Genomic DNA, 55,459 nt, shown 5'->3' on the forward strand with positions numbered 1-55,459 from the left:
GACCTGCGCACGCGCCGTCGCCGTCCCGTTATCCGACAAGGTCACCGTGTTCGAACCTGCCGCAGCACTGATGATTGCATTCTGCGCAATCGTCATCGTCGCATTCAGGTTGTTCGCCAAGGTGATGTTCTCGACAGATGTCAAAACAGAACCACTGATGTCAGAGCTCGCACCCGTCACAGCCAGTGTATCCGTCCCGCCAGAACCGTTGATCGACACGTTTGCAAGCGACGCAACACTGTTCGTCTGAATTACGTCATCACCAGTGCCACCCAACACAGAGTCCGTATCCGCATGCAGGTTAAAGGTGTTCCCACCGTCAGCCAGCACGTAATTTTCAACCGTTGAAACGCCACTCAAGGTCCCCGCATCGGCCAGCGTGATCGTATCAGCAGCAGCTCCTGCTTCACCTGCGGCGCCTGCCGTAATGGTAAGATCGTTATGCTGAGCGACAGTCATGGTAATGCCACCCGACAGGGTCAGGCCCTCGGCAGTCGTGACCGCACCACCGTTCACACCGGATATGTTCGCACCGTTCGTCGCAACAATCGTGTCGCCAACACCACCAAGATTGATCGAGCTTGCTCCAACGTTAACGCCTCCGATGTTCACAACATCGTTGCCCGAGCTGTCGGTGATTGTCACAACGCCCGAAGTGACGTTGTACTCATCATTTCCAGCGCCGCCATTTAGCACGTCCCCGTTTCCGGCTCCGTTTATGGTATCGTTGAAATCGGACCCAGTAATGTTGTCGACCCATACACCGGCATTGATGATGTAACCATTTGAAGCCGAAGCTGCATCCAGGTTAATCGTGGAACCTCCAGCCGCTGCATTAATGGTAGCAGTGCCATTGTTGTAAGTATCGGAAGTAGCCGTCCAGCTTGCCACATTGTTAGCCGTCGCAGTCGAACCTGCTGTGACCTGCAGAACGTCAGACCCGCTCAGATCATTGATGGTGCTGTTCCCACCGCCCGACGAGATGAACGTATCGTTTCCGTTGCCACCAGTGAGTTCGTTGTCGCCAGCACCACCATCAATAGTGTCGTTGCCGTCACCACCCTCCAGGGTGTCGTTGCCACCATTTCCGACCAACACGTCGTTGCCAGATGTGCCAACTATTGAGTCATCGCCAGCTGTGCCGTTGATCGTCAGACCGACCCCAGCAGGCATTTTGCTGCTCAGCAACTCCTTCGATCCAGTGGTCAATAGATTGTAGTCAGCGAGCTGAATCGTAAAGTTATCGAGTTCGTTGTCTGCTATCCGGGTCAGGTTGTTCAGGATAGAACCGACCTCGGCGTCTGTTGCGCCGAGAGCATCGACACTCGCGCCAGTTGCCTGACCGAGAACATCGTCGAATACAGTATCATTCACCGAAGCAGCTTCGATCACAACGTTCAGAATACCGCCGCCGACAATATTGTTGATGTCGGCAGACATCGCCTGCAGTTGAGTGGCTGAAGTGAACGTATCAGGCGCAACAGGGCTCGCATTAACAGTCACAGTCAAACCATCAGCGAACTTTGGTCCCAGCACTTCAAACTGCGCAGCCGTCACTGTGAGGTTCGAGTCACCAAGTACACCCGTGATACCAAGGTTTGCGATGTTCGCAGCGTTGGCTGTCAGCGTGCTAAGGTAACTTGAGTTCATCGCCGACACATTGACCTGGGCAGTGCCCGGATCGGCCAAGGCTAGCAGGGTACCGACCTGCGACGCCGACAACGCGCCGGACAACACAAGACCGGTAATCTCCGTGATACCTACAAACTCATAAGACCCGTCGGCAGCATCGCCGTCGATGTAGTCTGCAAGTTGCGCCAATTCACCTTGCGTAGCACCAGCCGCATCAAGCGTGTCGATAACTCCAAGAGTAGTGATACCGCTATTCGCGGCTCCCAATACCTTCAAAACCATCGCCACGGTCGGTTTCGAATTGTCAAGGGTGGACAGATTCACTGCCTGATCAAGGGTGGGAACACTGTTACCAGCCACCTCTGCGAAGGTGCCGCTCAGACTATATGTGACGGTACCGTCTCCATTCAAACCATCAAGCTGTGTAAGCTGGGCCTGGTCAATCACGGCTTCTACAACCTCGACGTTTACATCGACAATGCCGAAGGCTGTCTTAACGTCTGCAATACCTCCGTTGGTTACAAGATTGGCGTAGGTATCGATCAGCGAGAAGGAAGTCGCTGCCGCCAGTACACTCGGATCAGCAGTCAGAATGTTGTCGACGCTGTCCGCAACCCGGAAACCACCATTGAAGCCGTTGAAGTTAACCAACGAGGTCAATGTGGTAGCTTCTGCAACATCCAGCACTTCGTCAGTCGACAACGAAACTTGCTGCGCACCAGCCAGAGCCGAAGCATTGTTGGTAGCGGCAGAGATCAGGTTCGTCGCACTGTCGGCAATACTGTAACCTGCGAGGTTTATAACCTCATCCAGGCCGCGAAGCGTCACAGTTCCAACAAACTCTTCTACCGTCGCAGCACCCATCAGCGTCACCGTCCCGGCACCTTGGATCGTGCCGCGATCGGATGCGTCTGCAGCATTAACGGCATTGTAAGCCGCATACACTGCCGCAGAAGTATCGGCGATGTTATAAGCGACGCTGGTCTCGGACAGTTCAGCAGCCTCAGCAACCGTGGCTGCTGTGGTCAGAGTGATCGATGCTGCGGCCTGCAGCTCATCATTCAGCACACCACCATTAATCGCATTTGCGACCGCTGACGCAGTGTCGGCGATATTGTAAACAACGTTTGTTGCATACCCATCAGGGCCATCTGCCTTCCAGCCTTCGGCCACATTTGCCTGCGCGACGGTCAAAGAAGCGTTCGTCACTGTGATCGTCTCGGCTGCGTTACGCGCTCCGACGGCACCGATGGCAGTCAGGCTAGCAAAGCTATCCGCCAAGCTGAACTCAAGACCCGCACCGCCAATATCAACAGTCGCCTGAAGATATTGAGCAGACACTTGGCCAATCTCAGCAATGGTTGCAGTACCATCCACGATGACTTTGGTCACACCGTTTCCGGCAGCCTTAACTGCTGCAGACGCAGCAATTAGAGCAGCCGCTGAATCCGTGACCGTCATGGATGCGATACTGATTGTCGTATCGGCTGTATCAATGGCGAGCAAGGAAGCCGCTGTCGTAACATCAACGGCGCCAGTCACCTGGAGTCCAGCGTTATTGGTGTTATCCAGAACCGTCAGATTCGCGTTGAGAATTGATTCAGCACTATCGCGGACAGTGTACGAGTAGGTAACAGTCGTGCCAACCCGTGCATCCAAAACCGCGATTGCATCCGCCTCTGCGACAGTAGCAACTCCGGTAGCGTCAATCGCGGTAAGGGTGTCGTTCGCGTCAGCAACCAAGCCTGCGACTTCCGTAGCAGTGTCCACTACAGAGGCAACGGTTGTCGAACCGGAGTTTGCTGCTGACAGCAATACCTGTGCCTGAACCGCGGTGGCACCACCGGACCCAGCGATATCGGTCGCACCGTCAAGCACTGCGTCCGCAGCGCCCGAGAGAGCAACAGTCGTATCGCTCAAGCTGTAAGCCACACTTCCAACATTTCCGGCAGTTACATCTGCAAGAACATTGGTTGCCTGAGTCACATTCGCCGCACCGGTAATGGTCAGCGAAGAAATAACATCACCGGCGCCGTAAACCAATGCATCCGCCTGACCTGCGGTCAGAGAAGCTGCCTCGATGGTCGTGTTGCCGCTGTTAATGGCACCGAGCAATGCAGTGACCTGCGCATTATCCGCAGTACCCGAAGCGGTGATGTCAGTCGCACCGTTCCTCACACCAGCTGCTGCTGCGCCAAGGTTGGCGGCGGTGTCAGCAAGACTGTACGAAGTGTTGGCAGCATTCGGCAAGAACGCGTCAATCGTAGCATGCTCGGTAACGGTGATCGCGTCCTCCACCTCTATCGCAAACGTTGCCTCGACAATCGGGACACCGCTCGAAAGGTTTGCGAATGTATCGACCACTCGAACGTTTGTTGCTGCAATACCTGCATAGTATGCAGAATCCGCTCCAGTCATGTCCGCCACAGTGGCTTCCACAAGGTAGTCAGCACCGTCCAGCCCAGCGGGCAGTCCGTCCTTGCCAGCCTTGTCCGTCACGATGGTCAAACCTTTACCGGTTACATCCTCGATCGTAAGCGACACACCAGCGGAGGTGCTTACAGATGTCGCGGCAGTCAACACAGGGTTGTTTGCATTAAGGGCACCAAGAAGGTTCTGATCGCTATCCATAATCGAATAGCTGATCGGTGCTCCGGAAAGTGCACCAACTACCCCCGCCTCTGCGACTGTCAGCGCGTGGTTGATCGTTACACTCGTCGCACCATCCAAAGCAGAGGGAGCCTCATCCGCGTCTGCACCAGCGGCCAGATCGGCATCAACGATGACGTTCTGGTACGTGTCGACGATAGAGTAGGTTAGTGCACCAGAGTTCGTCGCTGCTTGCAGGCTGATTGCCTCAGCAACAGTGACCGGGCCAGTGACTGTGATGTTCACCGCGTCGTTGAGCGCCGCAGCAGGGGCAGCAAGCAGCTCTGAAGCGGATCCGGCCACATTGTAAACGACAGCCTTAGTGAATGCCGCAAGGGCTGCCGCCTGAGACGGGGTTGCAGCTGTATCAGCAGTAACCGCACCAGCCACGAGGCCAAGAACGTCATCGTTGAGCCCTGCGATGGCTTCAGCACTATCTGTCAGAGCTGCGATGGTCGTTGCGCCGGAGTTCGTCGCTGCTTCAATAGCTGCCGCCTCTTGAGCTGAGGCCACGCCAGTGGCGCTGACGTTGACCGCTTCATTCAGGCCAGTGGATGCAGCAAGGTTCTCAGCGCTGTCACTAACACTGTAGACAACATCCTTTGCAAACGCGGCAATTGCCGAAGCCTCAGTGCCGGTGGCTGGAGTATTTGCAGTCACAGCGCCTGTTACTAGAGCAAGTACATCGTCGGACAGCCCTGCCAGTGCAGCTGCACTATCATCAACAGCGGCGATGCTGGTAGCCCCAGAGTTTGATGCTCCCGCAATAGACGCAGCTTCAGATGCATCGGCAACCCCAGTAGCCACAATGTCGGTTGCACCGTTGCGCAGAGCTTCAGTTGCATTTGCAATTGCGGCTGCGCTGTCCTCCAGGCTGTAGCTCAATAGCTGGCCCATCGACTGGACTGCCTGAACATTCTGAACTTCAGTAACCGTGCTATTCCCAGCGAGGGTGATGTTAAGCGCATAACCCTGAAGTGCATCATTCGCGGCAATCACGTTCGATGCTGTATCAACAATGCTGTAATTCGCAGCCGAATACCCAGTTGGGCCATAGATCTTGATCAGCGCAGCGACCGTCTGCGAAACAACTCCACCGTCAGTGACCGCAACAGCACCAACATTCCCAGCGGTCAGCACACTACCGTCAACTGCGGAAAGCTGAGCTGCCGTTCCGGAGACATTGTAGGTGCCAGCAATGTTAAGGTTAGCAAGCGTAGCAGCCTGCGCCGGAGACACAGTGTCAACACCAGACACAGTGAGTGCACCGGTCGCACCAGCCGTCACTGCATCAGATGCACCGGCGATATTCGCTGCAGTATCGACAACCGAATAGGTCAGAGTGCCCGAGTTTGCCAGACCGATGAGGTTGGCAGCCTCAGCCACGGTGACGTTCCCGGTAACGATAAGGTTTGCTGCGCCATTGACAAAGGCCGCATTGGCAGGTGCCAACAGATTAGCGGCACTTTCGGAGACGTTATACGTTGCAGTCGATCCGAACGCGGTCGATGCGGCAAGGTTTGCAGAATCTGCAGCTGTCAGGTTGGTCGTGACATTGATCGCGGTGACTTCCTGCTTAAACACGTCAGCAGTGCCTGCCAGGGCAGCTAGATCTGCCTGAGCAATATGAACGATGACGCTGTCCGCATAAGCCCGGATTGCATCAGCGCCAGCAGCGTTAAGCGCGGTGAAGGCATCATGCACAGTCACGGCGTCGGAGGCATCCAGAAGCGCCTTGAGCGACACGTTCGCCAAATCAAGCGCGGCTACCGTGTCGACGACAGTCAATCCAGCAATGATCGTCGAGCCAGAGTTGGTGGCAGCATCAATTGCGCTGAGTTCCGCAACCGAGGCTACACCTGTCGCAGTCACGTCCACAGCACGATCAACAACGTCGTTGCTGGGGCCAGCAGCGATCGCAGCCGCGATGTTGGCTGCAGTATCGGTGATGCTGTAAGTCGTCGTGCCCGAATTGGTTGCAGCGTCGATATCACTCGCTTCCGAAACATTCGCTTGGCCGGTGGCGGTGACATTCACCGCACGATCCACAACATCGTTAGCTCCACCTGCAACCAGAGCGTTTACTATGTTTGCAACCGAATCTTGAATGCTGAACGAAGTTGTGCCGCCGTTTGCAGCGCCATCAATAATCGTCGCATCGTCAATGCTTGCAGCATCAGTGGCGATAAGGTTAAGGGCGCCGTCAATTGCGTCATTATTTCCACCATCGACCACGGCCGCAGCGATAGCAGCAGCGCTGTCGGTGATCGAATAGGTCGGGTAACCGGTGCCCTCGAACGCTGCATAAACAGCCTCAGCCTGTGCGACGTTCAAAATCCCACCGGTAATGGTGGAGTTTGCGCCGTCGATTTCAGCGGCCTGTGCTACGGTCAAGCTGGCCCAATTAGCAGCGTTGTCTTCAACCACCAACGAACCATCGGCAATTTTAGCGCCGCCAAACTTAGCAACCAGGTTTGCAACCTGGGTTACCGTAAATGGAGCACCTGAGGGAGTGACGGCTGACGCATTAGCCACCGTTTCAGCATCGACCTGTGACCCAAGAAGAACCTGCAAAGAGCCCGCAAGAGCATAGCTCTTGCTCGCTGCACCAAGGTCGTTGATATCCGCGGCTTCCAAAGCGGTGAGTGCACCGACCACAGTCAGTTCGGCTGCGCCACTGACACCAGCAGCGTTGGCCACATTTGTCAGATCGGCAAAGTTACCGGAAACACTGTATGTGGTCGCGCCAGAGTTGGTCGCAGCAGCCAATGCGTTAGCCTGCGCTACGTTTGCAATGCCAGTTGCAACAACATTGGTCGCCGCATCGAGAACTGCTGGTACGGCCAGCAAATCAGCAACCGTGCCTTCGACGCTGTAAGACAACACAGTTCCACCATCGGGAACATCGGCACCTGCATTTCCAGCAGCAGAAGCTGCGTTCAAAATAGCAGCTGCTTGAGCAACGGTAGCCACTGTGGTCACTTCCACAGACGAGGCGCTGTTCAGACCGCCAGTAACGGTCGCCAGGTTCGCAGCTGTGTCACTTACAGAGTAGCTGAACGTGGCAGATGCATTCTCTGCAACCATCACACCACCCGCAGCTTCGATAGCCGCAGCTTCAACTGCGGTGGCTGCGGATGTGGCTTCCATACCACCTGCGCTTTGCAACACCTCAGTCGATGCAAGCGCAAGATTTGCCGGAGTGTCGGCCAGAGAATAGCTGATTTGCGCGCTCGGAGATGTTTCCAGCAGCTGCGCTGCGTCAGAGACAGAAATGGCACCCGCACTCACGGATACGGCATTGGCAATGGCAGATTGATTAGCCTGGATATTCTCCAGCGTATCCACAACTTCAACGCGTGCGTTTTCCGCACCCTTGGCAATAGCTTCAGAATAACCGGCTGCATCCGTGATGATTACCGCATTGGTGCCGGTGTTGACGACAGTGTCGATGCCGGCAAGCTCTGTGCTCGTCAACGTGACAGTCGTGTTGGCGGCGATGGTCAGTAGGGCAATATCAGTAACTGTAACGCCGCTCAGATCAATCGATCCACCCTGTATGGTCACTTCGCTGCTGCCATCGCCTGTGAGCGACGTAACGCCAGCCAGCTGGGCTACGTCGAACGTGGCAATAGAGTTGAGCTCGATAACTTCGATGCTTTCAACAGTACCTGCAGTGAAGTCGTTAGTGCCAGAAGCGACCAGCGTATCGATCCCGTCGCCGCCACGAATGACCTCACCGGCGGCAAATTCCCCATCACCCACGACAAACGTGTCATTGCCTTCGCCTCCCACCAAGGAGTCGACGCCAGCGCCACCGACGAGGGTATCATTGCCGGCCCCGCCGATCAGAGTGTCGTTGCCCGCACCGCCAATCAGACTGTCATTGCCGGTACCACCCGTGAGACTGTCGTTGCCAGCGCCGCCATCGATGGTGTTGCTGCCCGAACCATCAACACGAATGCTATCGCTCTGCGATCCTGCAGTGATGTTGTGGTCCCCGTTACCTTGCACGAGGACCCCTTGAGTGGCCGTGACCACATCGCTGGCAATCGTGACATTGATCACGGGATCCGCCGATGCGGTCGTGACCACCGACAGCTCCGTTGCCGGAGCTGCATTTGCCGCGTTGATATCGGCCGCGGTCACAACAAAGTTGCCAACCGACGTATCGTTGACCGTGACCGCCGCGGCGGTCGCAACGACCTGCCCCCCAGCGCTGAGCGTCAGCGACAGCGTCTGTGCCCCCTCGGTCAGATTGTCAGCCACCAAAGTGACAGGAATGGTCGCCGCGCCACTGTTCACCACAACAGTTCCGGTGAGACTGCCCGAGGCGACATCCCCTGCTTCAACGCCGGAGAGGGTATAGGAAAGCACCGTCCCGTTCGGCACGTTGGTGGTCGCAACCGAGTAGGTGATGGTCGTGCCCTCATTCGCCCCGGTAACTGAGGGGTTGACCGCATAGGTCTGCACGACAATGGGCGTGGTCGATGTATCGGCAATGTTGACGGAAGCCGAAAGGACCCCGTTCGGCGTTGTTACGGCGAACGAGAGAGTCTCGACGCCCTCAGTCAGAGCGTCTTCCGATAGATTCACGGTCACGACGGCAAGACCAGTCGAGTCCACGACCACGGTACCGGACAGGCTAGCACCCCCAATATCGGCGGGCGTGATGTTCGTGCCAGTGATGATGTAAGACAGCGACTTACCCGCCTCAAGCGGGTTCGTTGCCAGCGTGAAGTACAACGTTTGCCCTTCATTGGCGACGGTCACATTTTGAACCTGCGCAAGGTCAGTGATGACAGTCAGATCGTAGTCCACTGCAGACGCATTCGTCACCTCGGCTGCCGCCTTGGCCTGAGCTTCCAGCGCATTGTCGCGCATTGCCGCCGCAGTGAGGACAGCGTTTGCCGCAGTCACGTCATCGGTGGCGGACACCGTCAAAGCAGCAGCTGCTGCCAGCTCTGCAGCCGCAGTAACCAACGCATTTGCGTCCGCAACCGCCACATCGGCAGCCGCCTTCGCAGTCGCAGCAGCCGCTTGGTAGGCTTGGGCAGTCTCAAGGTCGGTCACCGCAGCTTCCGCCGCGTCTGCAGCGGCCTGGCCGGCCCCAGCGGCCGCAAGCGACGAGGCCGCCTTGGAGGCCGCAGCATCATAGATCGACTTGGCGGCCTCGTAAGCCGAGGTGGCACCCTGGTCATCAACCTCGACGCCCGCCCCGGCCAATTCAGCGGCTTGTTCGGACGTGATGACGCCCGGGTCCACAACAACCGAGAACGACAGGCCTTCGTCGCTCTGCTTGGCGCCGTTCACAGCTTTCAGAAGCGCATCAAATTCTGCGTCGGTCATCGCCTTGTCTGCAATAACCTCAATGTCGCCCGCCGAGGCTCCCTCACGGACGGACACATCCTCCAGGGACAAGAACTGCTCGAGGGTGAGGATAGCCTTGGAGCCGACCTCGATGGTCATGTCCTTCAGCACTTGGCCGCCAAGCGCCGTAAAATCAACCGTACCACCCACGACCTCGATGATCGAGAAGCCCGTGATCTTGCTGTCACTATGGATAATGACAACGTCATCAATGTCCGCAAAATTGAAGCTCAGCTTGTCACCAGTCACCCGGACGTCGCCGAGCGCACTGATGCGCGCCATGACTTCATCGCCGATGATATCGGCAACGTTGATGACCGCGCCGGCCGAGTTCCCGCTGACGGTAATTCCGACCGTCGCATTCTGTTCCGTGAGGCTTGCCACCACGGCCTGCACTTCTTCCTGCTCAGCCGGCGACGAACCACCGCCGCAGGCGGCCAAAGTCAGGACGACCGATGTCAGACCAGCGCCCTTCGCGGCACGCTTGGCGTTCTTCATCTCCCAGAGCTTGAGGACATCACGCACACGGGCATCTTTCGCAATCTTGTCCTGCGCACCAGCGTTTGCGGCGGTCGCTGCGAACTCGAGATCTTTAGCCATGATTAGTCTTCCTTTTTTTACACCGCATTGCAGCGGCGCTGCTCGGTCTTCTGGGTGGTGGGGGAGCAAGCGGCACGCGGGCCGCCGACGTTCGGGGCGATCTCTAAGACGAGATCAGCGGAAGGCTCATTGGGAGCTTCCGCGGTGAATTTCAGATATGTGGACACGCCTGGCTGCAATCGCCGCCTACCTGGTCGGTGACGAAAACGGTGAAACAGCGCCGGACTGCGCCGCGCCGAAGAGAAAGAGTCATGGCCAACAGGTTCTGCGCCGTTCGCGCGACTCTTGTTCGAACAAAAGTTGAGCGCCGGAGTGCGCAACGCGCCCGCTTCAAAGCCGCCAGAATGCAAGCCAATCACCATACTATCAGCATTCCTGACAGTGACAGCGATCATGCCGCATTGCGTTTCTCGTTCTTTTTCAAGCACTTGAGGCATCTTCTCCTGCTCTTGTTACCGTCACTTTCAGTCTCACCTCTACATTTCCGCCGCTAAGAAATAAGCTGTGAGACTTACTGCAGCGCCGAACGTATTTGAGAAACGTTAACGAACCCCATCATAACGACGTCGACGCAAATGCCACCGGTGCGCACGGACAGTGCCCCCATATCTTTTGTAGTTTTTAAATCTTAAGTATTATTTTTAGCGCGATGATTGTTTCGCACATAAGGGCACCTCGATTTTTAACCCATTTCGGGGCCACGCCGCGCGTCCCATGACGTGATCCAAGCTGGAGGCCGCCTACTGTCGGCCCGGTATACCCGTACGTTCGCGGCTCTGTGCCCGTTCCGCTCAGGCTTTCGACCGTTGCAGACTGATCTGCTCGGTGGTTTGCCCGGTGTTTATGCCGGGCACGGGTTGATGCGACGCAACTGCACCAGCCGTCGCATGTTATAGGCGAGGTTTTTCATCCCGATCTTCGCCTTGGCCCGCACCATGCCGATCGTGCGCACCAGCGTGCCGCCCATATCGTTGGTCTGCGCCCCGAAGACATGTTCAACGCGGACCCGCACCGAGGATTTGGTCCGGTTGCTAGCCTTGGCCTGTTCGCTCAGCGGTTTGCCGCGCTTACCCTTGCGGTGGATGCGGCTCTTCAAGCCTCGGGCACGCAGCTTGGCCTCCATCTCCTCGGACCGATAAGCTGAATCCGCCCAGACGCCAGCACCGGTGTTACCCTCCATCAGGAGGTGATCCACCGCTTGACTGTCGTGCTGGGCCGCATCGCTGACATGGTAGCGCCGCACCAGCTTGTGCTTGCGATCCACGTTCACGTGGTTCTTGTAGCCGTAATGGCTTTTGCCATGCTTTTTCGTCCAGCGTGCGTCGACGTCCTTCTGGCACCGCTTGGCCGGCTTGTCCTTCCAGTCGTCGGGCTCCTCGCCGCCCTTGATAATCTTGTTTTCTTCGCGGGTGTTGCGGTTCTTCGGCACCGGCACGATGGACGCGTCCAGGATCTGACCGCCCCGTGCTATATAGCCCTGCCGCGACAGATACCCGTCAAACTGTCGAAACAGCTCGTCGACCAGCCCCGCCTGCGCCAATGCTTCGCGGTAGAGCCAGACCGTCTTGGCGTCGGGAACCCGGTCCTCCAGTCTGAGGCCCAGGAACCTCATGAACGACAGCCGGTCACGCACCTGATATTCGATCTGGTCGTCCGACAGGTTGTAAAGCGCACTAAGCACAAGCGTCTTGAACATCAGCACCGCGTCCATCGGCTTACGACCAGCCCGCGACTTCCGTTCCGCCTCGGGCTTGCGCCAGACACGCTCCAGCGTCGACCGGAACTCCTCCCACGGCACAACGGTGTCGATCTCGACCAGTGGGTCCCGCTTGGCATCCAGACTGGCGTAGCGGTCTGACAAATCGAAGAAACCCATCTGCGCCATCGTCACCCTCCAGCAGTCGAACGCTCCCTTCTTCCTACCAAGCCGGAGTGATCACGCCAATTTTTCGAGGTGCCCATAATTTTGGTAGCTCAGGAGCACAACGCGGCCATTTGATTCCGTGAAAACCTGAAACGGGCCGGGCGCATCGCTTTGGTTGAGGTATTTGGTGCTTCCCGGCGGTTACCCGGCCCGTCATTCACCGACACGCCCTCGCCTGGTCGCGCAACGCTGAATAATCTGCCAACCAGTCGATGATCCGGGCCCCCTCGGGCAGCGCTGCGACCTCATCGGCCACCTGAACCTGTTCAGCCCGGCTGTACTCCACGATGGGCGGGCAAGCTGAAGGCGTCGCTTCAGAACCCACCCGCGCGCAGCCGGTCAAGAAGATCATCGCGATCACGAGGACGGCGGCTGGCGGCGTCAAGCATCTTGCGTTGGATGGCATTTGCACGCTCCAGGTTTTCCAACCGCTCGGCGGCGCGGCCCGTGCGCTCGCCCTGCCGGCGGAGGTTGAGCAGAAACAGGATGATGGTGAGCGCGGCGAGGGCGAGGCCTGTCGCGCGCCGCGCCCACGGCCGAGCCATAAGTCCGACCACAAGGCTGCCCCACATCAGCGCCGCCCTTTTCGCCAGTCATCGAGCCGGGCGTAAACAGTCACCGCGATCCCGGCCAGCGCGAGGGCAATGAACAGCCAGCGCAGGCTGTCGAGGTAAGGCACCAACGGTAGGACGGCGCCCTGAGTCTCTGCCAGTACTTCCTGTGCCACCTCAACCCCAGCCGCCCCCATGGTGGCGGCACCCGCCGCTCCCGCTCCGCGCAACGTCCGGCTTTCCGCCAGCACTTCCCGCGCGGGCGGGGTTTCCGGCGCGAAGGGCACCGCCCAGATCGGGAACTTTTCGCCCCAACTGCGCGCGGGCCCCAGATCGATGTGCATAAACCCCGAGCGCGGGTAGTACCCAAATCCCAGAAACCCCACCTCCCGCGCCGCCGCTTCGAAGGCGACGGGATCGTGGTTCTCCATGGCGATGTCGAAGGCCGTGCCGTCCATGTGTTTCGAGCGCGGCGCGCCGCCCACACGACGATTATGTTCCGGGCTTCGATAGGCCGAGCGGATGATCAGCGGCTTGCCCAGCCGGTCGCGCAGGGCCTGCAGCTTGTCCAGGGCTTCGGTGTCGATCTTGAGCGTGCCGGTCCCGCGACAGGCGATTTCCGCGGGCGAGAAGTTCTTCCAGCGCCAGTCGCGCGTGGGAACATCGCGCCAGTGGCGGTAGCTGCGGATGGGGTCGGACATGGATATTCCTCCTGGAAGAGATGTCTGCGCCCGCCCGCAGCGTCGGGGCTGCGGATGGGCATGGTTTCGGGGTGTAGGGGGCTTCGCTGGCCAACCGGTGTGGCGCTCAACCGGCCGATCCGAAGACCTTCAGCTTGAGGGCAATGCCGGCGAGCAGGGCGAGGAGAATGCCGGTGGTGAGGAGATGCACGGTGGTCTGCACGGCGGTGCGGCGCATGAAGCGAATGCCTTCGAGCAGCGCGCGCAGGTCGCGCATGTCTAGGGCCGCCTCCCGGCCATCGAGGCCGACATCGGCCAGCGCGCGTTTTGCGCCCTCCTCGGCGGCGCGGGCCAGCAGCTCCTCGAATTCGGCATCGGGCATGCGGACATAGCCCTGATCGGAACGCGGCGGGGTCATGCGGACAGGATCCCGACTTCGCCAGGCAGCGTGGCAAGGCTCCAGGGGCTGTCATCGGCGGGATTGCGCGCCCAGCTCGACCAGACGGCCTTCGGCGCGAGCCGCGGCAAGACCTCAGCCGGGGCATCGTGGTTCACCCCGTCCAGACGCAGGAAGCCGGCCGTGGCTTGCGGACCTTCGGCACCGGCCTGGGCGATCTGGCGCAGATGCACGCCCGTGATCGTCGTGGCCCCTGCCGGTCCCGAAGGCCCGCTCAGCGAGAAGGAGAGCCGCTGCCCGGGCGCGGTGCTCAGCACCCGGGTGCCCAGGTCCTGATCGGCCAGCGCCTCGATCCCGCCGATCATCTCGGCATAGCTGGCCAGTGCTGCCGGGCTGCGCCGCACGAAGCGCCGGCCGATGGTCGGCACGCCGTCAAGGAGCGCAATATGCGCATAATACCAGCTGCGCAGCGAATAGGAGCTGTGCAGGCCAAGATTGGATACGACCAGCTGCACGGGCTTGCCGCGCCCACCAGTATTGACCGCGGTGGCGCTGCTTTGCAGCACGCCATCGACAAAGAACTCGATGGTGATCTCGGCGCCGACGGCGAGACGGACATCGACCCATTGCGGCTGGGCATTGGTGGCAAAATAGCTCGACACGCCCTGCACGCTGGTGTCGCCCTGCGCGATGGCATGATAGCGCGAGGTGCTGCTCAGCGGACGGATCTGGGCCAGGCGGCGGGCGGCGGCGTCGTAGAATTCCAGAAAGCTTGCGCTGGATTCGGAGATCACATGGGCATCGGCGCTGGGCGGCACATAGCGAAAGCCCAGCCAAAGATCGCCCTGGGGGGCGGGATGGAGGATGCTGAAAGGCATGGCATCCGCGCGCGCGGCGCTGAAGCGCAGGGCATTGCTGTCGAGGCTGGGGTCAAAACCGATGCTGTCGGTGCTGATCCTGTTGGCGATGGCGGAAATGTCGCTGGGCTGATGGCCCAGATGCAGGATGTGGCTCATGGAAGCTCCCATTCGATATAGAGGGTGGCATGGGCGATGGCGGCTTGGGGCGCGGGGTCGCATTCGAGGATGACATCGCAAGCGGCGAGGCTCAGGCGGGCGGCCGGGTCATGTTCACGCCAAGCTGTGACGCTGGCGAGGCTCCAGGCCCGCGCGAGATCGCCTTCAATCCAGACGGCCGCATCAGAAATGCCCAGATCAGAAGCGTCCTGCCCCAGAGCCAGAACGCCGGACGGGACCGGATAGCTGAACTGGGCGGGCAGTGAGCGCAGGCTGCCGCCATCGCCGGGATTGCGGCCCTGGATCTGGGGATAGAAGGCGGCGCTTGGCGCGGCGGTCCAGATCGGATCGCCGCTGACGGGGTCGCTCTGCCAGATCCCGTTCTTGCCGATCCAGAGGCGGGCATGGGCGGGATCGAGCACGAACATCAGCACATCGCCCGCCCCGAAGCGCGGCAGGCCGGTCAGTTGCTGGACGGCTGTTGCGGAGTTCGACGACCAGAGCGTGCCATTGCCACGCCAGCCGATCGAGCCCCGCGTGATCGGGTTGAGGCCCAGGTCAAATTCCTCGCGCTGCGCGGCCGAGACCACGCCAAGATACCCATCGAAGCTCGCCGCACCGCCCGGCGCGCAGAGGACCTCCCAATAGCGCCGGCCGCTGGTGGGCAGGATCGCCTGGGCACTGGGCACCCAGCGGCGATAATCGCTGCCGCCTGCGGTGTTGAGGGCGGTCTGATTGTCGTCGGAAAGCGTGTAGCCCGCGGGGCGACGGCTGGTGTCGAGCTCCCAGGCGCGGCCGAGATCGACTGGGGCCGTGCGATCGCCGCCCTGAGCGAGGATCGCGGTGCGCATCATCAGAAGGCTCATTGGACGGCCCCCGCCAGCAGCGCGCCTTGGATGGTCCAAGCATCTGCACCGCGCTTGACGAGGGCGGCGCCCGACCATTGGCCATCGAGAGCGACGGAGCCGGCCTCCACGCCATTGAGCGACACGCCCGCTGCGGCGGCAACCGTTGCGATCCCGACGCCGACCTGCGTCACGTTGATCAGCGTGCCGATTTCGAAGGGCACGGTCGCCTCATCCGGGATCGTCACGGTGACGGCCGAGGATCCGGTGGTTTCGAGGATACTGCCCAGATCGATGGGTTCGAGGGTATGTGCCGCAGCTGTCAGCGTGCGGATGCGCACGACGCCCGCTCGGGGCACGTCAACCCATTCTCCGCCCTCGAAACAGACATGCCGCCGCTCATCGGCGATCCAGACCTGCCAGCCCTCCTGCGGCGTGAGAAACACCCAAGCCTCAGCCCCCGGCGCGCCGTCCCAGAGCGCGAGGGTGCCGGCATGGGCGGGGGCGCTCGCGGGCACAAGGTAGATATCGCCGGGCGTGCCAGCGGCCGGCAGGGGCGTGGCGCGGGAGCGGGCGCGCGCTTGGACCAGGGCCGAGAGGCGGCGCAGGTCTTCGCTGAGGCTGGTGCCCCAGTTGCGCTGGCCGGGGTCATAGAAGGCGCGCAGCCCCAGTCCCGGCAGGATCCGTTCGGGCATCGTGATCTCGCTTGTTGTGGTGAAAGGGGATCGGGGGACAGCATCTTGCCGCTGCCGATCGTGTTGTCATTGGCCGCTCCAGTCGCGTTGTCGGTGCCTGTGCTGCTGTCATCGGGACAACTGTCGTTCAGTCTGCCTGAGTAGCCCGCTGCGGCAATGTTCGATGCCGCTGCCAGAGGCGCTGCCGGTACCGCGCGCCTGCAGGCAGCCCGGCTCAGGTGCCCCAAAGTACGCCCCAGCCGCGATCCCATCCGGCGGCGAAGGGTGCGGTGAGGCGGAACCTGCGGGCCTCAAAGTCGGTGAGCCATGTGCTGCCAACCATGCGCCGGGCCCGGACGGCGAGGTCGATCTCGGCCGTGCGCTCGGGTGCGCCACTCTCCGGCACGTCCTCGGGCGACAGAATCCAGCTTGTGCTGCTGCCTGCATCGATCACGATGCCCGGCGGCATGAGGGCCGCGCCCGTGTCTGGATCGATCCAGCGGATCTCGATCGCATAGCCGGTTCCGGGTTCCGGCCCGATGGAGGCGGCGGTGTGATCGACGATGACCGGACTGGTCTGGGTCAGACGGTCGCGATGGGCCCAACTGAGCTCCAGAGGGCCCACCACCAGCGCATCGCCATCCGGGGTGTAGCTGCCGTTGGCTTGCACCCGCCCGGGCGGCAGGGGACGGATGGCACGGCGCGCGAGCGTCACACGGTCCTCAGGGGCCAGCGCGAAGGCCAGCGTGCCGCGCCCGGTCTCGGGCAAAAGCCGCACGGCCAGGGCCTCGCCTGCGGCCCAGGCTCCTTCCGTGATCCGCGCGCCTGCGTCGAAGAAGATCACAGGCGTTCCCGCTGCATGGGCGCGCGGCACGGTATCGAGACAGCCCCGACCCACGGTGATGCTGGTCGGCGCGATGCCGTCCACGCGCAGCAGCTCACCGCCGATGCTGGCCAACGTGCCAATGCCAACCTCGCCGATGTCGCGCCAGCCGGTGACGGGAAGGATACGATCATCGGGGTTGTCGGTGACGTCCGCCGCCAGCAGTGCGGTTGGCGCGAACGCCACTACGCCCTCTTGTGCGGGGCCGGTGCCCGGGTCGATCCAGAGTTGGGCCGCCAGCGCATCGGCGCTGGGGCGCTCGCCCGTGGCCATCAAGGCCCCCGCGTCCGGATCCTCGGTCAGGATGCGGTCGGCCTCGCTATGGCCAAGTTCGCGGACCAGCAGCCAGTAGGGGGCTTCCTCGACCATGCGCCGGGTCAGAGCCCGCGGCGGGGCGGCAAGGCCGGTTCCCGCAGAGATCCGCCCGCCGGCAATGGCCGTGGCCCCGAGGGCAAAGACGTCCTCGGCGAGCTTGAGCCGAATGCCATTGTCGCGCCCGTCGCCCTGGCCGATCTCGGAGATGCGCATGACCACGTCCTCAAGCCCGCGGTGCGGCGACCGCAGCCGGATCACATCGCCGGGGCCAAGGCCCGCGCCCGCACGGGTCACGGTGATCTCGCCGCTGAGCAACGGGGCGGACAAGGCGCGCAGATCGCGTTCGGCCAGGCGCAGCGCCAGGCTTTGATAACGGACACCGGGATAATCGAGCGTGGTCGCAATCACCTCGCCCATGGCCTGTACCCGCGCAGTATCCGTCACGCTGACAGCACCGATGTCATCCGTCCAGGCATCGGTGAAGCGCACCGTGACGCTGTTGACGAGATCCGAGGGCGCGCGCCGGCCCAGACGACCCCAGTCCACGACATTGGTCTCGTCGAAGACGGGCAGCATGGCGGGATCATAATCGTCCCGGATCAGCCTCACCTCCCAAAGCCCGGTGCGCCGGTCGATGAAGAGCGTGGCATCGATATGATCGAGGACGCTGCCGATGAACGCCTCGATCGAGCTGTCCTGCTGCCAGATCAGCGAGAGGCCAAAGCCCTCGGCGTAAAGCCTGTCCGCCGCGGCGGTAAAACTCGCGCCGATTTCGACCGAGGAATAGCCCAGCCCCCAGTCGCGATTGGTGAGGCATTCGCGCAGGATATGGGCCGGGTTCATGTCCGGGCCATTGCCGAAGGCCCCGCGCAGCGAGGCGACGAGCGCCTGGCTGTTGCCGGGCGGGATCACCGGCACGCCGTCCACCGGCGTAGTGTCGATGCGCGCGGTATGGGTGGTATCGCTCAGCGCGATGTTGAAGCCGAAGATGTCGGCGGGCGGCAGGCTGCGCAGGATCGCCAGTGCCGCATCGACCGAGGATACGGGCGATGGCGCGCCATCGGTCACGAAGATCACGATCCGTCGCTTGGCGCCGGCGCCCGCGAAGAACGGTCCCGCTTCGGCGAAGGCCGCATCGAAGCTCGTACCGCCCGCGGTGGTGTTGGCGCGTGCCAGCATCCAGGCCTCGAGGGCGGCATAATCCTCCGGGCCGATGTCGCGCCGCTCGATGGACCCCGCAACAGTCGCGTTCCAGAGCACGATGCGGATATCGTTCGGCCGGTCGGGATCCACCCCCGCGGCGATCTCGCGGATCAGGGCGGCGACGCCTGCCTTTTGCGCGGCCATCCGTGTGCCCGACATCGAGCCCGAGACATCGAGCGCGATGTAGATCGCGGCGTCCGAGATATTGGCCTCGGGCACGATGGCGGCTGTCTCGGGATACCATTGTGCGGCCCCGGCCTCGCCGGTCAGCACCCGGGTCACGCGCACCGCCCAGGGCTTGAGGTAGGGGTTGATGCCGAGATAGACCTGCCGCAGCACGAGGCTGCAGAGCCCGCGATAGGCGGGCACGTCCCCGCCCATGCGCGCTGCGAGGTAGTCATTCGGCCCCTGGCCGGGCCCGCCCATCAGCACATCGACATCGCCACGAATGCCGCCCTCACGACTTTCGCCGCCAAAGAGATCGGGTTTGTCGATGCGGATGCGCCCGCCGGCAGCGCCGGTATTGCTGGCCGTACTGCTCGCCTCAAAGACCTCCACCGATTGCGCGGGCAAGCTCAGCGCTTCGGGCAGGACGGACCAGGACGTCACATGGGTGGCGGGATCGAAGGTGACGCCCTTCAGCGTGATTGTCTGGCGCGTGCCATCGCGGAGCAGAAGGCGATAATCCCGGCCGATACGCACGCCGGCCAGTGTTCCTGCAAAGCGGATCAAAGCCCCGGCATCGCCTGCCAGGGCGGCTGTGGCGCTCAGGCTCGCGACGGTGCCGATGCGCGTCTCCACGGCCGCACCACCGCCCGAAACGCCGCCGCCGGTCGTGACAGACCATGCGGTGCGGCGGTCGACAAGGATCTCGCGGATCGCATCCACCGGCCCATGGCAGAGCGCCAGATGCATCCCCAGCGCATAACGATAGCCGACAGTCTGTGTCTTGCTGCTACCGCCCATGGTCAGGCTCCGTCAGGATGGTGGGGGTCGTTGTGCCCGCCCGCATCTCGGCCTGGGCGATGACGGGGTCCACCAACGCATCGCCCGTGGCGCGCAGGGCCTCCGCCTCGATGCCGTGATCAAGGAAGGCCTGCCAGTCGAATCCATGGCGCCGGAACCAGGGCCGCACGCCTGCGAGGCAGTAGCGCGCCGCACGTAGGTCCTGGAGGGTGACGCGTAGGGGCTGGCGAGCGAACGGGTCCGAGTCCGTCATCTTTGGGTGCCCCCGTCGCGCAAATTGGCCTTGGACGGGGCAGACAGGTGAGCGGGTGCGGTCACTTCTTGCCGCCTTTCTTCTTGATCGGGTCCACCTTCAGGTCGCCTGCCCAGACAACGTTCGGCCCGGTGATCAGCACGGTGCCGAAGACCACCGGGATCGGGCGGCCTTCTTCGGCGGTGGGCAGCGAGAACTCATCGAGCCCCGCGGCTTGTGGCTGTTCGATCTTGGGGCGCGGGCTCAGCGCATAGGAGATCGCCGAGAGCACCAGCCCCAGGACGAGCCGCGCGATGAAGGTCCAGGCCATGACGGAGATCTTTCTCTGGGCAGAGAGGCGGCCACGGGGCAAGCGAGCGGCCAGGAAGAACGCATGCGCCCACATCGCAGCGTCGCGGAGGGCTTCGGGGGCCCGCGGTCGGTCAAACGATGGAGCCGCCGCCGAAGGGGTTGCGGCCGGGGATTGCGGGGAAGCCGCCGAAGTTCGCGAGATTGCCGAATTTATCGGCGCAAGTGGGCGCGCGCAGATCACAGCCCGGGGCGATGTCAGCCAGGACCGGGAGCAATGTGCCGGTCTTCGGGTCGCTCTCTGGCGCAGCGAGCGCCGCGGCCAGCTCCGGCATCGGGCGCGAGAGCGTGAGGGTCGTGCCGAGGTGGCCCGTGATGAAGCCGAGCTGGGCGCCGAACCTGAGCACCCCACCACGATACCAGCCGTCGGGCGGATCTGCGGCTTCCGGGATCGTCAGGACGTTGCCCGAGCAGGCCGTCACCGTGCCGATCTGCCAAAAGAGGGCGATATCGAGCCCGCAGCCGCGCCCGTAAAGCGCATGGCGGCAAAGCCGCTGGTACTTCGCCCGCACGCCGGCACGGCGCAGGGTGCTGAAGACGGATTCGCAGCTGAGCAGGATGCGCTGGCCCTCGACCTCGGCGCCCATCACGCGGCCTTTCCAATGCGCCACCGTCTCGCCCGGCGCCTGCTCATGGCCGCGGAAGATGGTCAGCGTCACGGGTCTGTTGCCCAAGGGGGCCAGAAACCGCCGCGCGAAAGGATGCGAGAGCGGCCAGGTCAGCTCCAGCCGCCCGCGTTCGATCTCGCTGGTCTGCACCACATCACCATGGGCGACGGCAGCGGCTTCCCAAATTATCGTCTCGCCACCGCTGCCCGCGCTGGTCCAGGCCGTCGCGCGGCTGGTGAAGGGCCAGAGCTGATCGCCTTCGACGAACTGGTAGAGGAAATAGGGCCGGCCCTCGGCGACCGAGGCTTCGATGCTGGCGTAGGTCATGATCGCGGTTCTTTCGCTCAGGTGCAGCCCGCCTCATGCGGGCACCTCGACGACCCCCAGGGTCACTTCGCTCGCCACTGCCCCATGCTGGACCTCGATCCGATCTGCCGCCGAGCGCACCAGCGTCAAGACATGCCCCTTCGTGCCAAGCGGCACGGGCGCGCCGAGGTTTGAGGACAGCGTCAACCGATGATCCGCGCCCTCCGCGACCGCCGCCGTAATCGTCCGAAACCGCGGCCCGTCGGGCATTTCCAGCACGATCGCGCGGTCGGGATAGGCGGCCAGCGCCGCGACCGGTGCCACGCGCATCAGCACAGATCCCGAGGTCATGGCGCTGCGCAGCTGCAGCTCATGGCCCCAGCTCGGCAGCCAGAAGCTGGCCTGCCGGCCGCGCAAAGACAAGAGCCAGCGGCGCAGATTGTGACGCGCCTCCATGCCTTGCGCCTTCAGCGTGATCGCCTCGCCGCGCTCGAAGAGATCGCGCAGGGGCGCGCCCACGACCGGCCCGAAGCCGTTGTCGACATAGTCAAGAGCGCGGCGCAGGCTGGCGGTGATCGGCGCACGGATCACGCTCGGGGCGGTCTGGACCGGGCGGCCGAGATAGCGCGGCAGCGCGGGCGCGGTCAGATCCGGTGCATCGCGCAAAAGGAAGGTCGCGGTCACCAGACCATCGCTCTGACGTCGCCGCGCGACCTCGACGGGCGCTGTCAGAATGCCCGAACGCACCGGGGCGAGCGTCACCCGATGCGCCGCCACGATGGCTGCGGGCAGTTGCGTCGTCAGCGGCTCCGCGAGGATCAGCCGGTCGGGTGCAACGCTGGCAATGGCCACTGGCACCGCCTCTTGGCCATCGACCGCCAGGGCCGCGCGCCCGGCGTTTGCGAACTCTGACAGCCCCGTGTCGATCAGGATCTCGCTCGCGCCCTGCACCAGGTCTGCCGCCGGCTGGATCGCCATATGCCAAAGCGGCACCCGCCAGTCGCCGGCAAACCCGGCGCGTGCCAGTTCCGCCGCCCGCGCCATCCCCAGCGCATCGAGCCTGTGGCGGAAGGTGACAATCTCGCGCGGGTGCGATCGCAGCGCAATGCGCTGCTCACCCAGCTTCGCCTGCAGCACATCCGTGCGCCATTCCAGCACCTCGGTGATCGCCTGCGCTGCCGGGAAGGGCCAGAACGGTGGTTCATCGGCAAAATCAGGCATTCAGCGCGCCCCGGTTACGGCGGATGACGTTCACGATGGCCCGCTCGCCCGAGGGCGTGGCGAGATAGTCGCCCACCACCGATGGATCGAGAACATTGATGATGCGCGTCGACAGGGAGGCCGGCGGGACGGCACCATCCCCATTCATCTCAACCCCAAGCCTGCCGCCTTTGCCCCGGCGCAGGGGCAAGATTGCCTCGGGCCCGGCCTCACCCATCAGCCCCACGCCCCTGGCAAAGGGAAACACGGTCGGCCGATGCACAACCCCGCCCCGCGCAAAGGCCGTCAGCTCCTGACCGCCGGCAAAGACGCCGCCCCGGGCAAAGCCAAAGAGGCTGGCAAAAAACCCGGTCCCACCGCCCCCGGCGCCGCCGCCGGTGAAGGCCCGGATCAGCGCCTCCTCGATCGGCTTGAAGGCCAGATCGAGCAGCCGCGAGGCGAGCGACTGGGCAATCCCGGCCACAGCGCCAGCGAAGCTCTGCCAGCTGATCTCGCCCGACTTCAGCGCCTCCTTGATCGGACCCAGGATCTCCTGCGCCAGGCCTTGGGCAATCTCGCGAGATGTCTCTTGCGCCTTGCGCAGCGCCTCGGCCGTGGTCTCCCAGGCGCTCTTGGCCCCGTCTGCCCCCGCGCGCAGCGCGTCCCCGGCGCTACGCCCCGAATTGCCCGCAGCCTCTGCGGCCGCGCCGGCCCCCTGCAGGGCGGTGCCAAGGCCTGTTGCAGCGCTCTGCGCCTCCTCGAGCCCCGCCGCAGCCTCAGCGCCAGAGGCAGAGAGAGCCTCCCGCAGCGCCGCCACGGATTGCAGGGGCGCGGTCGCTGCCGCCGTCACCGCGCCCATCCTCGCGCGCAGCCCCGCGGCCTCGCCCCGCGCCGCATCCGCCGCCGCGCTGAGGCCCAGATCGGGCGGCGCGATCGGATCGCGGCTGAAGGCCGCCTCAAAGGCCGCGCGTGCCTCCGCCCCGGCCGTGGCCGCCGTCCCGGCAAAGGGGTTCTCGATCCGGCCAAGCTCCACAGTGGCGATCAGCGGCACGCGTTTCTCAAGGCCCAGCACCTCAAGCCCGGCATTGAGGCCTGCGAGAAAGCCGTTGATCCGCCGGCCAACGCCATTGAGCATCGCCTCAACCCCCGCGATCAGCGTATTCGCCGCCTGAAAGGCAAAATCCCCGATCGCCCCGGGCAGCGCGCCCCAGAGCACCTTGATCGCGTCCAACGCGCCCTGGAAAGTGTTCAGTGTCGCATTGCCAAAGCCAACCACCGCGGTCAGCGCGCTCTGCAGAGCCTGCGCGATGGCCGCCTGGATCTCGGCCCAGCTCGCCGTGATCGCCAGACCCGTGGCGACAGCGCCGAGCTTCAGGCGCGCCCAGACCTCGCGGCCCAGATCGCCCAGAAGCGAGAGCGCAGCGCCAAACCCGCCCGCGCCCCGCACGAGCCGGGCAAACTGATAGACCAACTCGCCCGCCCCCACCACCAGCGCCCCGATCCCGGTGCGGATTAGCGCCCCGCGCAGCACCACAAGCGCCGTTGCAAGACCACGCACCGAAAGTGCCGCCATCGACAGGGTTGCCACCCAGCGCCCCGCCAGAAAGCCCGCAAACGTGCCGGCATAGGCCGCCAGCCGGCCGAGATTGTCCAGCACCGCGCGCAGCGCCTGCCCGAGCGGGCCGGTGCGGCTGGCGAGCGCAGCCATGGCCTCTGCCACCGCTTCCAGCGCCGGGGCCGCCGCCACCGCCAGCTGGTTCGACAGCCCGCGCCAGATCAGCCCGAGCCGGGAGAGCGCGTCATTCGTGCGCTCGATCTGATCGGCCTCCTGTTCGGACACCACCACCCCGAACGCCTGCACATCCGCCGTGGCCTGGCGCAATGTCGCCGTGTCGATCCGGCTCATGGCGATCGCGCCTTCCTCGCCAAAGAGCTGGCCTGCCACGGCCGCGCGCTCGGCCACCGGCACAAACGCCGTGATCGCGGCCGTGATGGCGCCGACCCGCGCATCGAGCGGCAGCGCGATCAGCGCTTGTGCGGAGAGCCCGAGACGCTCCAGCGCCTCGCGGGCCGGTCCGCCCCCCGCCGCCGCCTGGCTCAGCCGCCGGGTCAGATCCTTCGTCGCCTGTTCGATGCCCGACATCGACACACCGGCCAGCGCCCCCGCGCGCTCGAGCGTCTGGATCGAGGCCACCGTGGTGCCCAGCGATTGCGCAAGCTTGGCCTGTGCATCCACCGTCTGCAGCCCGGAGCGGATCATCGCCGCTCCGGCCGCCGCCGTCGCCCCGGCCAGAGCCGTCCCCGCAAGGCGCGCGCGGCGCACAAAAGCCGCCAGCCGTGCAGTGGCCAGATCCATCTCCCGCGACAGCCGCCCAAAGCCCCGCGCGCCGGCCGCGCCCACACCTTCCAGCTCGGCTTTGACCTGACGCCCGCCCACCGCAGACAGGCGTACGCTCACGCGTTTCTCGCTCATCCCTCAGCCTCCCGGCTCTCCTCCATCTGCGCATTCAGCTTGCGCGCCATCACCGCCTCCAGATCCGGCAGGAATTCGACCGCCGCCCGGCGATCGACCCCCAGCGCCTCCGCCATCGCCAGGGCCGCGCTCATGTCCCAGCCCAGCACAACGCCCGGCACCGCGCGGATCTGCCCGCCCAGCCGCCCCGCCAGGTCCCAGACCTGCCAGCCCTCCCATGTGCGCGGCGCGTTCAGGACCTGCGGGCAGTCCGGGCAGAGCCCTTCGCAGGCCGCGCAGTAGCGCTCACCCCCGCCGTAGACCCATTCGGCGAGGGCGCGCAGACGTTTTTTTCCAGCTCAAGCTCCAGACCCTTCGCCAGATACCCCGCCTGAAAGGCCTCGAAGATCGGCCAGATGTCGAGCAGCGCGTCGATCCCCTCCGGTGTCACCGGGATCGGCTGGCCTGCCGCATCGCCCACCCCCTCCCAGGTGCGGATCGCCCGCCGCGCCAAAGCCTTGGCAAAGATCACCGCGAGCGCCTCATCGCCCGTTCCTGCGGGCAAGACGCCGAGCGCCGGATCGGCGCGCGCGGCAACCATCAGCGCGGTGCTCAGCGGCGCGACCTCAATGCGAACGCCAAGCCCAAGATCGAGCCAGAATGGCGCAGACGACAGCGTAAGGCGTAACATGGTTCCTCCAAAGAAAAAGGCGCGCCGAAGCGCGCCTGTGACCCCCGATGGGGCAAAACAGGGTCAGTGCTTGAGATAGAGCCTGAACACCTTGAGCGTATCGACCTCGATCTGGTTCTCAATCTGCTGGGTGAACCACGCAGGACCTTCATCGCACGCGAGCTGCAGATGCGCCTCAAAGAGCGCACGCGGGTAGAAGTCCGCGTCCAGAAGTCCGCGGTCATAAGCGTTGCGGACCGACAGGGCGAGGTCTTCACGCCCGAGGGCTGCGATTGCCTGGGCCCAGCCGAGCCAGAGCGCGGGGCCGGCGCTGCGCGCCTCCACCGCCGCGAAATAGCGCAGGAAGCTCGCCACATCATCGCAGGCCAGACGATCCTTCAGGGCCAGCATCGTCAGGGTGCGGAACATATTGGCCCGCAGCGGTTCTGCACAGCCGGGATCGCGGATGAACCCGAAGATCGGCTCCACCTCGCCATCAAAGACCGCCGCGACAAGGCGGGGGCCGCATTCAACCAGCTGCTCACCCCAGACCCGGTCGAGATGGCGCAGATCACTGCGCAAGATCTGCATCAGGGGGCGGCAGGCTTCCTTGGCGCGCCATTCGGCCATCAGCATCGCGACCAGGCGGAGCGCTGGATAATCGCGCAGGTTCTGGCCCGGCGCTTCGGCGGCATCGACCAGGTAACGGGCGAATACGGATCGAAGGACAACGGGATTTTGCCGCGCCGCGAGGATGGCCTCTTCCGCGCGATCGTCATGATGCGCGAGAGCGTCGAGAAGGTCGTGTGAGTGCATGGGACGCCGCTGTTTTAGTTTTCATTGTGACATTTACGCGCGCGGCCCTGTTGTGGATGCAAAGACCCGCGATCTGCGACGTCAATAGGCGGATCGGCCATTGACCAGCTGGACGGTGCACATCCGCCCCAGCGTGGCGTCACGCGCGGCCTGCCAGTCGAAGCTGGCCTGCACGCCCTGGGGTCCTGCAATCTCGATGCGGGGCCGTGACAGATAGACCGCATGCGCCACCAGCGTCAGGATCTCGCCCGAGGGCAGCGTATAGGCGAAGCTCATCTCGCAGGGGTCGCCATTGATGGCCTGGGTGACCAGGGCTTGATCGGCAAAGCGCACCTCGATCCGGCCCGTCAGCGCGGCGATGGACGGGTCTGCGCCCTCGATGCGGCCATCCGAGCGGATCGTCTCCACCCGATCGAGCGTGTTGGCATAGCTGATCTCGGCCGAGACGAGATTGCCCAGCGGCTGGCCGTTGCGCGTGATCGCGCCGTTGAAATGGCCAAAGCGTTGCAGCTCGATCTCTGCCAGCGCCCCTGCGACGGTGGTGCTGGCGATCGCCTCGCCCTGGGCCACCAGGCCCACGGTCGCGGTCAAAAGGCCCGAGCGCTGCATCTGCCAGGTGAGCGTGTCGAGCATGCAGCCCGAATAGAGCGCAAAGCGCGGCACCTCCGGCATGCCGGTCTCGATCGAGAACGAGGGCAAGCTCCAGGCGCCGGAGCGGAACTCATGCGTGAACGGGGCTTCCACCCCGGTGGTGACCGGCGTGCCGAAGGCTGCCTTCAGCCAGAAGCCGAAGGCCTCCGCATCGATCGGCACCACGATCGTCCCGTCCGCCGTCAGCGCATCCTTGATCGGCGCCAGCGGATCGCGGCCATAGCCCAGAAGCTCCGAGGCCAAGAGCGGCTGCTCGGCCCCAAGCGTCGCACTGGCAAACGGGATCCGCGTGAACCCGCTCGCCGGCGGCGTGCCATAGGTCGTCTCAAACGCAAGCGCCATCTGCGCCCGCGCCCCTTGGGCTCGTGCCATGGTCTCGTCTCCTTTCAAAGCTCAGGTGGGATCAGCCGGCGAGCGGGTCGGCCGTCGAATAGTGCAGCATGACCGGGATCACGGCGGCCTTCAGGCTGGCAGCCCCCTCGATAGGAAGGTCTACCGGCTGCGGCGCTTCCGCCTCGATCCAGTCGCAAAGCCCGCCCAGCGTCCGGTCGGCGGCAATCACCGCCCCGAGGCTCGCAACCAGCCAGTCGAACGCCGCATCGCGCCCCTCGGCCGCCTGCACGATCGCCTCGATCTCGGCCCGGTGCCGGTAATGATAGCGCAGCGGCGACAGCGTCACCTCGGGCTCGCCTGGCGCGCCGTCACGCAGGATCAGCAAGCCCTCCCGCCCGATCCGCTCCGGCAGCACCGCGTTGCGCAGCACCACGGCGTCCAGGACCTGAAGCTGGGCGTGCAGCGCGACGAGGATGGTTTCGCGAGGGGTGGGCATCTCAGACCTCATGACGGCGTCACCGAATTCAATCTATGGCTGTATTGAAGACGACCCAGGCCGCGCGCAGCAAGGGCACCTATTCCGAAGAGCCGCTCCTGCCCCAATTTGCCACGATCAGGCCGGGAACCGCGTCAGTCGCCCGCTCCGCATCCCGCGCCAGATCCAGCCGCTTCAGCAGCTTGACCTGCGGCACGAGCAGAAAGATCGGCACAGTTGCCAAACCGCGGCCGGTTTTGGAGCGCGAGGCCACCGCCCGCCCCTTGGTGTTCAGCCGCCCCTCGGCCACCAGAAGGCTCGGGCCTGTCCGGCGATAGATGAACCGTAGCCGCAGCCCGGTGCGGCGCTCCCAGTCGCCCGGGGTAATCCGGCCACCGCGCAGAGATTTGCCTGCAGCTGCCGTGGGGATCGCCAGCCAAAAGCCGTTTTTCGATCGGATCAGCGGCCCGGTGTCATGCGCGCCGACAATGACCGGGGCCTTCGACCAGACAAGGGCAGCCGCGTTGAGGCTGGGCCTGCCCTTCGGAAACTGCTCCGACCGGATCGTGCGCGCGAGCCGCGCGCCGAGTCCCGCACCCGTGATCTGCCCGCGCCAGGCCGCCTTGAGGCCGCTCCCCGCTTCGCGGATTGCCGCTGACACCGCGCGTTCGCCCGCCGCAATCTCCGCCTGCATCAGCGCGGCAATGTCAGGATCAATGTCGAGCTTCAGCTTCATCAGCACATCTTGTCCTGCTGTGGGTGGAGGGGCCTATTTGTGCCGGGCGCGTGCCCTCAGGGGCACCGTCGGGCTTGCATTTGGTGGCCCATAGCGGCATCGCGGCGCCACGAACCTATCCGAAAGAGTCGAGCCGCCATCAGCACTTCTATTCCAGAAATGCGCACATCACCCGTAGGTTGATACCGTCGACTCTTTTTTTGTTTCCGGAAGGACGAGAAGCCGGATGTTGCGTGTGTTTTTTACAGTTGGACTGACAACGCTGTTTACCGCCCTGGGGTTGACCTATCTGGCCATGCGCTGGATCGAGCGCGAACAGACCGTAGAGCTGGCGGCGCTCTCCGAACGCTCCGCCGTCGCGCTCGATCTGCAGTTCAACATCTGGAAAACCGCGCTGAGGGGCCTGGCGAACAGCCATTCGATGGTGCGGGATTTCGATCCCGAGACTTTGCGCTGGGAAGCCGACCGTATCGCCCAGGAGGTTGGGGGATGGGCCGTCCTCATGCCGGCTGATGATCTCTCGCTGCATCTGTTCAACACGAATAGTGACGCGACAACCCCCGTCCGCACCTCCGGCCCGGCCCCCGAACTGGTTCAGGCCGTCGATCGCAGCCGCACAAGAGGACAACCGGAAATCTCGGATGTCTTCGTCGGGCGTGTCGCGCAAAAAGAGATCTTCGCAGTGGTCCAGGTCACAAAGGCCTCCACCGGAGGCGAGTATGCGGTGATCCTCGCCTTCGATGTGGGCCTCATCTCTCGCGGGCCCGAAGCGACCAAACTGCAGAAGGGAGATTTCATCAGCGTCGTTGACGGCTCAGAGCGGATCGTCGGCCGCTCGAGCCGGATTGCGGATTTCTTCCTGCGCCCCTTGCCGCAATGGTATCTCGAGATCGTGACAGCGGCGCCGCGGACAGCAACGGTGCTGGCCAAAGGACCCGGGGCTTCGGGCACCGAAGCCTCCAGTTATATCTTTGCCCGTAACGCATTGCAGGCGGCCCCGACCTGGGCGGTGGCTGTTGCCAAACCTGAATCTCGCCTGATCTTTTCTTCCTATGTGATGATTGTTCCGATCCTGGGCGCGTTTCTGGTATTCAGCATCGTCCTGACACTCGAGGCCGCGCGTCTCGCGGCTCGACGCCGCGACGAAAACTTGCGCGCCGCGCAGGCCAAATCCGAGCAGGAACGGCTGCTGCGCGCCGATCTTGAACATGCGCTCGAAAAAGTTCAGGCAGCGGAGGCCGCGCGGCGCGACATGCTGGGCGTGTTGGGCCACGAAATGCGCACCCCCGTTCTGTCGGCCTTGGCGGCAATCCAGATGTTTCCCGAACATCTCAAAGCGCAGGATCCGCGCGGCCACCTCCCGCTGGCCGAAACAGGTCTCAAGGCGCTGCAAAGCCTGATCGATGACATTCTCGATCTGGCGCGCCTCAAAGCCGGCGAAATCCGATTGGACAACGCGCCCTTTGGGCTGCCCGATCTGCTCGGGGAGGTCGCGGATATCATGGCCCCCATGGCAGAGCGTCATCGACTGGCCTTTGAGCTTGACTGGTCGAAAGACTGCATCCCCATCATAGGCGACCGTGCCCGGATCCGTCAGATCCTGATCAACCTGCTGTCGAACGCCTTTCGCTACACGCGCAAGGGGCATGTCACGCTGAGCGGGTCATGGCAGGTTGAGGCGAATGGAACCTGTCGCGTCCGGCTCTGTGTTACGGATACGGGACCGGGCATTCCCGAGGACAAGATCGCCGAGATATTCAAACCGTTCGTGCGCATCGAGCAAGGCCGTGGCAATCGCATCAACGGCCTTGGCCTTGGTCTGCCCATCACCGAACGGCTGGCAACGGCGATGGGGGGCGAGATCGAAGTGCACAGCCGGTTGGGCCAGGGCTCGTCCTTCTGCCTCACGCTTGAATTGCCGATTGCCGCAATCGAGGTGAATGATGCAACGGGAACGGACACCAAGGAACACGCCAGTCCCTTTGCCGGGATGAGCGTTCTGGTGGTGGAGGATCATCCACTGCAGGCCGAATTGGTTTCGGCGGTTCTCGTGGCGCTGGATGCGAAACCGGAGATTGCCGCGATGGGGCAGGAAGCGCTTGCGGCGGCCAGCCGCCAGCGGTTTGACGTGATCCTCATTGATCTGGGCCTTCCCGACATGACCGGCGTCGAGCTGATCCGCCGCCTCAAGGACGCCGGATCCGGTGCGGTTCACATTGCGCTTAGTGCCAATCCGGCCTCTCTCAATGTCGAGGAGCGCGCGCTGTTTGACACGGTGGCGACGAAGACCGCCAGCAAAAGCGAGTTGGAGCAGTTGCTGCGCACCGCCCTGCAGGCCCACTGAACCGTCAGGCGTGTCGAGCGCGGCGCACTGGCGCGATCCATTGCAAGGCTTTCGCTGCGGCCGCGTCAGGCCCCGGAAACCGGCACCAGCTCCAACGTCCAGACGAGCCGCTCCCGATCCCGGCGCGGCTCGCCCTGGATGAGGAAGGTCTCCTCCCCGATCACGATCTCCTCCCCGGGCCGCGGCGCGGGGAGCACGCTGACCGGCACGTCGATGCGGGTGATTTCCGAGATCAGACGCGCCGCCCCGAACTCGGTGAGCTCGTCAGGACGGCGCAGGATGCCGCGGGCAGGGACGAACTGGCCGGCGACGTCGCGATGCCAGAATTCGACCGACAGGTTCGGATCGGCGAAAAGCTGGGCGAGTGCTGCCGCGAAGGCCGTCATCAGGTCCGCCGTGCCGAACGCAGCACCTGGGGCCGGGTACAGATCGGCAGCGGGTTGCTTTCGATCTCGAGGCGCACCCATTCGTCACGGTCGCGATCGGGGATCATCCGCGCATAGAGCGGCAGGCCGAGGGTGTTGACCGTCTCGAAGGTGTCGGCCGGGGCGTAGTAGATTTCGAAGAGCCCATCGACGCCTTCGGGATAGAAGATCGCCTTGTCGGTCGGCACGCCGAAGCCCAGGCCACCCCGGTAGCGGCGGAAGGTGATGCCGCCAAAACTGACCTCCTCGCCCACCCTGCCCCGCAGATCGGCCGCGGCGGCGGTGTTGAGATAGGTCTCGCGCACCTCCTTGTGCGCCACCAGATCGGAAAAGAAGGCCGAGCCGCATTCGGCGCGCAGCTGCACCGCACCGGCGGCCAGCCCGCCCAAACTGTCCTCGACGCTTTCGATCAGCGCCTGGCAGCGCTTGCGCAGCGCGCCGGAGGCCGGGCTCGCGTTGTCGAGGTCGAAATCCACCTCCGTCGCAGGGGTGATGCCGAATTCGGTGTAGTAATTGATGACCGTCGCTCCGTCGCGCGGGTCCTTCACCACGCCCTGAATGCCGTTGAAGAGGTGGAACTCGAAGGTGGCCTCGGCGTCGTTCCTGAGCCGCGCCATCTTGCGCGCCACCTCGGCCTGCACCTGCTGGGTGGCGGTTTCCGAACCGAAGTCGCGGATCCCCTGGATCTCCGAGGCCCAGAGCACGTCCTGCTTCTTGAACTGACGACAGACAAAGGCCCGCAGGTCGCGCCGTTCGGGGACCTGCTGTTCATAGGCCGAGCCGCGTTCGGAAAAGGGGATCAGCGAGAGCGTGCCGTCTCGGCTTTCGATCATGACGGTGCGTTGGCGCACGCCGCGATTGGCGAAGAGCCCCGCGCCCGAGAGGATCGCGGGCTTGAAGGGGATGTTTTCCAGAGCCCGGGTGAGCTCGATGATGCTGAAGGCGTCGCCCTCGAAGATGTCCATGGTGGCCATGTGTGGGTATCCTTTTGTCAGAGGGCTCAGCGCAGGATGATGCCGAGCGCGGCCAAGGCCGTGGTGGCCGCGGTGATCTGGACCTCGGTCGCGCCCTCGGGCCAGACGATCTCGTGGCGATTGACGATGGCGGGGCCGCGCAGGAGCACGACGCCAGGCGCATCGGCGGCTGACGCGTCAATCCCCGCCCAGAGAATGCCAGCGGCAGTCTGACTGCCGTTCGTGGCCGCCGGCGCGAGGGCCGTGAACTTGCCGCCCGTGGTGATCTTGCCCAAGACCGCGCCGGGTTCGAGCTTTCCGGCGCCAGAGGCGATGGTGACGGTTTCGCGGGTGTAATCGCGGAGCACTTCCCAGACGAGGAAGCCGCCCGCGTGTTTGCCTTCAGTGAGCGTCGTCATGATGCGTTAGCCTTTCGTCTTGAAGGTGCGGGCGATCACATCGCCCCAGGATTGGGTGGTAGCCGCCCGCCCGGGCTGGGCATGCGCAGCGGTAATGTCGGGTGTGGCCTCGACCTTTGCCGCGAGGAGCCGATTGCGGACTTCGTCGAGACCAACGTCCTCCTCGAGGAAGCGCCCGGCCATCTGCGGCTGGCCTGCCAAGCGGCAAAGGTCGATCACGGCGCGCGCATGGGCGATGGCCTCGGCGCGAATGCCATTTGCATCCAGCGCAGTGTTGGCGGCGGCAACACTGCTCTCGGACGGGATGGATGGGCGGGTGTTCCCGTCGGAAACACACCCACCTTGCCCGATCGGCGTGGATGGAGCCTCTGCTGGCGTTGCGGTGTCGGCTGGAGTGATGGTGTCTTTTCCAACATCACTTTCGGGCTCCGCCGTCGGCCTTGCCTTCGTCGTCTGATCCGGATCGACGTCAAAACCGTTGGAGGCGGCAACGGTTTCCGCGACGGCCTCAAGCAGCAATGGCGGCGCGTTACGGAACCGGCCAATGTCGAAACTGGCAGCAATACGCACCGGCTCTGCCATCCGCGTCGCGAGGCCCGCCGCGAGCGCGTCCTGCGCATCAAACCAGGTCTCAGCCGTCATCAGCGCCGCGATCTCTTCCTCAGAGCGTCCCGATCGCCCCGCATAGCCGCGGATCATGCTGCCCGCGATCTTGTCCATGGTCTCGGCCATCTCGCGCATATCGGCGGCCGTGCCCATCACCAGCCCCGAGGGGTCATGGATCATCAGGAAAGCGTTCTCGGGCATGACGATTTCGTCGCCCGCCATGGCGATGTAGCTGGCAGCCGAGGCCGCAATGCCGTCGATCCAGACGGTGATCGCGCCCTCATGGCGCTGCAGCGCATTGTAGATTGCCACGGCGTCAAAGACCGAGCCGCCGGGACTGTTCAGCCGCAGGTCGATCGCGGCATCGTCCGGCAGGGCGCCGAGCTCTGCCAGAAAGCCTTTCGCCGTGACGCCATAGGCGCCGATTTCGTCATAGATCAGCACTTCCGTGCGAGCTTTTTGTGCTCCGGGGGCGCGGGCACGGATCGTATACCAGGATTTCATGCGTTTACTCCTGTGGATTGGCGCGGTCGTTCCCCGCCGTGTCGTCGCCAGCGCCGTCCTCGACACCGTCGCTGGGGTTAGGGATAGCCGCCGGCGTGGCCCGTGCCCCCTGCGTCTCGCCCGGGCTGGCGCGATAGGTCAGGCCCAGATTTGCGGCGCGCTGCGCGTCCGCGGCATTCTCGCGATCAACCTCTTCGATGTCGTAGCCCGTAGCCTCGACCACCTTGCGCCGGGACGTCAAACCCGCCTCCATCGCCAGCACCTGCGCCTGGATGTCTTTCAAGGGATCGACCCAATCCCACCGCGGCGGGATCCATTGCACCGGCCGCGCGATGACAGAATCTGCATCCAGCGCACCCGAGAGCACAGCAGTTTCCAGCCAGCGCCGCCAGATCGGACGGCAAAGCTGGTGTGCCATGACCCCATGCTGCAACTGACCAATGCGGCGGCGGAACTCGACGAGTTCTGCCCGAAGGCTCGAATAATTCGCCTGCCGGACATCGCCGGTGACGAGGTGATACGGCAGACCCAGCGAGGCCGAGACCGCGAGCAGCGTGCGGTATTGGAACGCCTCATAGCCCCCGCCCACATCTGCCGGGCTTGAGAACTTCACATCCTCACCCGGCAGCAGCACCTGCATGGTTCCGGGCTCCAAGCTGGCAATGGCCGCCCCGTCCAAGTCCGCGGCCCCTTCGCCCATCATCGGGTCTTCGGGCGCCGTCTTGGTGATGAAGCCCGCGAACATCGCGGCGGTCTTTTTCCGGTCGAGTTCCGCATCGTCGTACTGGTCGAGCAGGAAGAGCCGCACCATCGCCGGGGCGATATGCGGCAGACCACGGATCTGGCCCGCATCGATCGGCCGGTAGATGTGCAGCACCTCCTCGGCCGGCACGCGCACAGTGTCGGGCACCGCTACGCGTTGGTCCGTGCTGTCGCCCGGATGACGGCGGCGGAAGTGATAGGCCACACGCCGCCCAATCCCGTCGAACTCGATCCCGCATCGGATGCTATTGCCATTCGGATCCGTCTCGGTCTTCTCAAAGGGCAGCATCTCCGACTGCAGAAGCTGCAACTGCAGCGGCACCAGCAGCCCGTCCTCCGTGCGACGCGGGCGCAAGCGCACAAAACACTCGCCCGCGACAAACATCTCGCGCGCGACCATGGCCTGCAGGCCGTAGAAATCCGTCAGCCCATCGGCGTCGGCTTCATCGGTCCATGCCAGCCAGAGCTTCTGGACCCGGTCACGCAGCGCCGCATCTGTGATCAGCGACGACGGCTTGATGCCATCGCCAACGAGATTGGCTGCGAAAGCCTCGCACGCATTGGCGGCATAGCCGTTCGTCACCACCAGTTCACGCGAGCGGGCCAACAATCGCGGGCCGCCCGAGGCGACCAGCGCATTGATATTCTCAAGCGGCGGGTTCCAGCCCCGCAAGCGGCGCTTGGCCATCGCCCCTTCGAGACGCGCGCGCATGGCTTCAGGACCGCCGCGCTTGGGGCGGCGGAACAGGTCAAACATCCCCATCTCTGTCAGAGCCCCTTGGCCGTCGTCACGCGCACCTGCCGCACGATCCGTCGCCCCTCGGCAGCGGCGATTTCGCGGTCCAGGGCCTCAATGGCGCGGTCGATCTCGGCGACGCTGCGATAGTCCACCGTCTTGCCGTCATAGCTGACACGGGCCACGCCTGCGGCGCGCTGTAAAGTCAGGGCCTCCCGGCGGAGTTTCAGTGTCGCCAGATCCGCCATGCCTAAACTCATCCCATGTATATTGACCGCGCAACGCGGCGCACCTGTGCCTTGCGTACAGATTGCGGGCCTGTGGCAGAGGCCGTGCCCCTGCCATCAGCGACCGCAAACTGCGACGCGAGTTCTTCCCACCTCGCGTCCGACCAGCGGTCTGCCCCGAGGATCCAAGCGGCCGCGCGGGCATAAACACGACAGTCCAGCGCTTCGTTGCGTTCCCGCAGCTTCTGCCATTCGAGCTTGGCAAAGCCGCGCTTAGTCTTGACCGTGACCAGTTGTTCGGCCGTCAGTTGCTTCAGCCATTCAGCATCGACCCAGCCCGGCAGATGAAGAAAGCCAGGAGGAAACCGCTCCCCATCCGACGGGCTGGTGACCTCCGGCGGATCGAGCCGCAGAAAGCGATAGGTCTCGGCCTTGAAGGTCGATGTTGCCACCGTCCAGAGCCGCGCCCCGCGGCGCAGGCGCTTGCCGCCTATGGTGGCGTCCACAAAAGTCGGCCCCGTCACAGGGCTTGCACGGTTGAAACCCTCCAAGCCCTTGATCGGCGCAACCTGCCCAAAGCCCACTTGCCGCGCCCAAGCGTAGACGGCCGATGTCTCATAGCCGGTGTCGATCGCCAGCCGCGCGATGGTCATGGACGTGCCGCCGGCGTGGACCCAGGTCCGGCTAAGGAGATCGGTCAGTTTTTGCCAGCACGCCGGATCGCCCGGGCCGCCCTCGATGACAATGTGATCGACCAGCCAGCTTTCCAAGCCGCGCCCCCAGGCCCAGACATCGACCTCGATCCGGTCCTTCTGGACGTCGGCCCCGGCCGTCAGGAAGAGCCCGCCCGCCGGCACCTTGCCCGCGCGCCAATCTTCCTTCAGCCCCTGCAGCCGCTGCCAGTCCGGCGCCTCACCGCTTTCCATCCAGGTCTCGCCGAGCGAGGTGTTGACGAAGGTCTTCATCGTCTCGTCCCCGCCCGCGCGCGCCGAAAGAAACGCCTTGGCCATGGCTTCGAGCCGCACCCAGGGCGAGTAGATTTCGTTCAGATGGAAGCCGGCCGTCCCATTAAATGGTGCATCCGCGATCCAGCGCCCCTTGGAGATGGCCGTCCAGCGGGTCTCATCCTTCCAGGCCGCGTCGCAATCAGCACAGTGGTAGCGCGCGGTTTCGGGGCGATGGCCGCCGGTCTCATCCTTGTCCCATTTGACCTGTCCCCAGGTCAGGATTTGTTCATGACCACACGTGGGGCACGGCACCCAATACCGGCGCTGGTCGCTTTCCTCGAAGGCCGCCTCGATCCGGCTGGCACCCTTGTTCGTCGGCGTCGAGACCAGCACAATCTTGCGGTTCCAGAACGTCACCGTGCGCTTTTTCGCGAGGTTGACCGGATCGCCCTCGGCCCCCGCGCTGAACGGATATCGGTCCACTTCGTCGCAGAGCAGCAGCCGGATCGGTCGGCTCGCCAAGCCCGAAGGCGCATTGGCCCCGACGATGGTCAGATGCCCGCCCGGGAACCGCTTGTGGAGGATCTTGTTGTTGCCGTCCCGCGACCTGGGATCGGCGATCTTGCCCTGCAGGCACGGCGTGTCCCGTGCCATCGGCGAGAAGCGGTCCTTCGACCAGGTTTCGGCATCCCGTTCGGTCGGCATCACCACCATGATCGGCGCCGGATCGTGGTCGATGTGATAGCCGACCATGTTCAAGATCGACTCCGACTTGCCGATTTGACTGCTCGACATGATCACGACGGTTTCGGCCGCCGGATCCGAGATCGCATCCATAATCCCGCGCTGGTATTCGGCGCGGCTCGTGCGCCACTGGCCGGGCTCGGCGCTGGCCTCAGAGCTCAGCCGGCGGTTCTGATCGGCCCAATCGCTGATCGTCAGGTCCGGCGGCGGCTTCAGAACTGCCAGTGCCTTCGCCACCGTCCGCTTCAGGATCGCTGACCCCTGCAAGGTCAAGGTCGGCTTCAAGTTCAATGTCTGGCTGCGCGAGATCATCGAGCACCTCGCGGATGGCGGCGCGGATCAGGTTCCGGGTGTCTCCGACGGTTGATTGTTCAAAGGCTTGTGGTGCCAGCCGATCAGGCAGAGCCAGCAGGCGGGTGCGCAAGAGCGCCAACACCGCGATCCAGGCCGCCTCGATCTGTTCGGCCGCGATCAGAGAACGGCGCTTTTCTTCGGCTTCCATTTCAGCGAGGTCAGCCCGCGCCCGGATGAACCGCGCCCGCTCGGCCGCATAGTCTGGCGCACCCGCCTGCGCCTTGAGCGCCTGATCGCGCAGGTAGCGGACATAGCCCCGGACCGATCCGATCAGGTCATACTGGCCGCGATCAGCCTTTGGGATCACGCCCTCGCGGCTCAGTTGCTGGACCCGCCGTTCTGACAGATCCAGAAGCCGCGCGATCACACCGATGGGCTGAGTCGCTGTCGACATGAAGTGATCCCCAGGCCCCAATCAAAGCCATGTAATTGCTGCGATTATACTGGATTAGGCAGCCCGCCAGAGCGAACCTGTGAACATAAAATGACACACCAACGGAGCCGACCATGCCCTTGGCTATCACCACCATCCGCATCGACCACGCAACATTGCCCGAGCAGTTTGACCGCAGCCGCCCCGAGACCGTCGCTGCTGCGCTTGAGGCCGACCTGCGTGATCACGGCATCAAAGCAGAAGCTTCCGACGTGATCTCGCATTTGAAGATCGAACTTCCGACCTCGCAGCTTGCAGCCGCTTGTACCCTGCTGGCTGACCAGCATCTGATCTAGCGGAGGACGATTATGAGCACACGCGCGCAGATCGCCATCCAGATCGGGCCCGAGGAATGGGCGCAGATCTATGTACACTTCGACGGCTACCCCGCACATATGCTGCCCGCGCTGGCGCACTGGACACTGGAGGAGATCCTCGCCGCCCGCGAAATCCGGCAAGTCACCGCAGACACCCTCGATTGTTTCGATCCGCCGCGCGCGCCACGGATCCTGCCCCGCCCGACTTGCGAACTTTGCCATCTCTACATCTGGCAGGATGGCGAATGGGTAGATGCCACGAACCACATCGCATGATTAAAAGCAATCTTATTGCTCTGATTTTGCTACGATAATTGGCGCGTCAGAGCGATGGTCATCGCACGGAAACGACGCAACTCACCGAAGGACGCCCCCGCCATGACCAACCCCGCCGCCACCCTGATCGCCGACTTCCGCGCTGCCGCGGACGAAATCGAAGCCCGCCTCGCGCCAAGCGCCTGCGCCACGATCGCCTCGCACAACTGGATCGTCATCGATGACTTCGGCCCTCTGACCTTCACGCTGACGCCCGAGGGCAAGAAGCACCGCGCCACCTGCACGGGCCATGGCAGCGCACACAAGGTCAACCGCTTTACCCGCCAAGACGCAGAGCGTCTCGCCGCCGCCTGCAACGCCCGCGCCGTTTTCTGGGCGGACGCCGCGCGCGAGGAAGCCGCCACGCTCCGCAGCCACATCGCAGCGCTGGAAGCTAGCTGCGCTGCCTGACCCCATACCGGGCGGGGCCAAGCGCCCCGCCAGCCCGCAGTACGAGGATCCCGACCATGACCACGCACGCCTTACTGCCCAGCCGCAACGAGGATTACGGCTTCTTCCGCGCCCTGACCGTCTGCCCTGAGCGCGACCGCCGCAGTGCGGAAGTCTGGACCCTCGCCTCGCGCATGATCGCTGAAGCCATCCGCGCCGAGAGCGAGGACGAGATGATCGGCATCCGCGACTTTCTGGATAGCCGGATAGGGCGGCATTTCGCGGACGATGTGGTCGGCAACATGACCGGCTGTAAGATCGAACTCGAGCCTGCCATCGCCTCTGCGATCCGCCGCTGGCAGGGCTGGCGCATCGACCGCGCCACAGAACGCTCCGAGGGTATCCCCGCAGGGCTGCCATACCTGACCGGCTGGGTGCAGCATTTCGCAGTTGCGGCCGCGATGGCCGAGAGCAACTGATCTTCCACCACGCAGTTCGGACGGCCCGCGTAGGCGGGCTTTCCCCGGTAAAAGCCCCGCATGTCGCGCGGGCCCAAACCGGGAAAAATTCATGACCAAGATCCAGCTCTCCGAAGCTCAAGCCGTCATCCTGTCCACCGCCTGCGCGCGGGAGGACGGGTCCATCTTCCCCGTCACCGCAAACCTCAAGGGGGGCGCAGTCGGTAATGTTTGCAAGAGCCTCCTGAAGCTTGGGCTGATCGAGGAAATCCCCGCCACCGATCTCAACACCGTTTACAGGCATGACGAGGAGCGCGGGCCAGTGACCCTGCGCGCCACCCCGCTGGCCTACAGTGCCCTCGGGATCACAGACACGCCTGTTGGCAAACCAGCCGCCGAGCCTGCGCCGAAGGCCATCCATCAGCGCAGCGCCACCAAGCAGGAGGCGCTGATCGAGATGCTGCGCGCCGAGGACGGTGCGACCATCGAGGAAATCGGTGCCGCTCTCTTGTGGCGGTCGCACACGGTGAGGGGTGCCATTGCCGGAACGCTGAAGAAAAAGCTCGGCCTCGAGGTGATCTCGGAGAAGGTTGAGAACCGAGGGCGCGTGTACAAACTTCCCGCTGCCTGACCCCAAGCCATAAGCCCAATACCGCCGACCCGCACGGGGCGGCGGTTGATCAATTATCGCTCCGCACCCGGATCGCCTCGAAGACCCGCCGAAGGGCGAAGGAACGGGCGATCGACACGATGGTGAAGATGACGCCAATCTTCAGGTTCTGGGCCAGCGTCGTATGCAGCCCGAACATCGGGAATATCAGGATCTGCGTCGAAACCGCGACGCCGTAGCCGACGATCACATTGGCGATGGCCTCGACCAGCGACATGAGGCGGGACTGGGTCATGCGGCAATGCGCTCCGACTTCAGCACATCGAAACGTTTGTCATGGCCCTCAAGCATCGCCTCCTTGCCCGTGAATTTCTGCCAGCGCTGGACGGCCACATCGACATAGGCCGGGTTCAATTCAATCCCGTAGCAAACGCGGCCCGTCGTCTCTGCTGCGATCAGCGTGGTCCCCGAGCCCATGAAGGGATCGTAGACCGCCTGCCCCGGGCTGGAGTTGTTCAGGATCGGACGGCGCATGCATTCCACCGGCTTCTGCGTGCCATGGACGGTCTTTTCATCCTGGTCCTTGTTCGCGATGTGCCAGAGCGTGGTCTGTTTGCGATCGCCCGCCCAATGGCCCTTACCGGATTTGCGGACCGCATACCAGCAGGGCTCGTGTTGCCAGTGATAATCGCCACGGCTCAGCACCAGACGGTCCTTGGCCCAAATGATCTGCGACCGGATGTTGAAGCCGCAAGCCTCAAGGCTTTCGGCGACAGTCGCTGCGTGCAAGGCACCGTGCCAGACATATGCGACGTCACCCGGAAACAGGGCCCAGGCTTCGCGCCAGTCGGCACGGTCATCGTTCAGCACCTTGCCAGTGCGTTTGGTTTTTGCGGCACCCGCTTCATTGCGCCAGCTGGGATCGTATTCCACACCGTATGGAGGATCGCTTATGAGCAATAGCGGCTTCACGCCATTCAGGACTCGCTCAACATCCGTTGCCACCGTGCTGTCGCCGCAGAGCAGTCGGTGGTTACCGAGAACCCAGAGATCGCCCGGGCGGCTGATCGGATCCTCTGGGGTTTCCGGAACATCGTCCTCCCCCTCCTGCGGACCGGTGCCGTCCTCAAGGCTCGACATCAGCGCGTTCAGCTCGTCCTCGGTGAAGCCTGTCAACCCAAGGTCGAAATCCGCCTCCAGCAGATCCGCCAGTTCGAGGTTCAGCAGGTCCTTGTCCCACTCCGCATTCTCGCTGGAGCGGTTGTCCATGATCCGAAAGGCGCGCGCCTGGGACGCCGTCAGCCCCTTGGCGACATGCACCGGCGCGGTCTTGAACCCGAGCTTGCGCGCCGCTTCCAGCCGCGTGTGCCCGGCGAGAACCACCATCGCCTCGTCCACGACGATGGGCTGGCGCCACCCGAATTCCTGGATCGACGCCGCGACCGTTGCAATCGCCTGCTCGTTGCGCCGCGGGTTGCGCGCATAGGGAATGATCTGCTCAAGCGGCAGCTCGACAACGTCCATGGTGATGTCCTTGGGGATGCTGGATGCGCGAACCAGGGGTCCACGAAACGAAACGGGTCTGGGGCTCAAAGCGAAATGGGGTCGGATCCCCATTTCGTTTCAGGCGTGGGTTGTCAGGCCGTCAGACCCTTGTTTTATTGGGGTTCGCGTCAAAGCGAAACGAAACGGGTGTTTTCAGGGGTGTCACTGGGAAACCCTCGTGCCTCGCCCCCCCGAATACGGTTTCAGCCAGGAGGGACCCGTAAAATCAAAGGCTTAGGCATTACAGCACGCTGGGCAGAGACAGTTTTTTTGGAAAACCGGTTACCGGTTGCACCCGAAAAACCGTTCTCTCACACCATTCGGAGACGGTTGCCATCGGGGCAAGCGGCGCGCATTTGCCCCTCGCAAAATCAGCCGATCGAACCGTTCCTCAGCCCCGCTGGACTCTGACTGGATTCCAGACTGACCCCTGGAAGCCACCGAGGCATCCACCCCAGCGAGAACGGGGAGAGAGGTCTGCCGACGCACTCTCCCCATCGTACCGTTCGGATAGCACTTCGATGTTGCATCTGTCGAAAGAAAAAGTGTTGCAACACTTTGACGTCACTCGGAGTTCATCCGCTGCTGCAGCAACCGGCTTGCCCGGAACCGTGCCACGGCCTTTGGGCCTGTGTGGACATACTCACCCGTCCTGGGGTGCCGCCCAAGCCGACCCGCAATCTGCGTGACGTGGAAATTCCCCAAGCGCCGGAGTTCCACGCGTCCGCCCTGTTCAAGGTGTCGGATGATGGCCCCGCAAATGGCATCAACGGCTTTTTCGGCCTGGGCCTGCGTTAGCTTTGGGTTCTCGGCCGCAAGCTTCGCAATCAACTCTCTTCGCACCATGACGCATACCTTTAACACACATTTCTGCCCCCGGCGGGCACTGTCAACCAGCGTTCAACCGTGCAGCGATCTTGGTCAGCGCGAGCTTGTGCTGCCGCCATGCGGTGCTGCGATCGACGCCCAATTCGTAGGTGATCTGCTTCCAGGGCCGGCGTGCTGCACGCCACCAGACCAGGCGGCGTTCGTCCTCGCCGATCCAGAGTACCCAGTCGAAGGTCTGCTCCAGCCGCGTGATGGCACTGGTAGATGGCCAGACCCGCATGGGCTCGGGTTCCATCGCAGCGATTTCGCGGGGCGTGCGCATGACCGCCGGCCAGGCGTTGAAATAGCCCTGCACCTTTACGGGTGGCAGCTTGCGCAGGGTGCGGAATGCTTCCTCAAAATGATCCGCCACGTCGTCTGTGGTCCAGATGCGGTCAGCCATGGCGCGCCTCCCTGCCCTTTTCCCGCGGCCCGTAAAGCTTGGCGCCCAGCTGCTCGACCAATTCCCGCTCGGGCCAGGTCAGCCGCTGGTCCTCCACGCTGACCGCCAGAACGCCCTGCTCGTGCCAGCCGTCCCGTTTGACCTGCTCAGGGTCGCGGCGCTTGCCGCCATAGCCCTTGGGGGTGAAGCGCATGCCCATCAGGCCAGCCCTCCTTTCGTCTCGATCGCCCAAAGCAGCAGCGCGATGGCATCGGCCTCGTTGTCGTCGGCGGGCGAAAACCCGCGGGCACGGGCTGCATCGCTCATCGCCTGCTTGTTGGCGTTGCCGTGACCCGTGGCATGACGCTTGATGGTGCCCACTGGCACGCCCGCGTAGGGCACGCCGCGCAGCTCCGCCCACGCGGTCAGCGTGGCCATCAGACCGCCATAAACGTGGCTCGCGTCCACGCCCCTATGGGCTCTAACCTCTTCGTAGAAGATCGCCTCGATTGGCCCGGAGAGTCGGTCGATCTCGGTCAACCAGTCGGTGAACCGCAGGTACCGCATGCCACCGCCGTCAAAGCGGCCGGGTTTGAAGCTGACGGTACCGCTGGTGATCAGCCCGTCGAAGGCACGGATGGCCCAGCCGGTGGTGGTGCCGAGGTCCAGGGCAAGGATTGTCCGGCCGCGCTCGGGCGGTGGCATTTTCGGCCTTGCGCCGGCGGATGGGGCAGTCAAAGTCGGGTCAGCCATGGATGGTCTCCTTTTCTGGTTGGCTGCTTGGGCTGGAAGGCGATGGCGGTTGATGCTTGGCGGTACCGGCCGCCGTCGTCGGATCGGAATCTGTATGGGCCTTGATCGTCGTGCGCGCCTGGCCACCCATTGATGCGAGCACCTGTCTGAAGCCGGCCGGTGACGCGCGTACCGGTCAGATCGTTTGGCAGCACCGACGCGCTACATGCGGCTCTCTCGCCGAACCGCCTGGCTGCATCCTCACGGCTCGCTCGCCGCTTGACGTTTCACCCGTTGTTTCGTTCATCCTGTTCCGATCCTCTCTTTCGCATCCAGCGTCTTTCGGGCTGGGTTCTGAGGGTTCCGCTGGGCACACTTCGCCCGTCGTCGGGACGAAGTGTGCTGATGCTTTCGGTCTTGGGACCTCGGGACACGCAGACACACACCATCGGAGCGGCTGCGCTGTAAGGCGCGGGCGGGGTCAGGCTGTCGCCCTTCACCGTGGCTTCGCTCCCATTCGGGACCTGGCGGCACCGCGTCACGCTCTCCGATGGCCATGCGTGGGCGGCTGCGGGTGGTCGTGCCCCCGCGTCCAGTGTGGGTAAGGCGTCTGGCGTCGTTTGGCTCGTTCGCGTCCGTCCGTCACCGTCCGGGGGCTACTGTGGGGAGCCTATGTCGCAATCTTTCGGCGCTGCACCGGGGCCTTACCATCCCCATGCCGCTCAGGCCGCTGCGATGCGCTTGAAGCCTGAATGTGCCCGCACGACGCGGCGAGCGATGCTTGAATTACGGCGGCCTGATGTCGCGCAGATGCAGTGCCACGGCCCGAAGCCCGTCGCGCATGTGCCAGTCGTTGAAATCACCAGGTTCAGGCGGCTGCGTCCAAACCCGACCTGTCCGGGCGGCGTAGAAAGCGCCCGTGCCCTGCCCATGCAGTTGCTCCAGCGGTCTGTCATGGTCAGCTGCGATGATACTGTCCTCGAGACGCAGCGCGACCTTGGCGACATTCGCAGCGGAAAAGGCGCAAAGAACCGTGGCGGAACGCCCCAAGAGCCACAGCGCAGCCCTGACAGAGAGCGCGGTCGCAATCCCCTCGCAGACCCAGGTCTCGCGCCCCGCGGCAATCCGATGGGCGGCTCCGGCCATGGGGGCGGCTTTCATGTTCACCTTGGCGCCCTCAGCGTCGATCAGCTGAACTGTCACGACCCGTTTCGTGATGCGGCCCGGGATGATCAGAAAGGGTCCGGCCATCTGCCCAAGCCGGTAGCGCATGCCGTCAAAGAATCTGTCGGCGGGCACGAATGCTCCCGGAGTGTCCAGCACCAAGCCGCGTTCCTCGGCGAACCCTTTTCTGGCGAGGTAAGGATGCGGCTCGGGCTGCGCGGCCGCAATCATGCGTCTGGCAGCCTCGATCGCGACCGCTTGCCGTTCCCGTTCAAGCGCATCTGCCTTTGGGTCACGACGCGGGGCGCGAACCTCTTGCGCGTCGACCCGCCCGTCTGCTGTGAACCGCTGCTGCGCCTGCGTTGTCCAATTACAGGCAATACCGCCAGAGCGATCGTTAAAGATCAGCACGCGACCTGCGCCGTTCGACGCTGTTTTGCCCTCGACCGGAGATGCGATCCAACGCCCCGGCACCGTATGCCGCGGCGGGCGGATGCCCACAGCGCTGCAGGCATCGCGCATCGCAGCCTCCAGGCTCATGACGCCCTCCGCGGGGTCTTGCGAAACCGCCGGGTTTCGCGCTCCGCCAAAGCAAAGGCCGCCGGATCAGGCAGGATTGGCGCCGGCGCGTCAAACCAGCCAAAGGGCAATTTTGCGCCCGGATAGATGCCCCGCCAGATCCCGTAGGCCCAACGCCGCGCATGTTGCTCGCCCTTGCGCGTGTGTACCATCGTGTAGGCCAATGCGCCCTCCCAGACCTTGCGCGGGTCGCAAAGGATATCCGCGCGCAGCCCGCCGCGCGGCGCGATGTGATCGGCTCGGTTGAACTCCAGCAATTCGCCCTCAAGCGCATGGATGCGCGACCGCGGCGGCCGCTCCCATCCACAAACCATGCAGGTCGTGCCACGCAGCGCGCCTGCACATTCCGGGCAGACCACCTGCGCGCGAACCCGCTCATCGCGCTTTCGGGGCGTACTGTCGCGTGTGGTTGCGGTGTCGAGTTGACCAACGCCATTCTCCCAGATCTCGAACATGTCCAGCGCGAAGCGTTCGATATTGCCGCTATGGCAAAGCCACAGTTTTTTCGGCAGATCGGGGTGCGGCCGCATCACGCGACCGATCTCCTGCATGTGGCTCGACAGGCTCTTGCGATAAGGCTTGCAGGAAATGCCAACCGCCACATCGGGCACATCAAAGCCCTTGGTCAGCACCCCGCAGGAGACCAGCCCGTGGATCAGGCTGTCGGGTCTGCGGAATTCGGCGATCTTTTCGGCCCGTTCAGTATCCGAGCGATCGAGGTAGCTGATCTGCTGGAAATTATATTCTGCCGCGGCGAAGGCTGCGCAGAGCTCGCGGCCATGTTCCACGGTGGGCGAAAACACGATGGTCTTGGCAGGCCCTCCGAAATGCGCCCCGACCTTTGCCTCCCATTCCGAAACGACATCACCGACAATCTGGATGCCTGCTGCCGTGGCGGAGGCGTCAGAAAATTCCCCGTAGCTGTTGAGGCCCAACTCTGCATCATCGGGCGCCCGGGCGGTGTAGATGAGCGGCTCGACCAGATGCCCGCCCTCGATCAGCGCGCGCGTTGGGATCACGTTGACCACGCCATCCCAGTGATGACCCATGCCCTTGGTGAATGGGGTTGCGGTCAGGCCGATCTTTACCGCCGCGGCGTTCATCGCCATGTAATCCAAGGTCGACTTGTATTGGCAATGCGCCTCATCAACGATGATCAGATCGGGGTCGCGCGGCAAAATGCGGCGTGCCAGGGTCTGGGCGCTGCACAGCTGTACATTTTCCCGAGGTGACCAGCGAGGATGGCTGCCCTGCACCACGCCATGCGGGATGCCGTAGGCCTCGAACACCGCCGATGTCTGGTCCACCAGGGCCACTCGATCGACGATGAAGAGCGTATAGCTGCCTTTCTGGGCCGCTTCATGCAGAATATGCGCCGCCGTCAGGGTCTTCCCGGCCCCGGTACCAGCCACCAGAAGCTGACGTTTCTTGCCTGCACGAATGCCCGCGCGCAGGGCCATAATCGCGGCGGCCTGATAATCACGCAGCTGGATCGCCTTCGGGGGGTGGAAACTCAGCATACCATCACCTCCTCGTAGGCCGCGCGCTCTGCCGTTGCGCGGTCTTGACCGCCGCAGTATTCACGGATCGCCGCGCGCTCCTCGAAGGCATCCGCCTCAGGCCAGACTTCCAGAAGCAGCGCTGTTTGAATGCGCGGCTGGCGCAACCAGGCGATCGCAGCCTCCGGCAGCCGACCGCGCCGCACCCTGATCCGCCATTGATCGCGGATAACATCGCCGCCATGGGCGCGTATGCGGTCGAGGATCGGCGTCATCAGAGCGGGATCTCCTGCATCTCAAGGGAGCGCTGCAGTTTGGCAAGTTCGGCCTCGAGACTTTGGATTCGGCGCCCCAGTCGCGCATTCTTGGCCATTTCCTCGCCAAGACGGCCCTTCGCGGTATCACGCTGACGCAACGCCAAGCCCAGGGACCGACCCAGATCACTGTCAGACGTAGCCTGATGGAACTTTGCCTGCCACGCATCGCGTTCCGCCTCAGCTTGCCTGCGGCGGACCTGTTCCTCTGCCAGCGCGTCACGCAGACCCAGCACTTCATCTTCCAGCCCCTCCCGGGTCAGCCCGGTCAACTTCTTGCGGGCCTCGGCACAAGGGCCGGATGCCCTTGCCGCGTCGATCACCGATGCCTGTTCGGCCGCCTCGGCGCGGGCCACCACCGCGTGCAGCGCTTCCGCGTCGGGAGTGGTTTTTAGATCGCGTCGCGCCCCGATCTCCGCTGTACGTTCCGCCTCCGCTGAGATGCGGGCAGGCTCGACGGCTGCAACTGGGGCTTTCCGTTCCGCCTCTTGCCGCGTCTGACGCTCTTGCTCGAACAGCGCAGCTTCCCGCTCGGCTTCGATCTCTTTCCATTTGGCGTGAATGCCACGGATCGTCCGCGGGTTGCCGCGCTGGCGGGCCTGCTCGAATTGGTCGGCATTGGCGGCCGCCCACATGGCCGCAGCACGCTCGGGGTCATGAATATCGCGCAAGGATCCATCCGCACCGACAACTTGTCGGAGCGCATTTGCCTGAACCCATTCGCCGAACTCCCGATCCCCGGGAAAGAGCGCCCGCCCCTCGTTCAGCGCATGGCCATAAGCAAGCCAGCCCCCAATGGTGAATTCCTCGCCCTTCTCGACGTTTTCCAGCCCGCGCCGCGCATCTGCCACGAGCCTATCCAGGCGATAGGAGCGTTCATTATGTCCAAGTTGGTTCATTGCACGATCCCGTTCACGATACGTTCCCCATCCTTCTGTGCGATACCCGCGTTCGTCGTCTGCATCAGGCTCGTCCGACCGCAGGAAAGCCGCGCGCAAACGAGGTTCGGCGGCTGATACATGCGGCTCCTGGACTGGACAGGGGAGCCAGCGTGGTTCATGACCGCATTTATCCGCCATGAGCGGACACCCTGTCAATCATTATGTTTGCTTAAAGCGCACGGACTTTTGCGGACAGACTTGTAATAAGGACAGAATGGAACAGAAAAAAACCACAGCAGAACGCCTCAAGGCCATCCGGGAGCGCTCCGGCCTGTCGATCCGGGCTATGGCCAAGAGGGTCGGGAAATCCCCCTCAGGCTATTTGCACTATGAAAGCCCGGATCGCTTCAAGGATGACATCCTGCCGATGCGTGAGGCGGAGGCTTTCGCAGATGCGCTGGCCGAACGCGGCATCGCACGCGCAGAGATCATGGAACTCGCTGGCATGCCTCCGGGAAGCTACGACGATGAGACCGGCGACGACCTTGTGCCCATCTTCAGCGTTGAGGCCTCCGCGGGCAATGGGGCGGTTGTCGCTTACGAAGACGCCGTTGGCAAACTGGCCTTCCCCCCTGGTTACCTTACGCATCTGACCACAACATCCCCCAGAAATCTCAGGATCATTTCCGTCAAGGGCGACAGTATGCTCCCGACCCTGAGCGATGACGACATCGTCATGGTAGACGTCTCCAAGCGCGATCTGAGCTATGACGGTATCTTCGTGATCCGCGACAATGGCGATGCGCTGTTGGTCAAGAGAATCGGGCGCGCGTCGCAGGCGGGCCGCGTCACCATCATCTCCGACAATCGTTCCGTTTATCCAAGCGTCGAGCGGTCACTGTCCGAAATCGAGGTCATCGGCCGGGTGATTTGGGCCGCCGGGAAAATCTGACCAGCCGCGCGCAACCCCGCGCCACCCCGCGATAAATCCGACCTGCAGCTCGATTCGCCCTGCGTGTTCGCAGCGGCGTGCGCTTTCGTGCGCATTTAACGATTGACTGATCGCTCTCCTTTTGCGATCACTTACTCGGAACATAGGGGGAACACATGGTCGCATTCGTCTCAAATGAGAACAGGGACAAGACAAGCCGCCCGCAGGTCAATTGGCGCGAGGTCGCTGCGGCATTGTGCGACCTCCTCGGCGCGGCGTCGATCTTCGCGACGGGCTATCTCTTCCTGCTGATCGGCCATGGCCTCGGCCTGGACTGAGGCCAGTAGGACCATTGTCGCCAACCAGCCGTCACGCATCTTTGGAGGAACCATGCGGATCAACACGCATTTGATTGAACAGATCAGCGCCCAGCTGCGCGACATGCTGGGCGAAGAGTTTGACCCAGAGACCTTTTGGGACACGCTCGATGGCGAAACCGATATCGCCGATGTGATTGACCACCTGCTCCGCGATCGCATGGAAGCACGTGCACTTGCGCAAGCGATCAAATCCGAAAACGACGCCCTGTCACTTCGTCGCAAGCGGATGGAGGCGCGCGAACAGGCGGCGGACAAGGCGCTTTTGCTGATCCTAGAGGCCACGGGCGAGCGGAAATTGGTGCGCCCGATGGCGACAGTATCGCGGCGCACGGGCGCGCTGTCGGTCGAAATCACCGATGAGACCGCGGTCCCATCGCAGCTGTGCAAGACCGTGGTGACGCCGGACAAGGTGGCAATCAAGGCACAGCTGCAGGCGGGCGAGATCGTGCCCGGCGCCGCCCTGGTGCGCGGAGCGGACAGCGTGAGCGTGCGGGTGGCGTGATGGCATTGAAAATCACAACAGCCGATGAGCCGATCGAGGTGAAGAACCTCTGTCTCACGGTCTATTCCCAGCCCGGCCTTGGCAAGACCAGCCTGGCCTTCACGGCCGCCCGCCCGCTGCTCTTGGATTTTGACAAGGGCGCCTATCGTGCCGTGGCGCGCAAAGATGTCGTGCAGGTCGAGGCCTGGGCGGATGTTGCCAATATCCGCGCGGCAGATCTCGAAGGCTACGACACGATTGTGATCGATACGGTGGGCAAAGCGCTGGACGCGCTCGGCGCGGACATCATCGCGAACAATGCCCGCCTCTCCTACGGCGGCGCGCTCAACCAGCAGGGATGGGGCCAGCTCGGGGTGCGGTTCTCGGCTTTCCTGAAGCTGCTGCGAGGGTTTGGCAAAGACGTGGTGCTGCTGTCGCATATGGACGAGAAAATGGATGGGGACACGATCAAGGAGCGCCTGAAAATCCAGGGCGGATCGAAAGATCTGGTTCTGACGGACAGCGACGTGATCGCGCGCATCTCGGTATTCAACAAAGAGCGCCATCTGATGTTCTCGCCCACGGAAACGGCCTTTGGCAAAGACCCTGCCGGGATCGTCCAGATCGCCATACCCGAGGCCACAAACCACGCCTTCACGACCTGCCTCGCCGCGATTATCGCGCGCATCAAGGCAGAGTTGAACACCCTGTCCGAGGAGCAGATCGCGCGGAAGGCGGAGGCGGATTGGTTCGCGAGAAAGCTGCCCCAGATCGACTCGGCCGAGGGGATCAACGCGCTTCTTGGTCGAGCCAAGAAGGCAGGCAAGGCGATCGCCAGGCAGGTTGTGGATCGGGCCAATGAACTCGGCTTCGATTTTGACCCGGAGGCCCGGAAGTACATCGCCCCGGAAAAGGTCGATATAGGCCAGCTGCAAAATCCATCCCGGGAGGGCCTGACATGCTGACCCAGCGTCAAAGCGAGGCCCTGAGCTTTCTGACCGAGCATCTCGATGGACGTGGCTTTGCCCCGTCCTACGAAGAGATCGCCCGGGCCCTGAACATGAGCTCGAAGTCCGGGGTCCATCACATCCTGCGCCAGCTTGACGAGCGAGGCTATATCCGCCGGCTGCCGGGCCGTGCGCGGGCCATCGAAATCATCCGCCGCCCTGCGGCGCCCAGAGGGACGGAATAATGTCAGGCAGTATCAATAAAGTCATCCTTCTCGGCCATTTGGGGCGCGACCCGGAAGTCCGCAGCTTCGCCAATGGCGGCCAGGTCTGCAACCTGAGCATCGCCACATCTGAAACATGGAAAGACCGTACCAGCGGCGAACGGCGCGAACGCGTCGAATGGCACAAGGTCACCCTCCATACCGAGGGGCTGATCCGGGTCGCGGAGCAGTATCTGCGGAAAGGATCGAAGGTCTTCATCGAGGGTCAGCTGGAAACCCGTAAGTGGCAGGACCAAAGCGGACAGGATCGCTACACGACCGAAATTGCCCTCCGGCCCTATCGCGGGGACCTCGTGCTCCTCGATAGCCAGGCGGGCGATGATCATGGCGGACGAATGCGTAGCGCCGACAACCAAGGCGATGGCAATGGCCCCGACGGTCGCGCGTCGCGAAAATCCGGTTATGGCGCCGGTGGCCGGCCGGGCGGGGGGCTCGACGACGACGAAATCCCCTTCATCATGGAGGGACGCCTGTGAGCCGCGCGATCGCCCTTCTCGATGGTAAAATCCGCGCCCGCGCCAAGCGCGCCGGACTAGTCCATCATACCGGCGACACCGCCGCCGCGTGCTGGCTGCCTCTTGCCCTGGTCGAGGTCATGGCGGACGGTCGGCTCGGTTTCCCCACGGCCCCCATGTTTGAATGGCGCGCGAACAAGGCGGAGCGGGTCTGATGGCATTCCCCTTCTTCGTCCGCCGCGAAGGCTCAGTGCTTATTCCCGCCTGCAAGGCAGGCCAGCTCGCCGTTGAGAGGCTCAGGCGTGGGGCGCTTTACAAGATCGAGCCGACCCAGCCCCGCAACGGTAAACAGCATCGCCTGTTCTGGGCCTTTGTCACGTATGTGGCGGACGCGTTGAATGATGGGCCGACCAGCGCCACCTGGACCGCCGAAAACGTCAAGGATGACCTTCTGGTGGCCACAGGGCGCACACGCAACCGGCCCATGACGCGCCTCGAGCGCGCCCGGCACAATGTTCCAGACGGGACCTTGGCGGTCGTGGCGCGACCGGTCTCGATCAGCTTCGTTGCCATGGGGGGCGATGAGTTCAGCGTCTTTATGGAAGATGCGATGGCCTATGTGCGCGACCACCTCGCCCCTTGGATTGAAGCCAGTGACCATTGGCCGGAGATCGAAAAAATCCTTGCCGCCAGCGCCCTTCTTCGAAGCGATGCGGGCGGCCAGAGGTCCGAAGCACCGCCGTCACGCAGCGGGAGTATTAACTGTGACAGGAGAAAAACATGACCCAGAGCCTTCGTCGTGACGCGCCTGACTTGTGGCGCGATATCGTCGGATGGTGTCGCGAGATCGGGATCGACTGGCCTGAAGATGAGATTGCCAATGTCATCGGGAAAATCCATGCCCGGACCCCTGATGCGCTGCCCGACACGATCGGCCGTGTGCTGGAATGGTGTTGCGCGGCAGAAAGCTCTGACGACGAAGAGATCGCAGCCGTCGTGTCGCTTTGGCGCGAACTTCCCAACAGCCTGATCATGATCACGCTGACTGAGGATGGCCATGTCCAGCACCGGCTCAAAGATGACGTCAATCTGGAACTTATGCCATGAGCCGCATGGACGACCCGCGCCTGGAAAAGCGTCTTGAGAAAGATGCCGAAGATATTCTCGAACAAGACATGTACCGGCGGCGCTGGCAAGCGAAAGACCGCGATGCCATCGCCGCGCGGCTACAGAAAATCGTTGTTCGGGAATCTGCGAAACAGCGCCACTGAAGCGCACAGAGGCCCGCATGAAGCGCCCCAATGCCTTGCACCCCGACCGAATGACAGCCCAGGAGCGGCGGGCTGAACTGTGTCGCCTGCTGGCGCTTGGCCTGATCCGCCTGCGCCAGAGGGACGTGGCGCAACTATCTGACGGAATTGGAGAAAGTTCCCTACACTATCCAGCCAACCAGAGCGTTCATGCAACCCCGATTCACAGGAGGACTGCATGACAAAACATGATCAAATCCCCGCGCGCATCGCCGCGTTGAAAACCACGCCGACGCCGGCACTGCGAAAGCAATGGGCCGAGTTGTTCGGCACTATGCCGCCGCCGTTCAACCGCCGATACCTGGAAAGCCGACTGGCCTATCGCATCCAGGAGTTGGCCTATGGCGGCCTGAAACCCGAGACCCTCAAAAGGCTGGCACGGCTGGGTGAAGACCTCGACGGCGGGGATCGCCTGAAAAGCCGCATCCGCGCCGATATCAAGCCGATCGCGGGCACAAGGCTGCTCCGTGAATGGCAAGGCGTCGAGCATGTCGTCACTGTGACAGTCGATGGCTACGAATGGCAGGGTCGCCCTTACAAGTCGCTGTCCGCCATCGCCCGCGCCGTCACCGGCACGCGCTGGAATGGCTGGACTTTCTTTGGCCTGAAAAACTATCGGGCGCGGACATGACCCAACCGATCCTGCGCAAACTGCGCTGCGCTATCTACACCCGCAAATCCAGCGAGGAAGGGCTCGATCAGGAGTTCAACAGCCTGCATGCGCAACGTGAAGCCTGCGAGGCCTACATTGCCAGCCAGCGCTCCGAAGGCTGGGTGGTGCTCCGCGACCAATACAATGACGGCGGTGTGTCCGGCGGCACCCTGGAGCGGCCGGGCCTCAAGGCGCTGATGCAAGACATTGAGGACGGCTTGGTCGACGTGGTCGTGGTCTACAAGATAGACCGCCTCAGCCGCTCGCTGGCTGACTTCGCCAAGCTGGTTGAGGTCTTCGATCGCACGGGCGTCACCTTCGTGTCCGTCACCCAGCAGTTCAATACCACGACCTCGATGGGGCGGCTGACGCTGAACATCCTGCTCAGCTTCGCGCAATTCGAACGCGAAGTGACGGCTGAGCGCATCCGCGACAAGGTCGCCGCATCACGCAAGAAGGGCATCTGGATGGGCGGTGTGCCGCCCTACGGCTACCGCGTCGAAAATCGCAAGCTGGTCATCGACCCCGAGCGCGCCGAGCATGTGCGATGGATTTTCTCCCGCTTTGTCGAAATCGGGTCAGCGACGGAACTGGCGCGCCAGATCGATCAGCGCGGCCTCCTGACCCCCAATGGGAACCGGATGGACAAGAAGTACCTCTACCGGGTGCTGAACAACCGCGCCTATATCGGCGAGGCGGTCCACAAGGGCGACAGTTATCCCGGGGAACACGAACCAATCCTGGACTGCGCTATCTGGGACAAGGTGCATACGATCCTGCAGGAGAGCCCCCGCAAGCGGGCGGCCAATACGCGCGCCGAAACGCCCGCGATGCTCAAGGGGTTGATCTATGGCCCCGACGGGGCGGCCTTCTCGCCAACCCACACGAAAAAGCGGGGCAAGCTCTACCGCTACTATGTCAGCCAGTCGATCCTGAAGCACGGCGCCGGGTCCTGCCCGATTGGGCGCGTCCCGGCCGCAGCGATCGAAACCGCCGTCATCGACCAGGTTCGGGCGGTGTTTCGTCAACCAGAAATCATCGCCGGCGCGTGGGATGCTGCGAAAGGCCGGTGTCGCGACATCACCCTCAATGAGGCGCGCATGGCACTGCAGCAATTCGATCCGCTGTGGGATGAACTCTTCCCAGCCGAGCAGGCGCGTATCATCGCTTTGGCCGTCGAGCGGGTCGACATTGGCACCAACGACATCCACGTCCGGTTGCGCATCGACGGTCTGGCGGAATTGGCCCAAGAACTGATGGTCAGCCCTGAGAACAAGGATGTCGCCGCATGAGCAAGAAATCCGATATCCCCGACACCGTGACCATCACCATTCCTTTCCGCGTGGCCAAGCGCGGTGGTCGGAAAGAGGTGCGGCTTCCGCCCGGCGCAAACAATCGCAGCCCAGACTATACGCTTATCAAAGCTGTCGCGCGCGCCTATCGGTGGCGCCAGATCCTCGAGGACGGCGAAATGGAAACCATTGCGGAATTGGCAGAGCGCGAGAAGATCTCACCCTCATACCTGACCCGCGTCATGCGGCTCACCTTGCTGGCGCCCGACATCATCGAAGCGATCCTGGACGGAAACCCACCGTCCGTGGGCATGACGGAGCTGCTCGATCCGATGACGCCAGTTTGGGCAGAGCAGCGGGCGGAGCTGGGCTACGACATCGGCTGAAACTCCTCTATGCAGACCGACAAAGAGCCGTTTCAAGTCAATGATTTGGAACGGTTTTTTGCTACCACAAAGGCAAAATGGGCAGCAGTCACCTCAAAGAGTTGGACGCGAGTCGCCGGTGCCATTTGTGCGACTCCGCTCGGACTCGAAAACAGCGAGACATTTTATTGATTCAAATTCAGCAAGTTACTGAAACCGTAGCGAAAAATGCGTGGTTAACAGGTCCGGAGAAAATACGGGTAAGAGAGCGCTTATGTGGGGTCGCCAAGGGGATTTCAGCG

Annotated in this window: 58 protein-coding genes; 19 read left to right on the top strand and 39 right to left on the bottom strand. The window is 63.5% G+C overall.

Annotated elements, in window-relative coordinates; genetic code table 11:
* From MXB90_RS10695 to MXB90_RS10800, 21 genes are all read right to left on the bottom strand, one after another.
* Window positions 1–10,251, bottom strand: a 10,251-nt coding sequence (locus MXB90_RS10695; protein ID WP_250044491.1) for a beta strand repeat-containing protein, incomplete at its 3' end; no start/stop codon positions are given.
* Between the two features lie 17 nt (window positions 10,252–10,268).
* Window positions 10,269–10,646 carry a hypothetical protein gene (locus MXB90_RS10700; protein ID WP_250044492.1) on the bottom strand — a complete coding sequence of 126 codons (378 nt, stop codon included), beginning with the start codon at window positions 10,644–10,646 and terminating at the stop codon, window positions 10,269–10,271.
* 446 nt (window positions 10,647–11,092) lie between these two features.
* Window positions 11,093–12,136: an IS5 family transposase gene (locus MXB90_RS10705; RefSeq protein ID WP_250044493.1), complete on the bottom strand. Its 1,044-nt coding sequence runs from the start codon at window positions 12,134–12,136 to the stop codon at window positions 11,093–11,095.
* A gap of 353 nt (window positions 12,137–12,489) precedes the next feature.
* Window positions 12,490–12,747, bottom strand: a complete 258-nt coding sequence (locus MXB90_RS10715) for a hypothetical protein (protein WP_250044495.1) — start codon at window positions 12,745–12,747, stop codon at window positions 12,490–12,492.
* The gene (locus tag MXB90_RS10720) at window positions 12,747–13,427 is read right to left on the bottom strand and encodes a YcbK family protein (RefSeq protein ID WP_250044497.1); all 681 of its coding nucleotides are present in this window, start codon (window positions 13,425–13,427) and stop codon (window positions 12,747–12,749) included. Before MXB90_RS10720 ends, MXB90_RS10715 begins: the two co-directional genes overlap by 1 nt.
* Before the next feature lie 106 nt (window positions 13,428–13,533).
* Entirely contained in the window at window positions 13,534–13,824 is a 291-nt protein-coding gene (locus MXB90_RS10725; RefSeq protein ID WP_250044499.1) for a DUF6127 family protein, read from the bottom strand.
* Window positions 13,821–14,819 carry an FscB gene (locus MXB90_RS10730; RefSeq protein WP_250044501.1) on the bottom strand — a complete coding sequence of 333 codons (999 nt, stop codon included), beginning with the start codon at window positions 14,817–14,819 and terminating at the stop codon, window positions 13,821–13,823. The genes MXB90_RS10725 and MXB90_RS10730 overlap by 4 nt, the downstream gene beginning before the upstream one ends.
* A complete protein-coding gene (locus tag MXB90_RS10735) occupies window positions 14,816–15,685 on the bottom strand; it encodes an SPRY domain-containing protein (RefSeq protein ID WP_250044502.1) in 870 nt (289 codons plus the stop codon). Before MXB90_RS10735 ends, MXB90_RS10730 begins: the two co-directional genes overlap by 4 nt.
* Complete coding sequence (locus tag MXB90_RS10740) at window positions 15,682–16,359, bottom strand: DUF2793 domain-containing protein (protein ID WP_250044504.1); 678 nt, start codon at window positions 16,357–16,359, stop codon at window positions 15,682–15,684. The genes MXB90_RS10735 and MXB90_RS10740 overlap by 4 nt, the downstream gene beginning before the upstream one ends.
* A 214-nt stretch (window positions 16,360–16,573) precedes the next feature.
* A complete protein-coding gene (locus MXB90_RS10745) occupies window positions 16,574–19,705 on the bottom strand; it encodes a phage tail protein (RefSeq protein ID WP_250044506.1) in 3,132 nt (1,043 codons plus the stop codon).
* Window positions 19,695–19,874 carry a hypothetical protein gene (locus MXB90_RS10750; protein WP_250044509.1) on the bottom strand — a complete coding sequence of 60 codons (180 nt, stop codon included), beginning with the start codon at window positions 19,872–19,874 and terminating at the stop codon, window positions 19,695–19,697. The genes MXB90_RS10745 and MXB90_RS10750 overlap by 11 nt, the downstream gene beginning before the upstream one ends.
* A 145-nt stretch (window positions 19,875–20,019) precedes the next feature.
* Window positions 20,020–20,268: a hypothetical protein gene (locus tag MXB90_RS10755; RefSeq protein ID WP_250044511.1), complete on the bottom strand. Its 249-nt coding sequence runs from the start codon at window positions 20,266–20,268 to the stop codon at window positions 20,020–20,022.
* A 112-nt stretch (window positions 20,269–20,380) separates the two neighbouring features.
* Complete coding sequence (locus tag MXB90_RS10760; protein WP_250044513.1) at window positions 20,381–21,241, bottom strand: phage BR0599 family protein; 861 nt, start codon at window positions 21,239–21,241, stop codon at window positions 20,381–20,383.
* A gap of 33 nt (window positions 21,242–21,274) precedes the next feature.
* Window positions 21,275–22,441 (bottom strand): hypothetical protein, encoded by a 1,167-nt coding sequence (locus tag MXB90_RS10765; RefSeq protein ID WP_250044515.1) that lies wholly within the window; start codon window positions 22,439–22,441, stop codon window positions 21,275–21,277.
* Window positions 22,434–24,893, bottom strand: coding sequence for a phage tail tape measure protein (locus tag MXB90_RS10770; RefSeq protein WP_250044518.1), 2,460 nt, complete (start codon window positions 24,891–24,893; stop codon window positions 22,434–22,436). Before MXB90_RS10770 ends, MXB90_RS10765 begins: the two co-directional genes overlap by 8 nt.
* Window positions 24,890–25,054 carry a DUF7697 family protein gene (locus MXB90_RS10775; RefSeq protein WP_250044520.1) on the bottom strand — a complete coding sequence of 55 codons (165 nt, stop codon included), beginning with the start codon at window positions 25,052–25,054 and terminating at the stop codon, window positions 24,890–24,892. Before MXB90_RS10775 ends, MXB90_RS10770 begins: the two co-directional genes overlap by 4 nt.
* A gap of 71 nt (window positions 25,055–25,125) precedes the next feature.
* Window positions 25,126–25,563, bottom strand: coding sequence for a hypothetical protein (locus MXB90_RS10780; protein WP_250044523.1), 438 nt, complete (start codon window positions 25,561–25,563; stop codon window positions 25,126–25,128).
* Between the two features lie 63 nt (window positions 25,564–25,626).
* A complete protein-coding gene (locus MXB90_RS10785) occupies window positions 25,627–26,358 on the bottom strand; it encodes a DUF1186 domain-containing protein (RefSeq protein ID WP_250044525.1) in 732 nt (243 codons plus the stop codon).
* Window positions 26,359–26,439: 81 nt separating this feature from the next.
* A complete protein-coding gene (locus tag MXB90_RS10790) occupies window positions 26,440–27,381 on the bottom strand; it encodes a phage tail tube protein (protein ID WP_250044527.1) in 942 nt (313 codons plus the stop codon).
* A 31-nt stretch (window positions 27,382–27,412) separates the two neighbouring features.
* On the bottom strand, window positions 27,413–27,838 hold the full coding sequence (locus MXB90_RS10795; RefSeq protein ID WP_250044530.1) for an acyl-CoA transferase: 426 nt from the start codon (window positions 27,836–27,838) through the stop codon (window positions 27,413–27,415).
* A gap of 79 nt (window positions 27,839–27,917) precedes the next feature.
* Entirely contained in the window at window positions 27,918–28,553 is a 636-nt protein-coding gene (locus MXB90_RS10800; RefSeq protein ID WP_250044532.1) for a DUF6441 family protein, read from the bottom strand.
* Between the two features lie 226 nt (window positions 28,554–28,779).
* On the opposite strand from MXB90_RS10800, the gene MXB90_RS10805 reads away from it, so the two are divergent.
* Window positions 28,780–30,897: an ATP-binding response regulator gene (locus tag MXB90_RS10805; RefSeq protein ID WP_250044536.1), complete on the top strand. Its 2,118-nt coding sequence runs from the start codon at window positions 28,780–28,782 to the stop codon at window positions 30,895–30,897.
* Between the two features lie 65 nt (window positions 30,898–30,962).
* Here MXB90_RS10805 and MXB90_RS10810 read toward each other — a convergent pair whose 3' ends face one another.
* The 8 genes from MXB90_RS10810 to MXB90_RS10845 are packed head-to-tail and all read right to left on the bottom strand — an operon-like array spanning window position 30,963 to window position 37,941.
* Window positions 30,963–31,283 carry a head-tail joining protein gene (locus MXB90_RS10810; RefSeq protein WP_250044538.1) on the bottom strand — a complete coding sequence of 107 codons (321 nt, stop codon included), beginning with the start codon at window positions 31,281–31,283 and terminating at the stop codon, window positions 30,963–30,965.
* Entirely contained in the window at window positions 31,283–32,296 is a 1,014-nt protein-coding gene (locus MXB90_RS10815) for a major capsid protein (RefSeq protein WP_250044540.1), read from the bottom strand. Before MXB90_RS10815 ends, MXB90_RS10810 begins: the two co-directional genes overlap by 1 nt.
* 26 nt (window positions 32,297–32,322) lie before the next feature.
* Entirely contained in the window at window positions 32,323–32,694 is a 372-nt protein-coding gene (locus MXB90_RS10820) for a head decoration protein (RefSeq protein ID WP_250044542.1), read from the bottom strand.
* Between the two features lie 6 nt (window positions 32,695–32,700).
* Window positions 32,701–33,804: a head maturation protease, ClpP-related gene (locus tag MXB90_RS10825; protein ID WP_250044545.1), complete on the bottom strand. Its 1,104-nt coding sequence runs from the start codon at window positions 33,802–33,804 to the stop codon at window positions 32,701–32,703.
* A gap of 4 nt (window positions 33,805–33,808) precedes the next feature.
* On the bottom strand, window positions 33,809–35,323 hold the full coding sequence (locus MXB90_RS10830) for a phage portal protein (protein WP_250044546.1): 1,515 nt from the start codon (window positions 35,321–35,323) through the stop codon (window positions 33,809–33,811).
* Between the two features lie 11 nt (window positions 35,324–35,334).
* Entirely contained in the window at window positions 35,335–35,550 is a 216-nt protein-coding gene (locus MXB90_RS10835) for a phage head-tail joining protein (RefSeq protein ID WP_250044548.1), read from the bottom strand.
* Window positions 35,551–35,558: 8 nt separating this feature from the next.
* Window positions 35,559–37,457: a phage terminase large subunit family protein gene (locus MXB90_RS10840; RefSeq protein ID WP_250044551.1), complete on the bottom strand. Its 1,899-nt coding sequence runs from the start codon at window positions 37,455–37,457 to the stop codon at window positions 35,559–35,561.
* Window positions 37,372–37,941 carry a terminase small subunit, Nu1 gene (locus MXB90_RS10845; protein ID WP_250044552.1) on the bottom strand — a complete coding sequence of 190 codons (570 nt, stop codon included), beginning with the start codon at window positions 37,939–37,941 and terminating at the stop codon, window positions 37,372–37,374. The genes MXB90_RS10840 and MXB90_RS10845 overlap by 86 nt, the downstream gene beginning before the upstream one ends.
* 140 nt (window positions 37,942–38,081) lie before the next feature.
* Between MXB90_RS10845 and MXB90_RS10850 the strand changes: the two genes are divergently transcribed.
* The 5 genes from MXB90_RS10850 (at window position 38,082) to MXB90_RS10870 (ending at window position 40,118) form a co-directional block, all read left to right on the top strand.
* Complete coding sequence (locus tag MXB90_RS10850) at window positions 38,082–38,303, top strand: hypothetical protein (protein WP_250044561.1); 222 nt, start codon at window positions 38,082–38,084, stop codon at window positions 38,301–38,303.
* A gap of 12 nt (window positions 38,304–38,315) precedes the next feature.
* On the top strand, window positions 38,316–38,600 hold the full coding sequence (locus tag MXB90_RS10855; RefSeq protein WP_250044563.1) for a hypothetical protein: 285 nt from the start codon (window positions 38,316–38,318) through the stop codon (window positions 38,598–38,600).
* 102 nt (window positions 38,601–38,702) lie between these two features.
* The gene (locus tag MXB90_RS10860; RefSeq protein ID WP_250044566.1) at window positions 38,703–39,050 is read left to right on the top strand and encodes a hypothetical protein; all 348 of its coding nucleotides are present in this window, start codon (window positions 38,703–38,705) and stop codon (window positions 39,048–39,050) included.
* Window positions 39,051–39,106: 56 nt separating this feature from the next.
* Window positions 39,107–39,508, top strand: coding sequence for a hypothetical protein (locus MXB90_RS10865; RefSeq protein ID WP_250044568.1), 402 nt, complete (start codon window positions 39,107–39,109; stop codon window positions 39,506–39,508).
* Window positions 39,509–39,599: 91 nt separating this feature from the next.
* Window positions 39,600–40,118: a DUF3489 domain-containing protein gene (locus tag MXB90_RS10870; protein WP_250044570.1), complete on the top strand. Its 519-nt coding sequence runs from the start codon at window positions 39,600–39,602 to the stop codon at window positions 40,116–40,118.
* A 49-nt stretch (window positions 40,119–40,167) separates the two neighbouring features.
* Here the strand turns inward: MXB90_RS10870 and MXB90_RS10875 are convergent, their stop codons facing one another.
* From MXB90_RS10875 to MXB90_RS10920, 10 genes are all read right to left on the bottom strand, one after another.
* On the bottom strand, window positions 40,168–40,392 hold the full coding sequence (locus MXB90_RS10875; RefSeq protein WP_250044572.1) for a DUF7220 family protein: 225 nt from the start codon (window positions 40,390–40,392) through the stop codon (window positions 40,168–40,170).
* Window positions 40,389–41,621: a DNA modification methylase gene (locus MXB90_RS10880; protein ID WP_250044574.1), complete on the bottom strand. Its 1,233-nt coding sequence runs from the start codon at window positions 41,619–41,621 to the stop codon at window positions 40,389–40,391. Before MXB90_RS10880 ends, MXB90_RS10875 begins: the two co-directional genes overlap by 4 nt.
* A gap of 585 nt (window positions 41,622–42,206) precedes the next feature.
* The gene (locus tag MXB90_RS17855; RefSeq protein ID WP_410302471.1) at window positions 42,207–42,488 is read right to left on the bottom strand and encodes an HU family DNA-binding protein; all 282 of its coding nucleotides are present in this window, start codon (window positions 42,486–42,488) and stop codon (window positions 42,207–42,209) included.
* A gap of 43 nt (window positions 42,489–42,531) precedes the next feature.
* Window positions 42,532–42,912 (bottom strand): DUF6362 family protein, encoded by a 381-nt coding sequence (locus MXB90_RS10890; protein ID WP_250044579.1) that lies wholly within the window; start codon window positions 42,910–42,912, stop codon window positions 42,532–42,534.
* Window positions 42,905–43,111 carry a hypothetical protein gene (locus MXB90_RS10895; protein ID WP_410302472.1) on the bottom strand — a complete coding sequence of 69 codons (207 nt, stop codon included), beginning with the start codon at window positions 43,109–43,111 and terminating at the stop codon, window positions 42,905–42,907. The genes MXB90_RS10890 and MXB90_RS10895 overlap by 8 nt, the downstream gene beginning before the upstream one ends.
* Window positions 43,111–43,644 carry a crossover junction endodeoxyribonuclease RuvC gene (locus tag MXB90_RS10900; RefSeq protein WP_250044581.1) on the bottom strand — a complete coding sequence of 178 codons (534 nt, stop codon included), beginning with the start codon at window positions 43,642–43,644 and terminating at the stop codon, window positions 43,111–43,113. Before MXB90_RS10900 ends, MXB90_RS10895 begins: the two co-directional genes overlap by 1 nt.
* 765 nt (window positions 43,645–44,409) lie before the next feature.
* Window positions 44,410–45,327: a toprim domain-containing protein gene (locus MXB90_RS10905; protein WP_250044583.1), complete on the bottom strand. Its 918-nt coding sequence runs from the start codon at window positions 45,325–45,327 to the stop codon at window positions 44,410–44,412.
* The gene (locus tag MXB90_RS10910; protein ID WP_250044585.1) at window positions 45,324–46,886 is read right to left on the bottom strand and encodes a DEAD/DEAH box helicase; all 1,563 of its coding nucleotides are present in this window, start codon (window positions 46,884–46,886) and stop codon (window positions 45,324–45,326) included. Before MXB90_RS10910 ends, MXB90_RS10905 begins: the two co-directional genes overlap by 4 nt.
* Complete coding sequence (locus MXB90_RS10915; RefSeq protein WP_250044587.1) at window positions 46,880–47,140, bottom strand: hypothetical protein; 261 nt, start codon at window positions 47,138–47,140, stop codon at window positions 46,880–46,882. The genes MXB90_RS10910 and MXB90_RS10915 overlap by 7 nt, the downstream gene beginning before the upstream one ends.
* Entirely contained in the window at window positions 47,140–48,078 is a 939-nt protein-coding gene (locus MXB90_RS10920) for a hypothetical protein (protein ID WP_250044589.1), read from the bottom strand. Before MXB90_RS10920 ends, MXB90_RS10915 begins: the two co-directional genes overlap by 1 nt.
* A 256-nt stretch (window positions 48,079–48,334) precedes the next feature.
* Here MXB90_RS10920 and MXB90_RS10925 point away from each other — a divergent pair, with 256 nt between their 5' ends.
* The 13 genes from MXB90_RS10925 (at window position 48,335) to MXB90_RS10985 (ending at window position 55,178) form a co-directional block, all read left to right on the top strand.
* Window positions 48,335–49,012, top strand: a complete 678-nt coding sequence (locus tag MXB90_RS10925) for a S24 family peptidase (protein WP_250044591.1) — start codon at window positions 48,335–48,337, stop codon at window positions 49,010–49,012.
* Between the two features lie 155 nt (window positions 49,013–49,167).
* Window positions 49,168–49,329 (top strand): hypothetical protein, encoded by a 162-nt coding sequence (locus tag MXB90_RS10930; RefSeq protein ID WP_250044593.1) that lies wholly within the window; start codon window positions 49,168–49,170, stop codon window positions 49,327–49,329.
* Window positions 49,310–49,873, top strand: coding sequence for a siphovirus Gp157 family protein (locus tag MXB90_RS10935; protein ID WP_250044595.1), 564 nt, complete (start codon window positions 49,310–49,312; stop codon window positions 49,871–49,873). Before MXB90_RS10930 ends, MXB90_RS10935 begins: the two co-directional genes overlap by 20 nt.
* Window positions 49,873–50,817 (top strand): ATP-binding protein, encoded by a 945-nt coding sequence (locus MXB90_RS10940; protein WP_250044597.1) that lies wholly within the window; start codon window positions 49,873–49,875, stop codon window positions 50,815–50,817. The genes MXB90_RS10935 and MXB90_RS10940 overlap by 1 nt, the downstream gene beginning before the upstream one ends.
* On the top strand, window positions 50,811–51,044 hold the full coding sequence (locus tag MXB90_RS10945; protein WP_250044599.1) for a LexA family protein: 234 nt from the start codon (window positions 50,811–50,813) through the stop codon (window positions 51,042–51,044). Before MXB90_RS10940 ends, MXB90_RS10945 begins: the two co-directional genes overlap by 7 nt.
* A complete protein-coding gene (gene ssb / locus MXB90_RS10950) occupies window positions 51,044–51,559 on the top strand; it encodes a single-stranded DNA-binding protein (RefSeq protein ID WP_284040806.1) in 516 nt (171 codons plus the stop codon). Before MXB90_RS10945 ends, ssb begins: the two co-directional genes overlap by 1 nt.
* Window positions 51,556–51,753, top strand: coding sequence for a hypothetical protein (locus MXB90_RS10955; RefSeq protein ID WP_250044607.1), 198 nt, complete (start codon window positions 51,556–51,558; stop codon window positions 51,751–51,753). The genes ssb and MXB90_RS10955 overlap by 4 nt, the downstream gene beginning before the upstream one ends.
* Window positions 51,753–52,322 carry a hypothetical protein gene (locus tag MXB90_RS10960; RefSeq protein WP_250044609.1) on the top strand — a complete coding sequence of 190 codons (570 nt, stop codon included), beginning with the start codon at window positions 51,753–51,755 and terminating at the stop codon, window positions 52,320–52,322. Before MXB90_RS10955 ends, MXB90_RS10960 begins: the two co-directional genes overlap by 1 nt.
* Window positions 52,319–52,645 (top strand): hypothetical protein, encoded by a 327-nt coding sequence (locus MXB90_RS10965; RefSeq protein WP_250044612.1) that lies wholly within the window; start codon window positions 52,319–52,321, stop codon window positions 52,643–52,645. The genes MXB90_RS10960 and MXB90_RS10965 overlap by 4 nt, the downstream gene beginning before the upstream one ends.
* Window positions 52,642–52,809, top strand: a complete 168-nt coding sequence (locus MXB90_RS10970) for a hypothetical protein (RefSeq protein ID WP_250044614.1) — start codon at window positions 52,642–52,644, stop codon at window positions 52,807–52,809. Before MXB90_RS10965 ends, MXB90_RS10970 begins: the two co-directional genes overlap by 4 nt.
* Before the next feature lie 217 nt (window positions 52,810–53,026).
* Entirely contained in the window at window positions 53,027–53,479 is a 453-nt protein-coding gene (locus MXB90_RS10975) for a DUF2924 domain-containing protein (protein ID WP_250044616.1), read from the top strand.
* Entirely contained in the window at window positions 53,476–54,792 is a 1,317-nt protein-coding gene (locus MXB90_RS10980) for a recombinase family protein (protein ID WP_250044617.1), read from the top strand. Before MXB90_RS10975 ends, MXB90_RS10980 begins: the two co-directional genes overlap by 4 nt.
* The gene (locus MXB90_RS10985) at window positions 54,789–55,178 is read left to right on the top strand and encodes a hypothetical protein (protein ID WP_250044619.1); all 390 of its coding nucleotides are present in this window, start codon (window positions 54,789–54,791) and stop codon (window positions 55,176–55,178) included. The genes MXB90_RS10980 and MXB90_RS10985 overlap by 4 nt, the downstream gene beginning before the upstream one ends.
* Window positions 55,179–55,459 lie beyond the last annotated feature (281 nt).

Origin of the sequence: Phaeovulum molybdatiresistens (assembly GCF_023544865.1) — a bacterium.
Classification (GTDB): Bacteria; Pseudomonadota; Alphaproteobacteria; order Rhodobacterales; family Rhodobacteraceae; genus Pontitalea.

Excerpts from the sequence above, each read along its gene's own strand:
- MXB90_RS10700 (WP_250044492.1), bottom strand. The coding sequence starts at position 10,646 with ATGATCGCTGTCACTGTCAGGAATGCTGATAGTATGGTGATTGGCTTG.
- MXB90_RS10705 (WP_250044493.1), bottom strand. The coding sequence starts at position 12,136 with ATGGCGCAGATGGGTTTCTTCGATTTGTCAGACCGCTACGCCAGTCTG.
- MXB90_RS10715 (WP_250044495.1), bottom strand. The coding sequence starts at position 12,747 with ATGTGGGGCAGCCTTGTGGTCGGACTTATGGCTCGGCCGTGGGCGCGG.
- MXB90_RS10720 (WP_250044497.1), bottom strand. The coding sequence starts at position 13,427 with ATGTCCGACCCCATCCGCAGCTACCGCCACTGGCGCGATGTTCCCACG.
- MXB90_RS10725 (WP_250044499.1), bottom strand. The coding sequence starts at position 13,824 with ATGACCCCGCCGCGTTCCGATCAGGGCTATGTCCGCATGCCCGATGCC.
- MXB90_RS10730 (WP_250044501.1), bottom strand. The coding sequence starts at position 14,819 with ATGAGCCACATCCTGCATCTGGGCCATCAGCCCAGCGACATTTCCGCC.
- MXB90_RS10735 (WP_250044502.1), bottom strand. The coding sequence starts at position 15,685 with ATGAGCCTTCTGATGATGCGCACCGCGATCCTCGCTCAGGGCGGCGAT.
- MXB90_RS10740 (WP_250044504.1), bottom strand. The coding sequence starts at position 16,359 with ATGCCCGAACGGATCCTGCCGGGACTGGGGCTGCGCGCCTTCTATGAC.
- MXB90_RS10745 (WP_250044506.1), bottom strand. The coding sequence starts at position 19,705 with ATGGGCGGTAGCAGCAAGACACAGACTGTCGGCTATCGTTATGCGCTG.
- MXB90_RS10755 (WP_250044511.1), bottom strand. The coding sequence starts at position 20,268 with ATGGCCTGGACCTTCATCGCGCGGCTCGTCCTGGGGCTGGTGCTCTCG.
- MXB90_RS10760 (WP_250044513.1), bottom strand. The coding sequence starts at position 21,241 with ATGACCTACGCCAGCATCGAAGCCTCGGTCGCCGAGGGCCGGCCCTAT.
- MXB90_RS10765 (WP_250044515.1), bottom strand. The coding sequence starts at position 22,441 with ATGCCTGATTTTGCCGATGAACCACCGTTCTGGCCCTTCCCGGCAGCG.
- MXB90_RS10770 (WP_250044518.1), bottom strand. The coding sequence starts at position 24,893 with ATGAGCGAGAAACGCGTGAGCGTACGCCTGTCTGCGGTGGGCGGGCGT.
- MXB90_RS10780 (WP_250044523.1), bottom strand. The coding sequence starts at position 25,563 with ATGTTACGCCTTACGCTGTCGTCTGCGCCATTCTGGCTCGATCTTGGG.
- MXB90_RS10785 (WP_250044525.1), bottom strand. The coding sequence starts at position 26,358 with ATGCACTCACACGACCTTCTCGACGCTCTCGCGCATCATGACGATCGC.
- MXB90_RS10790 (WP_250044527.1), bottom strand. The coding sequence starts at position 27,381 with ATGGCACGAGCCCAAGGGGCGCGGGCGCAGATGGCGCTTGCGTTTGAG.
- MXB90_RS10795 (WP_250044530.1), bottom strand. The coding sequence starts at position 27,838 with ATGCCCACCCCTCGCGAAACCATCCTCGTCGCGCTGCACGCCCAGCTT.
- MXB90_RS10800 (WP_250044532.1), bottom strand. The coding sequence starts at position 28,553 with ATGAAGCTGAAGCTCGACATTGATCCTGACATTGCCGCGCTGATGCAG.
- MXB90_RS10805 (WP_250044536.1), top strand. The coding sequence starts at position 28,780 with ATGTTGCGTGTGTTTTTTACAGTTGGACTGACAACGCTGTTTACCGCC.
- MXB90_RS10810 (WP_250044538.1), bottom strand. The coding sequence starts at position 31,283 with ATGACGGCCTTCGCGGCAGCACTCGCCCAGCTTTTCGCCGATCCGAAC.
- MXB90_RS10815 (WP_250044540.1), bottom strand. The coding sequence starts at position 32,296 with ATGGCCACCATGGACATCTTCGAGGGCGACGCCTTCAGCATCATCGAG.
- MXB90_RS10820 (WP_250044542.1), bottom strand. The coding sequence starts at position 32,694 with ATGACGACGCTCACTGAAGGCAAACACGCGGGCGGCTTCCTCGTCTGG.
- MXB90_RS10825 (WP_250044545.1), bottom strand. The coding sequence starts at position 33,804 with ATGAAATCCTGGTATACGATCCGTGCCCGCGCCCCCGGAGCACAAAAA.
- MXB90_RS10830 (WP_250044546.1), bottom strand. The coding sequence starts at position 35,323 with ATGTTTGACCTGTTCCGCCGCCCCAAGCGCGGCGGTCCTGAAGCCATG.
- MXB90_RS10835 (WP_250044548.1), bottom strand. The coding sequence starts at position 35,550 with ATGGCGGATCTGGCGACACTGAAACTCCGCCGGGAGGCCCTGACTTTA.
- MXB90_RS10850 (WP_250044561.1), top strand. The coding sequence starts at position 38,082 with ATGCCCTTGGCTATCACCACCATCCGCATCGACCACGCAACATTGCCC.
- MXB90_RS10855 (WP_250044563.1), top strand. The coding sequence starts at position 38,316 with ATGAGCACACGCGCGCAGATCGCCATCCAGATCGGGCCCGAGGAATGG.
- MXB90_RS10860 (WP_250044566.1), top strand. The coding sequence starts at position 38,703 with ATGACCAACCCCGCCGCCACCCTGATCGCCGACTTCCGCGCTGCCGCG.
- MXB90_RS10865 (WP_250044568.1), top strand. The coding sequence starts at position 39,107 with ATGACCACGCACGCCTTACTGCCCAGCCGCAACGAGGATTACGGCTTC.
- MXB90_RS10870 (WP_250044570.1), top strand. The coding sequence starts at position 39,600 with ATGACCAAGATCCAGCTCTCCGAAGCTCAAGCCGTCATCCTGTCCACC.
- MXB90_RS10875 (WP_250044572.1), bottom strand. The coding sequence starts at position 40,392 with ATGACCCAGTCCCGCCTCATGTCGCTGGTCGAGGCCATCGCCAATGTG.
- MXB90_RS10880 (WP_250044574.1), bottom strand. The coding sequence starts at position 41,621 with ATGGACGTTGTCGAGCTGCCGCTTGAGCAGATCATTCCCTATGCGCGC.
- MXB90_RS17855 (WP_410302471.1), bottom strand. The coding sequence starts at position 42,488 with ATGGTGCGAAGAGAGTTGATTGCGAAGCTTGCGGCCGAGAACCCAAAG.
- MXB90_RS10890 (WP_250044579.1), bottom strand. The coding sequence starts at position 42,912 with ATGGCTGACCGCATCTGGACCACAGACGACGTGGCGGATCATTTTGAG.
- MXB90_RS10895 (WP_410302472.1), bottom strand. The coding sequence starts at position 43,111 with ATGGGCATGCGCTTCACCCCCAAGGGCTATGGCGGCAAGCGCCGCGAC.
- MXB90_RS10900 (WP_250044581.1), bottom strand. The coding sequence starts at position 43,644 with ATGGCTGACCCGACTTTGACTGCCCCATCCGCCGGCGCAAGGCCGAAA.
- MXB90_RS10905 (WP_250044583.1), bottom strand. The coding sequence starts at position 45,327 with ATGAGCCTGGAGGCTGCGATGCGCGATGCCTGCAGCGCTGTGGGCATC.
- MXB90_RS10910 (WP_250044585.1), bottom strand. The coding sequence starts at position 46,886 with ATGCTGAGTTTCCACCCCCCGAAGGCGATCCAGCTGCGTGATTATCAG.
- MXB90_RS10915 (WP_250044587.1), bottom strand. The coding sequence starts at position 47,140 with ATGACGCCGATCCTCGACCGCATACGCGCCCATGGCGGCGATGTTATC.
- MXB90_RS10920 (WP_250044589.1), bottom strand. The coding sequence starts at position 48,078 with ATGAACCAACTTGGACATAATGAACGCTCCTATCGCCTGGATAGGCTC.
- MXB90_RS10925 (WP_250044591.1), top strand. The coding sequence starts at position 48,335 with ATGGAACAGAAAAAAACCACAGCAGAACGCCTCAAGGCCATCCGGGAG.
- MXB90_RS10930 (WP_250044593.1), top strand. The coding sequence starts at position 49,168 with ATGGTCGCATTCGTCTCAAATGAGAACAGGGACAAGACAAGCCGCCCG.
- MXB90_RS10935 (WP_250044595.1), top strand. The coding sequence starts at position 49,310 with ATGGCCTCGGCCTGGACTGAGGCCAGTAGGACCATTGTCGCCAACCAG.
- MXB90_RS10940 (WP_250044597.1), top strand. The coding sequence starts at position 49,873 with ATGGCATTGAAAATCACAACAGCCGATGAGCCGATCGAGGTGAAGAAC.
- MXB90_RS10945 (WP_250044599.1), top strand. The coding sequence starts at position 50,811 with ATGCTGACCCAGCGTCAAAGCGAGGCCCTGAGCTTTCTGACCGAGCAT.
- ssb (WP_284040806.1), top strand. The coding sequence starts at position 51,044 with ATGTCAGGCAGTATCAATAAAGTCATCCTTCTCGGCCATTTGGGGCGC.
- MXB90_RS10960 (WP_250044609.1), top strand. The coding sequence starts at position 51,753 with ATGGCATTCCCCTTCTTCGTCCGCCGCGAAGGCTCAGTGCTTATTCCC.
- MXB90_RS10965 (WP_250044612.1), top strand. The coding sequence starts at position 52,319 with ATGACCCAGAGCCTTCGTCGTGACGCGCCTGACTTGTGGCGCGATATC.
- MXB90_RS10970 (WP_250044614.1), top strand. The coding sequence starts at position 52,642 with ATGAGCCGCATGGACGACCCGCGCCTGGAAAAGCGTCTTGAGAAAGAT.
- MXB90_RS10975 (WP_250044616.1), top strand. The coding sequence starts at position 53,027 with ATGACAAAACATGATCAAATCCCCGCGCGCATCGCCGCGTTGAAAACC.
- MXB90_RS10980 (WP_250044617.1), top strand. The coding sequence starts at position 53,476 with ATGACCCAACCGATCCTGCGCAAACTGCGCTGCGCTATCTACACCCGC.
- MXB90_RS10985 (WP_250044619.1), top strand. The coding sequence starts at position 54,789 with ATGAGCAAGAAATCCGATATCCCCGACACCGTGACCATCACCATTCCT.